The organism is Neptuniibacter marinus (assembly GCF_001597725.1).
GTDB lineage: Bacteria > Pseudomonadota > Gammaproteobacteria > Pseudomonadales > Balneatricaceae > Neptuniibacter > Neptuniibacter marinus.
In genome coordinates, this window is sequence record NZ_LUTR01000012.1 from 1 (window position 1) to 57671 (window position 57671).

Sequence of the window (57671 nt, forward strand, 5' to 3'; positions counted from 1 at the left end):
CGCTCTCTTCACTTTCTGATCAGATAATTCGTGTGAACGCTTGCCAAGATTCGGCTTTCGTTTAAGGAGGTGATCCAGCCCCAGGTTCCCCTAGGGCTACCTTGTTACGACTTCACCCCAGTCATGAACCACACCGTGGTAACCGCCCTCCCGAAGGTTAAGCTAGCTACTTCTGGTGCAATCCACTCCCATGGTGTGACGGGCGGTGTGTACAAGGCCCGGGAACGTATTCACCGTGGCATTCTGATCCACGATTACTAGCGATTCCGACTTCATGGAGTCGAGTTGCAGACTCCAATCCGGACTACGACCGGTTTTATGAGATTAGCTTACCTTCGCAGGTTCGCAGCCCTCTGTACCGGCCATTGTAGCACGTGTGTAGCCCAACTCGTAAGGGCCATGATGACTTGACGTCGTCCCCACCTTCCTCCGGTTTGTCACCGGCAGTCTCCTTAGAGTTCCCACCATTATGTGCTGGCAAATAAGGACAAGGGTTGCGCTCGTTACGGGACTTAACCCAACATTTCACAACACGAGCTGACGACAGCCATGCAGCACCTGTCTCAGAGTTCCCGAAGGCACGAAACTATCTCTAGTAACTTCTCTGGATGTCAAGAGTTGGTAAGGTTCTTCGCGTTGCGTCGAATTAAACCACATGCTCCACCGCTTGTGCGGGCCCCCGTCAATTCATTTGAGTTTTAACCTTGCGGCCGTACTCCCCAGGCGGTCTACTTATCGCGTTAGCTTCGCCACTAAAAGATCAAGTCTTCCAACGGCTAGTAGACATCGTTTACGGCGTGGACTACCAGGGTATCTAATCCTGTTTGCTCCCCACGCTTTCGCACCTCAGTGTCAATATCGGTCCAGGTAGTCGCCTTCGCCACTGGTGTTCCTTCCTATATCTACGCATTTCACCGCTACACAGGAAATTCCACTACCCTCTACCGTATTCTAGACTGGCAGTATCAGGTGCAGTTCCAAGGTTGAGCCCTGGGCTTTCACATCTGACTGACCAATCCACCTACGCGCGCTTTACGCCCAGTAATTCCGATTAACGCTCGGACCCTCCGTATTACCGCGGCTGCTGGCACGGAGTTAGCCGGTCCTTCTTCTGTCGCTAACGTCACAGTATGCACGTATTAAGTACACACCTTTCCTCACGACTGAAAGTGCTTTACAACCCTAGGGCCTTCTTCACACACGCGGCATGGCTGCATCAGGGTTTCCCCCATTGTGCAATATTCCCCACTGCTGCCTCCCGTAGGAGTCTGGACCGTGTCTCAGTTCCAGTGTGGCTGATCATCCTCTCAGACCAGCTAGAGATCGTCGCCTTGGTGAGCTCTTACCTCACCAACTAGCTAATCTCACGCAGGCTCATCCAATAGTGCAAGGTCCGAAGAGCCCCTGCTTTCCCCCGAAGGGCGTATGCGGTATTAGACCAAATTTCTCTGGCTTATCCCCCGCTACTGGGTAGATTCCTACGCGTTACTCACCCGTCCGCCGCTCGTCAGCATCTAGCAAGCTAGATCTGTTACCGCTCGACTTGCATGTGTTAGGCCTGCCGCCAGCGTTCAATCTGAGCCATGATCAAACTCTTCAGTTTAAATCATATAGTGTCACCAGGAATGTGGTGACGGCTCTAGTACTAAACAACCGGATTGCATTCGAAAATGCAAAACCTATTGTAAATCGTTTTAAATGAATTCACTTGGTTGCTTGTCTAGAAAATAAAGCTATTTGCTTCATCTCAACAAGCGCCCACACGAATTATCTGATCAAATTGTTAAAGAGCGTTGCTTGGAACCAACCTAACGCTGCGAAGCGTTTCGTCTCAAGCGAGGCGCATATTCTACTTTGCGCCGCTTCAAAGTCAACCGTTATTTTGTGTTTTTCTGAATTAATTCGCAATCAATTCCAACACAACAATCAACTCTAAAACCTTCAAACCAAATCCAACAAAACCAAAGGTTTTCAAGGAGTTAATTCAACCTCAACTTAGGTCATTCAGCGCTGCTTTGCAGGCCTCCCTTAGCAAGGACGGCGAATTATAGACACTTCCCAAACAACGTCAACAGGCAAAACTAAAAAACTGTGAAATAAAGGCAAAAAAGTGAGATTAAGCGGAAACCGGGGCGAAACTGGTTGTTTTACGATCAAACCAAACCCTCTCCCTTATTAAACAGAGATAAACCCCTAGTAATGCACATATATGTTTTATTAACTAATAATAAGACTCGTACTCATTAGGTTATTATTTGTAGATAGAAAGTAACGAACGGATACAAAAGCGGCCTTCATAATAGAAGGCCGCTTAAACTTACATACTAGATTTGTGTTTACTCTTTCGCCAAGCCCAAAGCAATGGCCCTGAGATCGCATATGCCAAAAAGAGCATCCACAGAAATATGGCAGGACTAATAGATATAACACCTACAGCCAACACAATACCTGCGAGGATAAGAAAGGGCACCTTCTCTTTTAGGTTTACATCTTTAAAGCTGTAATAAAGAACATTACTCACCATCAAAACACCTACGATAGCAACATAAGCAGCGATAAGATAAACATAAGGACCACCGTCTATATCATATTCAGTCGCAGCCCAGACAAGACCTGCTACGGCCGCGGCGGCGGCTGGGCTAGGCAAACCGATAAAATAGCGTTTATCTGTAGAACCTATCTGGGTATTAAAACGTGCAAGTCTTAATGCCGCACCAGCCACATACACAAACGCAGCAAACCAGCCCAACTTACCTATATCATCCAAAACCCAATTAAATACCACTAAAGATGGCGCAACCCCAAAAGAAACCATATCTGCCAATGAATCATATTCTGCACCAAATGCACTGGAGGTATTGGTCATACGAGCAACCCGCCCATCCAAACCATCAAGTACCATAGCAACAAAGATAGCAACTGCAGCATTTTCAAAATGCCCGTTCATACTAGCAACTACGGCATAAAACCCCGAAAAAAGCGCACCCGTTGTAAAGAGATTTGGTAAAAGGTAAATACCTCGACTACGCGGCTTAACTGATTCCGGTTTATCTTCATTCTGAAAGTCTGTCATTGCTCTTCAAATCACCTAATTAAGCATGCAAAAACACATTCTACTGCGCTAGAGGTTAGGAAGCCATGTTATCAAATAAATCAATTTTTCCATTGTTGTTGATCGACAAAAAAACCTTCTACAAATCACTCTACTCTCAGACCTGCTGGTAAGTTCACGCTAATTGCTGACAACCAACCTCTATCAAAAACTCTTATTATAAAAATAGAGGTTCTAGATCACAGCTAGGTTTATTACCAATCTTGTCCCAGTTTTCTACAATCCATCGATCTGCGGTTAAACGCCCTTTTTCTTTTAACTCCTGTAGAAATGTCTGCCGAGTATCGTACTTACTCGCTTGCTCTAAAGATGAGAAAACCTCTCCTGATTCAATTAAATGAAAGCGTAGATTCCTAAAACGACGCTCCAATCCATTAAGACTAAAATAGCAACCTTTTGCTTGCTGCAAGGTATAACTGATCGCACGCATCTCTCGTAAAAAAGTGCTCTGAAAACCAAGCTCTGTTACTCTTTGATTAATTGCTTGCGACGTAGTGGGCACCTCCCCGCCCTGAAGGGGCTGTAACAAAACCAGTAATATGTCATCTTCTTTACAATCAAATATCAATGGATATACCGCAGGGTTACCTGAGAAGCCTCCGTCCCAATAGTAGCTCCCATCAATTTCGATTGCTTTATGCAATGTTGGCAAACAAGCCGATGCTAGAGCATGCTCTACCGTCAACTCATTTTCTCTAAACAGCTTGATCTTCCCGCTACTGACGTCCGTAGCAGCAATAAACAGCTTAATTGGCGACGCTTCTTTCAATTTTTCAAAATCAACAAGATCCTCTAGTAAATATCGCAAAGGATTAATATCTAGCGGATTAAGATCGTATGGGGAAATATAACGCAACAGATCCATCACCCAACCCGCCATGGACGTCATTTGCGTATCATGTAATTGAGAACCTAAAAGCTCCCCTGGAGAATTCAACGAAACCTGTGTCCAAAACTTATCTAATAAGGCTCTTGCACCTTGAGCTTTACCTTCCTGCCAACCATGCGCAAGCAATATAGCATTCATAGCCCCCGCACTCGTACCCGTTACAGCCTTTGGCTTAAAATCCTCCTCTAACAAGCGATCAAGAACCCCCCAAGCAAAGGCACCATGCGCTCCGCCACCCTGTAAGGCCAGATTCAATATCTTTGTCATAATGAGCCTCCGGTTTTATTGTGCACCGCACAATAGTAGCATAAATATTAAACACTACCGAAAGCAAATAAGCCTAAAAACTAAGATCACTAGTTCCAAATCCCACTAAATAGCATAAACTAATGGCAAATATTTCAATATTTGCAACAAAGTACATATGGATATAAAACAGCTACGACAATTTATTCACTTAGCAGACAGCCTACATTTTGGCCGCGCGAGTGAAGCATCTCACATTAGCCCTTCTGCCTTGAGTAGAAGCATAAAACAACTCGAAGACGAAGTCGGTGTGTCCCTTTTTGATCGGGATAATAGAAGTGTTGCTTTAACCGCAGAAGGAAATATATTTCTTAGCTATGCTCGGGAGTCCCTAACCCAGTGGAATACCCTAAAAACTCAACTAATGGAACGTACAGGAGAATTACAGGGCCAAATCAGTATGTACTGCTCCGTTACCGCTAGCTATAGTTTTTTATTTGCCATCCTCAGCGAATTTAGAAGTAACTACCCTAAAATTGAAATAAAACTACACACCGGCGATCCTGAACATGCCATCAATCAAGTTCTTTCAGGTAATGAAGATTTTGCTATCACAGCCAAGCCTGACTCTCTACCGACCGGTCTAGCATTTAAACCGATTGCGCTATCTCCCTTATTATTCATTGCCCCCAAACAAGGGATTGAAGGCAAACCTAGATCAATTAATAAACTCGATGAAACAGTACCTATGATACTGTCTGAGGAAGGCATTGCCCGAAAGCGCATAGATCGCTGGCTAAAAGAACAAACAATAAAACCACTTATTTATGCCCAAGTTGCGGGTAATGAAGCGATTGTCAGCATGGTAAGCCTAGGCTTTGGCGTTGGGGTTGTTCCGCAAATAGTGCTAGACAATAGCCCTCTAGCTAATACTGTCGATATTCTAGACATCTCCCCAAAACTGAAAGCTTACGAAGTAGGGATCATCACTTTAGAAAAAAAGCTCAAAAATCCTTTAGTTAGCGCATTCTGGGCGCAACTAAAATCTAGCCTCTAAAGAGCTCATTAACGGCGAAACGGAAGCGAAATCATTCCTTTAAGAGAGCATACCAAGCTCGGTTCTTTAAGTTCAGATAAACCTATATCCATACCTAAATGACCTTTTTGTGGCTGCGCCGTGTAAGTTGAAAACAAGCGATCCCAGCAAGAAAGAGAGAATCCATAATTACTATCCGTTTCTTGTTGAATCTGCGAGTGATGCACTCGATGCATATCCGGCGTTACCAAAAACATCCTTACGAACTTATCCACAGTACGAGGAAGTTGAATATTACTATGATTGAACATGGCCGATGCATTCAAAAGGATTTCAAAAACAAGTACCGCAACAGCAGGTGCTCCCAACAAAACAATAGCCGCCATTTTGACTAACATTGATAACAAAATCTCTAGTGGATGGAACCTCGCACCGGTAGTGACATCATAGTCAAGATCAGCATGATGCACTTTATGTAAAGCCCATAACATCGGTATTTTATGAAATAAAACATGCTGCCAGTAGATCAGCATATCTAAAGTCACAACCGCTATAAACGTACTTAAAAATAGCGGTACCCCCAGTAAATTCAGTAACCCGTATCCCTTCTGCTCAACTAGAAGCGCAACCCCAACGGCAGCAACTGGAAACAATATCCTAAGTATCAAACTATTCAGAAAAACCAATGCAAGGTTATTGCTCCACCTATACCATCGAGTAAAATTAAGTGGACGACAAGGCCTAACTCTCTCCCACAGAGCCATAATCAAAAACACCCCAAAAAAGGCGCCTAGACGCAGATACAGTTCATTAGTTAACAACCAGCTTTCCATCACTCCGCCAGCTCGATTAAAGCTTCTATTTCTGGCAATACACAAGGCCTACCACGTTGATTTAACGCAACGCCGATAACAAGAGCCTCAAGCACGATGGCTCCATCCGAACAAATAACCTGCTGACGAAACCCAAACTTTACTTTACTAATGCGCTCCACATTCACACGCACCTCAAAACAATCACCACTGGTCAGCGAGCGTTTGTAATCCATTTCAGAACGAACAACAACCAAGTGTATTTTTTGGGCCGTTAACGCTGCAAAGTTAATCCCTTTAGCAAGTAAAAATTCATGTCGAGCATGTTCTAAATAATTAAAATAAACACCATTATTTACAATACCTTGCAGATCACACTCATAATCTCGAACTTTAAACGCTAAGCAAAATGACATGAATTCTCCTTTTATATTTTTTCACAAAAAATAACCAAGATACTAAACAATACGCAAAACCCATAAAGCACAAGCCACACTCTTGAATAAAACGACTAAGGACTTAGGATTAATGCATAGTTTTAAATAAGGTTATACAACGATAGTTAACGCGCTCGGCTTAGACACTACAAGCAACAACAAGTTGCCATGTACTTCCAATACTACAAAAAAATTGTCGTTGAAATTAAATAATTAAACGATGGTAACCCACAAAGAGAGCCAACCATTTAACGCCACAATCTCTGCGCCTAAACAGTAAAGAGGATATGTATACCTACCGAGCACTATAAGTGAAGTTGCCTATGTGGTCAGGTTCACTATGAGATAACACCACCTTACTCAACCTTCCAATATTGCTATTACTCCCGTTGCCGCCAAGCTACAGGCAGCGACCATGCAAGTAATATCATTATTCCGCCATCGTAATTTAATGAACTCAATGTAAACCTAACAACCCATATAACCATACTAGATTTTTGACTTCAGCTATCGGCTGGGGAAAACGAAGGAAAAACACTTGCCCATGAATTGCTTAGGTTACATAAACAAGAACAAAAAAACAGTTGAAGTAGCAGGTTTCTATACCTTAGCTTTCCCAAAATAGGCATTAGTTATTTAAATATCAGAACACTCAGCGACCTATATTAAGTCGTGACTGACCGGTTGGCAGGCCCTAAAAGAAAAAAGGCGGCTCTTTGGAAGACCGCCTATAAAATCCCTAACAGGGTTTATTACATAGCTAATTTACTCATCTCCACCCAAAAAACCTAAAAGGTGTAACAAACTAGTGAACAAATTGTATATTGAAAGGTACAAAGAAACGGTCGCCATAATGTAGTTTGTTTCACCGCCATGAAGGATATTACTTGTTTCATAGAGAATAAAACCGGACATTAACAACACGAACATGGCGGAAACTGCTAAAGATAAAGCAGGCATCTGGAAAAAGAAGGCCGCTAAGCTCGCAACGACACCTAAAATCATCCCGACCATCAAGAAACCACCCATGAAGCTAAAATTCTTCTTGGTAGTTAAGACATAAGCCGACAAAGCCAAAAATATAATCCCCGTCATCCCCATAGCATTCATAACTATAGCGCCGCCACCAGGCATAGAAAGATAGTGCCCAACGATAGGCCCTAAGGTATATCCCATGAACCCCGTCAGCGCAAAAACGGAGGGAAGCCCCCAAATACTATTGCTTAATTTAGCGGTTAAGAAAAACAACCCTAAAAAGCCTACTAAAGAGATAATGATGCCGGGGTGGGGAAGTTGCAGCAATAAAGAACCACCCGCCATAATCGCACTAAATAGCAGCGTAAGGGACAACAATGCATATGTATTGCGCAGTACCTTATTCGTCTCAATCGCAGATGATTGCGAATAAGTCGCGGAAGAACTCATAGATGTTTTCATAACACCCCTCCTAAAAAAAAATTAACCAAAAGCCTATAAAGGCCTTCCGGCACCAACCTTAACAAACTAAACGGCTTCCAAATTCAACTAAAGTCGATTATTCTTAAATAAATAATCGTTTTTTACGAGTACTTATGATTAATTACAAACATCTTCACTATTTTTGGATGGTGGCTAAAGAGGGAAGCATAGTTGCAGCAGCTGAGCGCCTGAACGTCACACCACATACCATTAGCGCGCAACTAGGCTTATTAGATGATTATTTAGGCTGCTCCCTATTTACCAAAGTTGGCCGACAATTAGAGCTCACAGAAACAGGTCATATGGTACTAAGTTATGCCACTGATATATTTTCATTAGGTGGTGAACTAGAAGAGCGCGTACGCAATTTAGATAAAAATCGCCCACTGGTCTTTAAAGTTGGTGTCGTTGATGTCGTTCCGAAGTCTATTGCCTACCTTCTGCTTTCTCCAGCTATAGATGATATAAAAAATATACGCATGATCTGCCACGAAGGCGATGCTAACGAACTGCTCGCACAACTCGCACTCCATCGCCTCGATCTTGTTATTTCCGAATCTCCGATCCCTACCGACGTTAGTATTAACGGCTTTAGCCACAGTTTAGGGCGATGCGGTAGCAGTTTTATGGCACATCCAGACGTAGCAGCTCAACTTAGCGATGACTTTCCAAACAACCTGAATGGTAGTCCTATGCTGCTTCCAGGAGAAACCACTATTGTACGCAGTCAGCTTTTACAATGGTTCAGCAAAAACCGAATCCACCCGAGAGTCATCGGCGAATTTGACGATAGCGCTCTCATTAAAGCGTTCGCAAATGCTGGCAAGGGTATTATGGTCGTACCTACACCGATCAAAGACGAGGTCACTGCTCAACTGGGATTAATCAGCCTAGGAGAGACAGATGAAATTGTGAATAACTTTTATGCCATTTCGATCGAACGAAAAATATCTCATACCGCCGTCGAGAAGATTACAACATCAGCGAGAGACTGGTTAGACTAGACTAGCCTATATTACGCAACCCTCCCATAAAAAAACCGCTAATATTAGCGGTTTTTTTATCAACCAATAACGACAACTAAACGATCTTTGGATTTAACGCGCCAGCCTCATATTGCTCAGCCATATCTTCAAGAGAGATCGCAGTCATTTTAGATGCATTACCCGCCGTACCAAACGCTTCATAACGCGCAATACAAATATCAGTCATCGCATCCATTGTCTTCTTCAAATATTTACGCGGATCAAACTCAGCTGGATTTTCCGCCATAAATTTACGGATTGCGCCAGTAGATGCCAAGCGCAAATCAGTATCTATATTGACTTTACGCACACCATATTTGATACCCTCAACAATCTGCTCAACGGGCACACCATAGGTTTCAGGAATCTCTCCACCGAACTCATTAATGACAGCCAACCATTCTTGAGGAACAGAAGATGAACCATGCATAACAAGATGAGTACCAGGGATACGATCGTGAATCGCTTTAATGCGGTCAATAGCTAAAATATCGCCAGTAGGTGGGCGAGTGAATTTATAAGCGCCATGGGAAGTGCCGCAAGCAATTGCCAATGCATCTACGCCTGTTTTATTCACAAAATCAGCAGCTTCATCAGGATCAGTCAACATCTGCTCTTGCGAAAGCGTACCTTCAGCACCAACACCATCTTCTTCACCTGCTTGTCCAGTCTCTAGTGACCCTAGGCAACCTAGTTCCCCCTCGACAGAAACACCACACGCATGTGCCATCTCAACCGTACGGCGAGTAACATCAACATTATACTCATAGCTTGATGGCGTTTTACCATCAGACATAAGAGAACCATCCATCATTACGGATGAGAAACCCATTGCTATTGAACGTTGGCAGATAGCAGGCGACGTACCGTGATCTTGGTGCATACATACAGGGATATGAGGAAACTCAGCGATAGCTGCTTCAATCATATGACGCAAGAAATTGGAGCCTGCATATTTACGCGCACCGGCTGATGCCTGAACAATCACTGGAGAATTTGTTTTATTTGCGGCTTCCATAATTGCGCGCATCTGTTCCAGGTTGTTCACGTTAAATGCTGGAATGCCATAGTTGTACTCAGCAGCATGATCCAGCAGCTGACGCATGGAAATTAAAGCCATTTTGTCACCCTTTTATGTCCGTTAATATTGCCGTCAGGCAATAAGATAGGCGCAGTGTAACACCCATCACTTATTAAAATTATGAATTCTTCGTTTCTAAGGCTGCCACAGCAGGCAATATTTTCCCTTCTACGAACTCAAGGAACGCACCACCACCTGTAGAGATATAAGATACTTTATCAGCGATATCATACTTATCAACAGCCGCAAGGGTGTCACCACCACCCGCAATGGAAAAACCTTGGTTTTCAGCAATTGCTAAAGATAAAGCTTTGGTACCTTCACCAAACTGATCAAACTCAAAAACGCCCACAGGGCCATTCCAAATAATCGTACCTGCAGTTTTTAATAGCTCAGCTAACTGCTTAGCCGATTGTGGACCTATATCTAAGATCATGTCATCTTCGGCCACATCATCAACCAGCTTAACCGTTGCTTCAGCTGTTTCAGAAAAATCTTTAGCAACCACGACATCGACCGGCAGAGGAATATTTGTCTTTTCCATGAGTGCTTGCGCAACCGGAATTAAATCATGCTCACACAAAGATTTACCTACGGGCTTACCTGCAGCGGCAAGGAAAGTATTCGCAATACCCCCACCGACAATCAGCTGATCTACATTAGCCGACAGCGCATTTAAGACTTCTAATTTGGTTGAAACTTTAGAACCACCAACTATTGCTGCAAGCGGAGGCGTCGGTTTGTCTAGCGCTTTACCTAAAGCCTCAAGCTCTCCTGCCAGTAAAGGTCCAGCACACGCAACTTGTGCAAACTGAGCCACACCATGAGTAGAAGCCTGTGCACGATGAGCCGTACCAAATGCATCCATCACATATACATCGCACAAGGCTGCCATCTTTTTAGCTAGCAACTCATCGTCTTTCTTTTCGCCAACATTAAAACGCACATTTTCAAGAAGGGCTAAGCCACCCTCTTTAACGTCAAAACCACCATCTAACCAATCTTTAATTAATGGAACATCACGCCCCAATAATTTAGCTAAATGGTTAGCAACGGGTTGCAGAGAGAACGCTTCGTTATATTCGCCTTCCGTTGGACGACCTAGGTGAGACATGATCATCACCTTAGCACCTGCTTCTAGCGCCAGCTCAATTGTAGGAAGCGCTGCACGAATACGTGCATCTGATGTTACTTCACCATTTTTTACTGGAACATTTAGGTCTTCACGGATCAAAACGCGCTTGCCGTTTAGATCCAGTTCACTCATTTTTAGTACGCTCATGACGTGCCCTAATTATATTTAAAAATTAAGATTGAAAAATTGTCGCTACTCGAACCTGTAGATCTTATCTATCAGGCTCAATTGAAATTTTACTTTCTACAATCAAGCCAATTGTAACCAATGTTTAGCTACATCTAGCATTCGATTGGCAAAGCCCCATTCATTATCAAACCAACAAACCACTTTAACTAAATGCCCTTCAGATACTTTAGTTTGAGTACCATCCACAACAGCAGATCGAGCATCACGATTGAAGTCTACCGATGCATGGGGCTCTTCGGTATAGCCCAATAGTCCTTTTAAAGCACCCTGCATCGACGCTTGAAGTAATATCTGATTAACCACCTCAACTGAGGTCTCTTTATCAACATTAATCGACATATCCATCATCGATACATTAATCGTAGGAACACGAATATGCAGGCATTGAAACTTACCTTCTAAATGCGGCAGCAAACGATCAATACCTTTATCTAAACCTGTATCAACCGGCACTATAGAATGCATTGCACTACGGGTTAATCGCAGATCGGTTTGATGATAACTATCGATTACCGGCTGATCATTCATCGCTGAGTGAATCGTTGTCGTCACGCCATTCTGAATACCTAGTTCTCTATCTAGCAGATCCAAAACAGGGATAATACAGTTAGTGGTACAAGATGCAGCAGAGACAATCTGATGCTCAGCTCTTAACTCTTGTTCATTCAAACCATAAACAATTGTTGCATCCACATCTGTCGTAGCGGGCTGCGAAAAAAGCAACCTTTTTGCGCCCTGCTTCAGGTGTTCATCTGCAGCCTCTCTAGATTTAAAAGACCCAGAACATTCAAAAATAAGATCTATATCTAGCTCAGACCAAGGCAGGTTTTTAACCTCAGATTCATTAATAACATCAATTTTATCGCCATTGATGATTAATTTCTTACCATCATGCTCCACTGAGGCGGGAAAGCGTCCATGGGTCGTATCATAACGCGTTAAATAAGTTACCGTTTCTATATCGGAAAGCTCGTTGATAACAACGACCTTAAAAATATTTTGTAGGCCATTCTCATAGATTGCTCGCAGTACACATTGACCGATTCGACCATAGCCATTTATTGCAACGCGATAGTTCAATCTATTTACCTATATAGTAGATTAAAATAGAACAGAAAAGGCCCAGTCTAGACTGGGCCTTAAGTTTCAATAGGTGATTAAAGTACTGATTTAACGGTATCTACAACATTTTCTATTGTAAAACCAAAGTACTTAAATAAGTCACCCGCCGGAGCCGACTCACCAAAGGTACGCATACCCACAATCGCTCCATCCAATCCTACATACTTGTACCAGAAATCAGCTTGCGCAGCCTCAACAGCAACACGTGCTGTGATTGCTGAAGGCAGAACCGATTCGCGATATTCCGCACTTTGTTTATCAAACAAGTTAGTTTCAGGCATTGAAACTACACGAACCTTAGTTCCTTCCGCTGCTAAAGCGTCTGCAGCATCCATAGCTAAACCGATTTCTGAACCTGTCGCTATAAGAATAGCATCAGGCTGACCATCAGTATCACGAAGGATATAACCACCTTTCCTAATATTCTCTATCTGTTCCGCTGTACGCAGTTGATGGGGTAAATTCTGACGTGAGAACACCATCGCTGTAGGGCCATCAACGCGCTCTAATGCAGCTTTCCAAGCAACCGCAGACTCAACTGCATCGCATGGACGCCAGCAGCTCATATTTGGAGTATGACGAAGGTTTGAGATCTGTTCAATCGGCTGATGGGTCGGGCCATCTTCGCCCAGACCTATAGAATCATGGGTATACACATGTATTGCACGCAGCTTCATCAATGCCGCCATACGTAAAGCATTACGTGCATATTCCATAAAGACTAAGAACGTCGCGCCGTAAGGAATAAAGCCACCATGAAGAGCAATACCATTCATGATTGCGGACATACCAAATTCACGAACACCGTAGAAAAGGTAATTACCATTAGGATCATCTTTAGTCACACCTTTACAGCCAGACCAAAGGGTCAAGTTAGAACCCGCAAGGTCAGCAGAACCACCTAAAAGTTCAGGCAATAATGGGCCATAGGCATTCAGTGCGTTCTGAGACGCTTTACGAGAAGCAATCGTTTCGCCTTTCTCATTAATTTCGTTGATCCAAGCATCCGCTTTATCAGAGAAATCGGCTGGAAGATCGCCTGAAATACGACGTAGAAGTTCAGCGGCCTCTTCAGGGTATTCTGCACGATAAGCAGCAAAACGATCATTCCACTCATTCTCTGCATGAACACCCGCTTCTTTTGCATCCCAATCCGCCGCTATATCTTCAGGAATTTCAAAAGCAGGATGTGTCCAACCTAAACGTTCACGAGTCAACGCGATTTCATCGTCGCCTAAAGGAGCGCCGTGGCAATCTTCTTTGCCTTCTTTATTAGGTGAACCAAAACCGATCACTGTTTTACAACAAATCAAAGTCGGCTGTTCTGTATTTTCTTGGGCTTGGGTAATCGCAGCACGGATCTGGTCAGCATCGTGTCCATCAACCGCAGGAATTACCTGCCAGCCATATGCTTCAAAACGTTTAATGTTATCATCCGTATACCAACCTTCAACTTCACCATCGATAGAGATGCCGTTGTCATCCCAAAAAGCGATCAACTTACCAAGACCTAAGGTTCCCGCAAGAGAACAAGCTTCATGGGAGATCCCTTCCATCATGCAACCATCGCCCATAAATACATAGGTATTATGATCAACGATCTGATGACCTTCACGGTTAAACTGCGCCGCTAAGGTTTTTTCAGCAATGGCAAAACCAACTGCATTAGTCACGCCCTGGCCTAAAGGACCGGTCGTTGTCTCAACGCCGGGGCAGTAACCATATTCAGGATGTCCTGCGGTTTTAGCATGTAATTGGCGAAAATTCTTAAGATCTTCAATGGAGACATCATAGCCCGTTAAATGTAACAGACTGTAGATCAGCATAGAGCCATGTCCGTTAGACAAAATGAAACGGTCACGATCAAACCATTGTGGGTTAGTTGGGTTATGTGTCATGAAATCGTTCCATAACACTTCGGCGATATCAGCCATACCCATAGGGGCACCCGGGTGACCAGATTTTGCTTTCTGTACGGCATCCATGCTCAGCGCGCGGATCGCGTTGGCAAGTTCTCTACGAGAAGACATTAACTAAGCTCCTGGGCAGATAGCCCAATTTGAAGATTCAGGATAATTTGCGCGCAATTTTCTCGCAGATAGCGACTCGCATCAAATAAGATTTAGCATTTATTGACAAAAATGAGTGTTTTTCATGCAAAAAGTTAAAATTCTCACCATAAGAGCCTCTTAATAATATGCATTTGGCTAATCTCACGAGTAGAATACGTCCTTAATTTTTAGGCAGGCTCATACGGCCAGACTGTATTTCTTCTTTAAACTCTCTTTTGAGTATGAAATTGAGCCGACCTTGACCACTTGTTCACAAAGGTATTTTAACGATGAGCGAATACAGCTTATTTACATCAGAATCTGTTTCCGAAGGCCATCCGGACAAGATTGCCGACCAGATCTCTGATGCCGTACTTGATGCAATCATTGCTGAAGACAAATATGCCCGTGTAGCCTGCGAAACCATGGTAAAAACAGGTGTAGCTGTAGTATCAGGCGAAATAAGCACATCCGCTTGGGTAGATCTTGAAGACCTTGTCCGTAACGTTATCTGCGACATCGGATACACGTCATCCGATGTTGGTTATGACGGTGAAACCTGCGGCGTTATCAATATTATTGGTAAACAATCTATCGATATTGCCCAAGGTGTTGACCGCTCAAGACCAGAAGATCAAGGCGCGGGCGACCAAGGCCTTATGTTCGGTTACGCATCAAACGAAACGGATGTATTGATGCCGGCACCTATTACCTATGCGCACCGTCTGGTCGAGCGCCAAGCAGAAGCGCGTAAGTCCGGCTTACTGCCTTGGTTACGCCCAGATGCAAAATCACAGTTAACGTTCCGCTATGAGAATGGTAAGCCGGTTGCAGTCGATGCTTTAGTGCTTTCTACACAGCACAATCCTGAAGTATCTCAAGCTGATTTACGCGAAGCGGTAATGGAACTTATAGTAAAACATGTAATCCCTCCGGAATGGATCACCAAAGACACAAAATTCCATATAAACCCAACCGGTAACTTTGTTATTGGCGGCCCTGTTGGTGATTGTGGCTTAACCGGTCGTAAGATCATTGTTGATACTTATGGGGGTATGGCGCGTCATGGTGGTGGTGCTTTCTCCGGCAAAGACCCTTCAAAAGTGGACCGTTCTGCTGCCTATGCAGGCAGATACGTTGCTAAAAATATTGTTGCGGCAGGTCTTGCCGATCGTTGTGAAATCCAAATTTCATACGCTATAGGCGTTGCTCAACCAACATCCGTCGCAATTAATACATTTGGAACTGGAAAAATATCTGATGAGAAGATTATCCAACTCATCAATGAACACTTTGACCTACGCCCTTATGCTATTACCACTATGCTGGATCTACTACATCCAATGTATCAGGCAACAGCAGCTTACGGTCACTTCGGTCGTAACCCATTTGAGATGGAATATAAAGGCGAGTCCTTTACCACGTTTACATGGGAGCGCACGGATAAGGCTGATGCACTACGTCAGGCTGCAAACCTATAAAAAAGTGCGAATACATAGATTTAATTAATTAAAAGCACCTTTCAGGTGCTTTTTTATTGCCTACATATTTTTATATGTCAATAATGGTAGCTTAATGCTTAATAGACAACTTGCTGTAAGTGATGACGCTAAGTAACTTTACAATAAGACAAAAATTAATAGGCCTCGTACTAATCCTTGCTTTAGGAATAGTCACGACCTCGTGCTTAGCCTTTTACTTTTCATACCAAGACACCCGATCTGGAAAACAAGAACAGATCCGAAGCATCGTTCAATCCGCTACAAGTCAGATCATATTACTTAATCAACGAAAACGATCACTTGAAATAAGCGCAGAAGAATTTGATACACGTCTACATGATCTAATTTACAGTACAGCCTACGGTCAACATGGCTACCTATACTTGCTAAAAAATGAGACTCAAATATATCTACACCCTAAGCGTAGTGATCTTGAAGGGCAGTATATAGGACAGCTGGATAGCCCAGTTGATAGCACATTGATGCTTGATGGGTTAAAACAACTCAAGGAAAAGACTGACAAATCCCATAGCTGGCTTGTCTATTGGCCAAAACCTAACAGCCAAGTCCCAGTTGCTAAACTCATCTACGCACAGCATATACCTGATACCGACTTTATACTCGGCACGGGTGTATATATAGATGACCTCTTACCTCTCTATATAAAACGCGCGTTAAGCTACTTAATCATTACCCTTACTGTATTACTCGCATCCATTGCCGTAGCCCTACTTATCTCACGGAACATTGTTCGTCCAATCATTAATTTATCATCTCAAATGGAAAAACTATCGGAAGGAGATACCGATCAAACCGTCAGATTCACTAACCACCGTGATGAAATTGGGCAGATGGCACGAACTCTTGAACGATTCAGAGAATATTTAATTGAAAACAAACGCCTCAGATATGCCCAAGAGCATGTTCAATTTCTAGAGAACTTCGACCCTGTAACACGTTTGTATAACCGTCGAGCTATGGGCGAATCATTAGAACGTGAAATCATTCGAAATTCCGAGACACAAGGACAAATCTACTTTCTTTTCATCCGTTTAGATCTACTCAGAAATTTAACAATAGAGTTAGGCGATGAACAAAGAGACCAGATCTTAATTGAAACAGCAAACCGACTTAAAGGGATCCTATCTATAAACCATCGTTTAGCTAGACTTTCAGAAGGTTGTTTTGGCTTGATGCTCATAAACAAACCAGAAGAAACAAAAGTTGATGATTTAATAGAAACGATACTCCAAGCCATAGAGTGCCCGATTAAACTGCAAAACCTGCATATTCAGATAGTCGCTCGTATAGGGGTCACCTCTTATCCTGAAGATGGTGATCAGCAATTTGAGCTTATTGGCCGCTCTGAAATCGCAGCTAAAACTGCCCGTAAACAAGAACAAAGCTGGTTGTATTTCAGCCAAATAAAGGGACAGCAGGTCGAGACAAAAATGGAACTATGGCAGGACCTATCAACCGCTATAGATGAAGACCAGTTATATCTAGTTTTTCAACCATTGTTTGATCTGAATAACAATGCAGCCCTCTCTGCAGAAACGTTATTACGCTGGAACCATCCCGATTTAGGGCCCATATCTCCAGCTGTATTTGTTCCCCTTGCTGAACAAAGTGGACTCATCTCCCGTTTAGATGACTGGGTACTTGATGCCGTTGCCAAGCAATGCAGAAAATGGCTAAATACCGACTTAGTCTTTCCAAAAATTGCTATCAACCTATCAGGCATTAGTTTCTTACGCAGTAATTTTGAGAATAAGCTCCACAATATATTCAAGCAATATAACGTACCTCTTCAACATATAGAGCTAGAGCTTACTGAAGGCGTCTTAATTGAAGATCTTGCTCGTATTCAAGACAAACTCCATCGGGTAAGAGAAACTGGCGCTAGCATCTCAATTGATGATTTTGGTACTGGTTATTCATCTCTAAGCCGTATTAAGAATCTACCTATAGATCATATTAAAATTGATAAGTCTTTTATTGATGATCTGGATGTAGATACTCAAGATCTGAAAATAGTTCAGGCCATCATACTGATGGCTCAAGGGCTACAACTTAAAGTAGTTGCAGAAGGCGTAGAAACTGAACTACAACTATCTATTTTACGTGAAGCGAAATGCGATATAGTTCAAGGCTATCTACTCAGCCGCCCCCTTTCGGTTTCTGACTTTGAAGCATTGATCGATGAAGACCTTATTATTGAAGGCGACTGAATAAAAAAGACCGGCCGGACAATACACCTCTATGAGAATACCTAGATTTTACGACCCTCAACCACTCTCAGAGGGCGATGACATTGAATTAAGTGACGACGTAGTTCAACACGTCTCCAGAGCACTGCGCATGAAACCGGGCGAATACATCATTCTATTTAATGGTGACGGATTCGAATATAAAACTAAGCTCACCCATGTTGAAAAACGTACAGTTCATGCCCATATACAATCATTAATAACCGTCCATACTGAAAGCCCGCTACAAATAAGCATTGGACAATGCATATCCCGTGGCGAACGCATGGACTATGCCGTTCAAAAAAGTACAGAGATGGGAGCACAGGCAATTTCACCTCTGTTTTCAGAGCGCTGTGAAGTCAAATTACCAAAAGAGCGGCAAGCTAAACGTATTAGCCATTGGACCCAAATTGCAGTTAGCGCGTGCGAACAGTCTGGTCGCGTATCGCCTCCGGAAATTACAGCACCTACGCAATTAAAAGAATGGTTACTCCTGCAAGATGCAGAACTTAAACTTGTTCTACATCACCATAGTGAACAACCTTTGCAGGAGATGGAAAAACCTAATTCGGTAGCCCTGCTAATAGGCCCTGAAGGCGGATTAACTGAAGAAGAAGTTGAACTAGCCGTCAGTCATGGGTTCAAACCGCTGACATTAGGCCCGAGAGTGATGCGCACAGAAACGGCACCGGTCGCTGCGCTAACCCTACTAAATTATCTATGGGGCGATTTAAGTTAACTTCCTCGCCTCAGCCTTACCTGCTTGAAGCTAGGTAATCAAATAGGACTTATAACAAATGGCAATTAAACTTGGCATAGTGATGGACCCGATTGATGACATCACTTTCAAAAAAGACAGTTCATTAGCAATGCTCTGGGCAGCTCAACAAAAAGGTTGGGAGCTGTGGTATATGGAACAACACCATCTATTTTCTCTGAATGGCAAAGCCCAAGCCAAAATGGCCCCCCTTTCCGTCGCCATGAATGAAGATGACTGGTTCACCCGCCAAGAGTACCAAACACGGGATCTATCGGATCTAGATGTTATCTTAATGCGCAAAGACCCTCCGTTTGATAATGAATTTATCTACACCACCTATCTACTTGAACAGGCAGAGAAAGAAGGCACATTAATTGTTAATAAGCCTCAAAGCTTACGTGACTATAATGAAAAGCTATTTGCCACACATTTTCCAGAGTGCTGTCCACCGGTATTAGTTAGCAAACACGATGAGCTATTACGTGCGTTCCATAAAGAGCACGGTGATGTCATATTCAAACCACTCGATGGTATGGGCGGCTCTCAGATCTATCGCATCAAAGAGGATGGATTGAATTTAGGGGTAATCATAGAGGCACTTACTGATCATGGCAAACAAACGATCATGGCTCAAAGGTATATCCCTGAAATTGTAGACGGCGATAAACGTATTCTGATGATAGATGGCGAACCCATCCCTTATGGGCTTGCGCGTATCCCAACCAATGGTGAAACACGGGGCAACTTAGCTGCGGGAGGCCGCGGAGAAGGAAGAGAGCTGACTGACCGAGAATATTGGATCAGCAAGCAAATTGCTCCAATTTTAAAAGAAAAGGGATTATTATTTGTAGGCTTGGATGTGATCGGTGATTATTTAACAGAGATAAATGTCACCAGCCCTACATGTATTCGAGAGATCGACAACCAATATGGTCTTGATATTGGGATGCAGTTAATGGATGCCATCGAAGCAAAATTAAGCTAAATACTAATCGGACAAAAAAGGCTATATAAAGAGTGAATACCGCTGCGACACAGACCGCTTCAGTTACTGAACGTTTCGGTTTCATTCTTTTCTTTGCCACTGCCCTTCACGCTATTGCTATCATTGGCATCACCTTTTCTGCGGACAACTACACACCTCCTCAAAAAACCATTGAGATAACCTTAGCTCAACACCAGCAAAAAGAAGCACCTAAGGAAGTTGATTTTATTGCCCAAGCCAATCAAACCGGCAGCGGTCAAAGCCTCAATAAACATCTTCCCACTAGCAATCAACAAGCAGACTTTCAAGATTTAAAAATCAATCCGCAAGCTGCTCAGCAAACTGCAATTTCGCCCGCTAAGGCGGAAATACAATCCGCCCCGATTGAGAAAAAGACTGTATCTAAAGAACAAAAGAAACCTCTACATACAAGTCAGGTGAAGAAAAAAGTCGTTACCACAACTCAACCGAGTCAGAAGAAAATTGCAAAAAAATCACAAAAACCACAAACGCAACAACCGGCACCAGCAACACCGGTAGGCTCAACCTCACTACTCGCTCGGAGCTTAGAGATAGCGAGCTTACAAGCCGAGATAGATAATCATCGTCAACTCATGGCTAAGCAGCCCAAAATTAGACGACTGACCTCCGCCTCTACAAAGAAAAGAGAAGACGCCCTCTATTTAGAAAATTGGCGTAAGAAGATAGAAAGCATTGGTAATTTACACTACCCAGAAGAGGCACGGCGTAACAAAATGTATGGTAGTTTGCGCCTATTAGTAGCGATAAAGCCTGATGGTGCAGTTAAAAGCATTGAGGTACTCGAATCCTCCGGCCAACCCATTCTTGATGATGCAGCCATTCGCATCGTGCGGCTGGCGGCTCCCTTCCAGCCCTTCCCTGTAGAAATGAGAAAAAGCACCGATCTTCTTGAGATAATTCGTACGTGGAAATTTGAGAAAAAAGCATACGTATACTAAGCCTTAATACAGTGCATTTAATATGAGCCTCACCTATGACCTCTTCATGCTACTGTTTACGTAATCATTTTTTAATTTCAATGCCCCATTTAAATGACCTTAACTTCTCACAAACCGTCACTTATATTTGCGACCATAGTGAGTATGGCGCTCTTGGCTTAGTTGTTAATCGCCCTATTGGTTTAACCCTGATTGAACTATGCAAACACCTCAACCTACCCTACTCCTCACTGCCTGACCAACAAACAGAGATTTATAGCGGCGGCCCTCTCCACAGTGATCGAGGCTATGTATTACATAAAGCAAACTCTCCTTTAGAGTGGACATCAAGCCATCTTATTGCCGACGATATCTGTCTCAGCACATCAACAGAATCAATAGAAGCGGCGGCAAAAGGCCACTTCAATCATCATTACTTAATCGCTTTAGGCTGCGCGAGTTGGGGGCCGAATCAATTGGAAGAAGAGATGATTGATAATGTATGGTTAAGCTGCCCCGCAAATTCAGATATACTATTCGATATGCCTGCAAGTAAACGGCTGCAGGCAGCAGCATCCATTTTAGGCGTAGATCTTGACCTACTGTCAACACATTCGGGGCACGCTTAAGACTGATCATTATAGCGCAACTTAGTTGAGCCACTGTTTTAAGGTTTTAAGCATAAATGAGCAATTCTGTTAAACAGGCATTGGCCTTTGACTTCGGCACTTTACGTATAGGTATAGCAACGGGCCAATCCATTACTGGCACCGCGACCCCACTTGAACCTATAGCAGCTAGAGACGGCATCCCCAACTGGGAGCAATTAGCCAAAATAATCTCAGATTGGGCTCCTGATGCGCTGATCGTAGGTATCCCTCTCAACTATGACGGGACAATCAGCGATATGGCCTACCGTGCCCGTAAGTTTGCAAACCGCCTAAATGAACGCTACAAAATTCCATGCTTCTTGATGGATGAGCGTCTATCAACCGCCGAAGCCAAAGAGATACATTTCGCCGCAGGCGGTAGCGACAATTTCAAAAAAGAATCCGTCGATGGAATTGCTGCTCAACTTATTCTAGAAAGCTGGTTTAATTGCGATATTCACATTCCTAGCCATACTCGTTTGGAAGAAGTATATGATCTCAAGCACCCTTAACACCTCAGCACTGCTAGATAAAATGAAGCAGGAACTTACCGATCTGCTAGCCAAAGACAACAAAACTGACCCTCTGATGATCGGTATACATACAGGAGGCGCATGGCTAGCTCAAAAGCTGCATCAAGACTTAGGCATCAAGAGCCCCCTTGGCACTTTAGATATATCATTTCACCGTGATGACTTTGATCAAGCGGGTTTAAACCCCAAAGTTCAACCATCTAACCTTCCCTGCACAACAGAAGGCCGACACATTTTACTCGTCGACGATGTTATTATGAGCGGTAGGACAATCCGAGCAGCGCTAAACGAACTATTCGATTACGGACGCCCAGCCTCCGTTACCCTTATTACACTGCTTGATCTGCAACAACGCGAACTTCCTATACAAGCCGATATCATCGGCGGGAACTTAGTGATAAATCCAGATCAAATAGTAAAACTTACCGGTCCAGAGCCTCTTGCCCTGGAAATCCGTAACAGATCAAAAGACTGAGTGAACATCATGCTTGAACACACGGATCCTAGTCAGGTTCAACTCACTAAAGATGGCGAGTTAAAACACTTCATTACAACGGAACACCTCTCTCGAGAGGTGTTAACTGAAATTCTAGATACCGCCGACTCTTTTGTAGATCTGGGTGCCAAACAGGTAAAAAAGGTTCCTCTGTTACGCGGAAAAACCGTCGTAAACCTATTTTTTGAGGCCAGTACCCGCACGCTATCAACTTTTGAACTCGCGGCTAAACGACTCTCTGCCGATGTACTTAATCTCAATATAAGCACCTCATCCACATCAAAAGGGGAAACATTAAAGGACACCTTAATGACCCTCCATGCGATGCACTCGGATATGTTTGTTGTACGCCATTCAAGCAGCGGAGCGGCCCATTTTATCGCGGAGCATGTTACCCCAGACGTTGCCGTAATTAATGCAGGGGATGGTCGCCACGCTCATCCAACCCAAGCAATGTTAGATATGCTTACCATTCGCCAAGCAAAAGGTGCATTTGAGCCGCTATCTGTTGCTATTGTCGGCGACATTCTGCACTCACGGGTTGCTCGCTCACAAATTCACGCTCTCCGCACATTAGGCGTGGAGGACATTCGCGTCATTGCACCGAATACTTTACTCCCTCACCATATAGAAAGTCTTGGCGTAAAGGTCTACACCAACATGCAACAAGGCATTAAAGATGTAGATGTAGTAATGATGCTTAGACTACAAAAAGAACGTATGAATAGCGCGCTATTACCAAGCGAAAGTGAATTTTACAAACTGTACGGTTTAACTATGGATAAATTAGCTCTAGCTAAGCCAGATGCGGTTGTAATGCACCCCGGCCCCATTAATCGCGGTGTCGAAATTGCCTCATCAGTGGCCGATTGTGATCGATCATTGATTCTCGACCAAGTAACCAATGGCATTGCCGTTAGAATGGCTGTGATGTCTATGGCTGTAAGCGGACAAACAAAGAGCCGTTCCAATAATAATGGGACGGAGGTATAAGATTCATGAATATCCTTATTAAAAACGGACGACTCATCGATCCAGCCAATAAGATCGATAGCATTACTGATCTCTATATTTCTAATGGTCATATTGCCAGCATAAACACAGCGCCTGAAGGCTTTGTAGCTGATCAGTTAATCGATGCCAGTGATAAAATTGTCTGCCCCGGTTTAATTGATATATGCGCCCACGCTCGTGAGCCAGGCCCATCTCAGAAAGGTTCTATAAAAACAGAATCAATGGCAGCGGTTGCCGGTGGGATCACTACGATGATCACCCCACCCACAACCAATCCAATTATCGACACACCCGCCGTTGCCAAGCTCATTAAAGATCGCTGCACAGAGGCTGGAAAACTTACGATTCATCCCATGGGTGCTTTAACAAAAGCACTTGAGGGTGAGCAACTCTCACCTATGCATGCACTTGCCTCCTCAGGCTGCATAGCTTTTACAAACAGCCGCAACGCTATTGCTAACTCCCTTGTGCTTACCCGCTGTTTAGAGTACGCAGCAACTCATGACTTCTTAGTCGTATTTCAAGCTCAAGATGCAGCGTTAGCACAGGGTGGTTGTATGCATGATGACAGTACTTGTACTCGTCTGGGCCTCAATGGTATCCCTGAGTCTACAGAAACCGTCGAAGTCGCTCGCTGCTTGCTGTTAACAGAGCAAACCGGCGTAAGAGCACACTTTGGACAGCTTTCCTGTGAACGCTCCGTACGCATGATCGCAGAAGCGCAAGAGAGAGGACTTCCAGTCACTGCCGATGTATCTATTCAAAATTTATTGTTAACTGATGAAAACGTTAATGGCTTCAATAATAATTTCCACCTAATACCTCCGCTTCGCAGTCAATTGGACAGAGCCGGTTTGATCCAAGGTTTAATAAGCGGCACAATTCAAGCAATCTGTTCCGACCATCAGCCCCACGAGCGAGCTGCAAAAGAAGCGCCCTTTGCTGATACAGAGCCAGGTATGATTGGGCTTGAAACTTTACTATCTTTATCTTTATGGCTTGTAGAGCAAGAGATGTTAGACCTGCCACAACTGATTGAGAAACTAACACTAGCGCCAGCGGCTATATTAGGTTTAGACGCAGGTAATTTAGCCATTGGACGTAAAGCAGACATATGTATTTTCGATCCTAAAGCGGAATGGATGCTGACACCTGAAACAAGCTACTCCCGAGGCAAAAACACCCCGTTTATGGACCATCCTCTAAAAGGGAAAGTAACTAATACGCTTCATAATGGCCAAGTTGTCTATTCAGCCAATTAGACCTGTAAGTTATATAAGTGACACACAAAAAAGCCGGAGTGATTACGCCGGCTTTTTACAACATACAACCTATTAAAAGCTACATCCCGCTGACGTTAGCATCACCTTCATTATGAAGATAATCTTCCTCTTCCTGAAGATGGAAAGACTGCCCATCATCCACACCTAAACCCGGATTTGTATCTGAATTGAGTTTAATCATCAAGCGAAGATCATTAGGTGAGTCTGCATGGGCCAAAGCTACGTCATAAGTAATTTCACCATCTTTATAGAGCGCAAAAAGAGCCTGATCAAACGTCTGCATCCCCAAGTTTGTAGATTTTTTCACCACCTCTTTTATCTCATGGACTTCACCTTTACGGATAAGGTCTTGAATCAAAGGTGTGTTAATCAAGACCTCAATCGCGGCTCGACGTCCCTTACCATCCTTAGTCGGTAGGAGTTGCTGAGCTATAATCGCTTTCAGGTTCAATGATAGATCCATCCACAACTGATCATGGTGTTCTGCTGGAAAGAAACTAATCACTCGATCTAACGCTTGGTTGGCATTATTCGCATGTAGCGTGGCCAACGTAAGATGACCTGTTTCAGCAAATACAATACCATGCTGCATCGTTTCTCGCGTACGAATTTCCCCCATCAAAATGACATCAGGAGCCTGACGCAGCGTATTTTTCAACGCAGTATCAAAAGATTCTGTATCTATACCCACTTCACGCTGAGTAATAATACTTTGCTTATGCTCATGGATATATTCAATCGGGTCTTCGATCGTAATGATATGTCCGCGATGATTGGTATTACGGTAATCAATCATTGAAGCTAGGGAAGTAGATTTACCGGTTGAGGTCCCCCCCACAAACAGAATCAAACCGCGCTTTGTCATGGAAAGATCACGGAGAATAGGAGGGAGATTTAGCTCTTCTAAAGAGGGGATATGATTATTAATCTTCCTAAGGACCATACCGGCAGAGTTTCGCTGAAAAAAGGCTGACACACGGAAACGACCTAAACCCGGTGCACTGATCGCAAAGTTACACTCATGCGAACCTTCAAACTCGGCCAGCTGTTTGTCGTTCATCGTACTATAGACTAACGCCCGTGCCTGAGACGGCTTTAACGTATCTTTAGTTAACGGCTTTAACGTACCATCGACCTTTATCGTCGGACGCGCACCCGCAGTCACGAAGAGATCCGAAGCATCCCTTTCTACCATTACTTTCAGTAATTGCGTAAAATCCACGCTCTTCTCCTAAACTCCAGATAAGCCACGTACTTAAAACTGCTGCGGATTTGCTGCACGTTCTCGGGCCGTTTCTCGGGATATCATACCTTTTTGAACCAATTCTTGCAGAGATTGATCCAATGTCTTCATACCAAACGAAGCACCCGTTTGTATCGCTGAATACATCTGCGCAACTTTAGCCTCACGAATTAAGTTACGAATGGCAGGCGTACCAATCATAATTTCATGGGCAGCAACACGCCCCCCTTTAGGTTTTTTCAATAGCGTTTGGGAGATAACGCCCATCAGCGACTCAGATAACATTGAGCGGACCATATCTTTCTCTGCTGCTGGGAAAACATCGATCACACGGTCAATTGTTTTAGCCGCCGAGGTGGTATGTAGTGTTCCAAAGACGAGATGCCCCGTTTCTGCCGCAGTTAAAGCAAGACGAATAGTTTCTAAATCTCGCATCTCACCGACAAGAATAATATCCGGATCTTCACGTAACGCTGAGCGCAATGCATTTGCGAAACTATGGGTATCTCGATGCACTTCTCGCTGGTTGACTAAACATTTCTTACTTTCGTGCACAAACTCGATGGGATCTTCAATAGTAAGAATATGATCGGCGCGGGTGTCGTTCACATAATCAATCATTGCCGCTAAGGTTGTACTCTTACCCGAACCTGTGGGCCCAGTCACAAGTACAAGTCCCCTTGGAAGCTCAGATAGGTCTCTGAAAACTTTCCCCATATCGAGGTCATCTAGCGTCAATACTTTACTCGGGATTGTACGAAAAACAGCGCCCGCACCACGGTTTTGGTTAAACGCATTAACACGAAAACGTGCAAGACCTGGCACCTCAAACGAGAAATCAGTTTCAAGCGTATCTTCATACTCTTTACGCTGTTTATCGTTCATAATGTCATAAATCAGCGTATGCACCTGTTTATGATCTAAAGAGGGAAGTTTAATACGACGAACCTCGCCATCAACACGAATAATGGGAGGCATACCAGCAGAAATATGTAGGTCAGACGCGCCTTGCTGTACGGTAAATGATAAAAGTTCGGTAATATCCATAACGTTCCTGTAAACCGGAGCTGCTTTTATTTATGTTAGTTCTAGCAGAAAGCCGCGCGCAATCCAATCGCTTAGGTCACAAATATATGTCAAGAATAGCAGAGAACCTGATTCAAGTTCGCCAACAATTGGAAATAAACGCTCAAAACGCCCACAGAACAGCCAGTGAAATAACCCTGCTCGCAGTCAGTAAAACACGCCCATCAGGAGATCTGAGAGAAGCTTATCAACAGGGACAGCGAAATTTTGGTGAGAATTATCTACAAGAGAGCCTCGATAAAATTGCAGAATTAACTGACCTCGATATCTGTTGGCATTTCATTGGTCCTATCCAATCCAATAAAACCAAAGCGATTGCAGAAAATTTCACCTGGGTGCATACAATAGAACGCTTAAAAATAGCACAGCGCCTTTCAGCGCAACGTCCAACAGCACTTCCACCACTGAATATCTGCATACAAGTTAATATTAGCGAGGAAGAGAGTAAATCCGGCTGTTTACCTGAGGAGTTACCCACTCTAGCCGCTGATATTCACAGATTACCTAACCTCTGTTTACGAGGTTTAATGGCTATTCCGAAAGCAACCGATAATATTAATGAGCAAAAAGCAGCCTTTGCTAAAATGAAATCCTTGCAGCTTGAATTACAAGCGGTTTACCCTCACCTTGATACATTATCTATGGGTATGTCTGGCGATATGGATACAGCCATTGCAGAAGGTGCAACCATCGTTAGAATAGGCACTGCCATTTTTGGTCAACGGCCAAAAAACTAGTAAAAGTAAGCTCTGTATTTGAGATGAATACCCCATTAAATTTATAAGTAAGGAATTAACTGTGAACTCACAACCCATTCTTGCATTTATCGGTGTTGGCAATATGGCTCGTGCTATTATTGGCGGCTTACTTAGTAATGGCTACCCAGCAGATAAGATATGGGCAAGTGAGCCAGATATCAAAGGCTTAGCCGATCTTGCCAAGCAGGGCTTACACACGACATCAGATAATAATGCAGCTGTCGCCGCCGCTGATTTAGTTGTCTTAGCCGTTAAACCTCAAGTATTAAAGACAGTTGCACAGGGTATTGCAGCAACAGTTCAGACACAGAAACCGTTAATCGTTTCTATTGCTGCCGGCATTCTTGCTCCAAGTATTGATAAATGGCTAGGCAGTGACATTGCCATTGTACGTTGCATGCCAAATACACCCGCCTTGGTAAAAACAGGTGCGAGTGCTCTATACGCCAACCATCAAGTTTCCCCAGAACAACGCTTACAAGCAGAAACCGTGCTGCAAGCTATAGGCATCGCAATTTGGGTTGAACAGGAATCACAACTGGATGCCGTCACCGCAGTATCAGGCTCTGGCCCTGCTTACTACTTCCTAGTGATGGAATCGATGATTGCTGCGGGTAAAAACTTAGGCTTATCCGATGAGACAGCGACTCAACTTACACTACAAACTGCACTCGGCGCTGCAAAAATGGCCTTAAATAGTGATGTAGATCCAGCTGAACTCCGTCGTCGTGTCACATCACCTAAAGGTACCACTGAGCAAGCTATATTACGTTTTATAGAGGGCGGCTTACCGGACCTGTTTGATACGGCAATGAAAGCCTGTAATGATCGCTCAGTTGAACTGGCTGAAGAACTGGGCAAAGATTAACATACGAAACCTAATATAAATTTCAACTCGATGAGACAAGCTTCTATACTCTTATACTTTTATACTGTTGCAAAACAGGGGCTTGTTCTCTTTAACTTAATTTAGTCATATAGGAATTATCATGGCACAGGATCCAATCATTTTGATTATCCGAACACTAGGCGAGATGTACGCATTTATCGTTGTCCTTCGCTTTTTGTTACAGGTATCCCATGCTGACTACTACAATCCGATTTCACAAGCGATTGCCAAATTAACCAATGTTCCTATTATCGCGATAGGTCGCATCATTCCACGGATAGGTAAAATTGATCCCTCGGCCCTGCTTTATGCTGTCGCCGTGAAGATGGCCGTAGTTTCTCTGCTTGTTCTTGTATCAGGCTTAGCTATGCCTAATATCCTACAATTATCAATGTATTCTGTTGTAGGTGTCATCGATGCTATCTTAAATATCTACTTTTGGGCTGTACTAGCCTCTGTAGTTATCAGTTGGATTGCTCCAGGAAGCTACCATCCGGGTCCTCAGTTGATTCAACAGTTAACAGAACCCGTCTTCTCTTTAGCCCGAAAAGTGATCCCACCTATTGGTGGTTTAGATTTATCGCCTATTCTAATCTTTATCGTCATCCAAATTTTACAGTCTCAATTAGGCAGGTTGCTCTATTAATATGAACTGGTACCAATGGCAGTCAGATAACCTTTTACTGAACTGCCATTTACAACCTAAAGCAAGTAAAGATGAGTTCTGCGGTTTACATGGCGATAGCCTAAAAATTCGCATTACCGCTCCCCCAGTGGATGGCAAAGCAAACGCTCATCTTATTAAATTCCTTGCTAAACAGTTTGGCGTAGCTAAGAATGCAGTAAGTGTTATCAAGGGTGAGCTTGCACGTCAAAAACGCGTTAAAATAGCTCAACCAAAGAAAATTCCTGAACAACTGAATATCGAGATTCAATAACGTGGCTGCATTATCTTACATCCCTCTCAATCACCTGCTCATCTTTTATGAGATGTGACGCTCGCCTAAAGAAAATGGATAAGCTTAAGGTCATTACATGGCCTGTTGATAGATAGTATTTAAAGAGTCGAGTTGAGAAATGCCAGCTGTTATTCCAGAAGATTCTGTTGGAATCGTCCAACCTCAAAAAATTGATTTTAATGAACCCTTACAACTCAGTTGCGGCCGAGTACTTGATAGCTACCACCTTATGGTCGAAACCTATGGCGAGCTAAACGCAGACTGTTCCAACGCTATTTTGATCTGCCACGCACTCTCTGGAAACCATCATGTTGCTGGATACCACAGTCACGAAGATAAAAAACCCGGCTGGTGGGATTCTGCTATAGGTCCAGGCAAAGCGATAGATACAAATAAGTTTTTCGTTATCGGCCTTAACAACCTTGGTGGTTGTCATGGTTCCAGTGGCCCAAATCAACCCAATCCTGAAACTGGTCAGCCTTACGGCCCGGATTTCCCAATCATCACCGTTGATGATTGGGTAGAGAGCCAAGCCCGTTTAGCTGACCATTTTGGGATCGAACAATTTGCAGCCGTTATCGGCGGAAGTTTAGGCGGCATGCAAGCGTTACAATGGTCGATCAATTACCCAGACCGTCTTCGCCATTGTATGGTCATCGCCGCTGCAGCCAAGCTCTCTGCACAAAATATCGCCTTTAACGAAGTGGCAAGACAAGCAATCAGTAAAGACCCACAGTTTCATGATGGCCATTACTATGCTCAAGATGAAGTGCCGAAAGTTGGCTTAATGCTCGCTCGCATGCTGGGGCATATTACCTACCTTTCTGATGATGGTATGCGGAGTAAATTTGGTCGAGAACTTCGATCAGGTCAAATTAGTTATGATTTCACCCCTCAATTTGAGGTGGAATCTTACCTTCGCTATCAAGGAGAGCGCTTCTCTACTGAATTTGATGCCAATACTTATCTGCTTATGACAAAAGCATTGGATTACTTTGATCCAACCGCTACAGAGGGCAAGCCCTTGTCTGAGGTGCTGGCAAAAGCAAAAGCGAAATTTATGGTGATCTCTTTTACCACTGATTGGCGCTTCTCTCCTGAACGCTCACGAGAGATTGTGGACGCCTTAGTTGATGCCGATAAACAGGTTAGTTATGCGGAAATCGAAGCGGCGCAAGGCCATGATGCTTTCTTAATCCCGATTCCTCGCTACCTTGATGTCTTTAACGCCTATATGCAACGGGTAGAAGCTGACACTAACAGCCTGACCAGCAAGGAGCCCTCATAATGCGCGCAGATCTAGATTTAATTAAAGATTGGGTAGAGCCCGGAAAGCGAGTTCTCGACCTCTGCTGTGGTGATGGTGAGCTTCTACACTATTTACATAGTGAAAAACAAGCATCCGGTTACGGCTTAGAAATAGGCCCAGAGAACATTACCGAATGTATAGGCAAAGGCGTTAACGTTATTGAAAAAGATATCGAGGAAGGCCTAGCCTCAATCAAAGATAATACTTTTGACACCGTCATCATGACCCAAGCGATTCAAATCATGATGCGTCCCGATGAAATCATTGATGAAATGCTGCGCATAGGCAAAGAATGTATCGTCACTTTTCCAAATTTCGGCCATTGGCGAGCACGAGGCTACCTTGCATTCCGCGGAAAAATGCCTGTTTCTAAGTTCCTACCCTATACTTGGTATAACACACCCAATACCCACTTCTGTACATTTAAAGACTTTGAGCGACTATGTGTAGAACGCAATATATATATCATGGAACGAACAGTTGTAGATAATGAACACCAGCATCGTTGGTGGATTCATCTATGGCCAAATATGCTGGGTGAAATTGCTATTTATAGAATCACAAAATAAATGGGGAAATTATGAATCAACTAGCTAAATGGGCAGTTACGACACTACTAGCAGTGGTCACTTTAATCAGCCAACCGCTATTTGCAGATCAATATGTATCCCATGGAAACTATGAGATACATTACAACGCCTTTAATAGCACCTTTATACAACCTGATGTTGCTAAAAACATTGGCATATCACGAAGCAAACGCAGAGCATTAATCAACGTCTCAGTTCTTAAAGTTGACGGCAATCAAAAAATACCTGTACAAGCAGTTGTCACCGGAACAGCCACTAACCTGGCGGATCAACCTCAGAAACTAGCGTTTAAAAAAATAGATGAAGGTAGCGCAATCTACTATTTAGCTCATTTTGGATTCACCAACAGCCAAGTCTTTCGTTTGGCTCTAGATGTACAGCCCGATCCAAATCAACCCGCCTTCACGGTTAAGTTTGAACAACGTTTTTACGAAGACTAAACTTCACTAAAGGTCATGAAAAAGTGTGCATATCATGCACACTTTTTTTGTATACCCCCACTTAATTAAAAGCGCTACATAAGAAAAAGGCAGCAAACATGGTCCAGAAGATTGTTTTAGCTAGTGGAAATAAAGGGAAACTAAATGAGTTCAACCACGCACTAAGTGAACTCAATGTAGAAGTCATTCCACAAGCCCAATTTGATGTCCCCGATGCCGACGAAACAGGTCAAAGCTTTGTTGAAAATGCAATTTTAAAAGCCCGTCATGCCGCAAAAATTACCGGTTTACCTGCACTAGCAGATGATTCAGGTCTTGAAGTCGATGCCCTCAATGGAGCCCCGGGAATCTATTCTGCCCGTTTCTCAGGTTTAGATGCCAACGATGCAAAAAATAATGCATTGCTATTAGAAAAACTAACTGGTTTAGGGGCAGAGCAACGCAGCGCACGTTTTCGCTGTGTACTTGCCTTTATGCGCCATGCAACCGATCCCACCCCTTTAATTTGCCAAGGAACCTGGGACGGCATCATTCTTGAAAAAGAATGCGGAGAACAAGGCTTTGGTTATGATCCGCTGTTTTGGGTGCCTGAATTAAATAGCGCATCAGCTCAACTAAGCCCAACACAGAAAAACAAAGTCAGTCACCGTGGGCAAGCTGTAGCACTGCTCAAAAAGACGATAGCTCCTTATTTAGCATCGATTAAAACATCGAACTGAGCGATTAATATCTCCTATGAGCCTTCTACTCCCACCACTCTCACTTTATATACACGTACCATGGTGTGTGCAGAAATGCCCCTATTGTGACTTTAATTCCCATGCTCAGCGTGAGGCTTTACCCGAAGCCGGTTATATTAAAACACTGCTTGATGACTTAAATGACGAGCGCCAATTTGCCCAAGGCCGTGAGATACAGAGTATCTTTATTGGTGGAGGAACCCCCAGCTTATTCAGTGCCGATAGCTATAAACACTTACTACAGAAAATCCACACTATCATTCCTATCCGCACCGACGCAGAAATTACTCTGGAGGCAAATCCAGGTACTTTTGAGAGAAATAAATTTATTGGCTACAGAGAAGCAGGCATCAATCGCCTGTCTATCGGCATCCAAAGCTTTAATGATTCACAGCTAACAGCCCTAGGACGTATTCATTGTGCAGACGAAGCGATAAAAGCAGCAGCCTTAGCGCGTGAGCTCTTCCCTAAGCTGAATTTAGATCTTATGCACGGTTTACCCAACCAAACAGAAGATGATGCCTTAGCCGATCTACAGCAAGCTATTGATCTTCAACCCGATCACCTTTCGTGGTATCAGCTCACCATCGAGCCAAATACAGAGTTTCATGCCAAACCACCTCAACTTCCGGTGGATGAAACACTATGGTCCATTCAAGAAAAAGGGCTCCAGCACATCCAACAAGCAGGATTCGAACAATATGAAATATCCGCTTACACTAAAGGGAATACTCCATCACAACATAACTTAAACTATTGGACCTTCGGTGATTACATAGGCATAGGGGCAGGTGCCCACGGCAAAATTACTTTATTAGAAGAACAACAAATTATTCGTCGTTGGAAACAGAAACAACCTAAAGCTTATATGCAACCTAGTAGCCGACTGGTAGGTCATGAGCTTATAGAACAAGGTGATCGTGCTTTTGAGTTTATGTTGAACGCCCTGCGCTTACATAAAGGAGTACCTAAACAGTTATTTTCTGAACGTACAGGTATCCCACTAACCACACTATCGCCGCTGCTTGATAGCGCAATAAAGAGAGGGCTACTAAGCGCATCCCATAATCGCTTAGTACCGACTCAACAAGGCCGCTTATTCTTAAATGATCTGCTAGAGATATTTCTTTAAGCTAGATAGCAAAGGCAATAATGACCTTAGCTTGTCGATTAAAAATCAAGTCACCATCAGTCCAGATAAGCCCCCATAACAGCCTACGTTGACCTACATTTGCAGCGACATAAACTGTTACACATAAAAAAAGCGTGGCATACCACGCTTTTTTTATACCCATCTGCTGAGTCTTTGTTAAACCTTATCCGCTCGTCTTTTGCTAATTACTTGCCACAAAAGTTCCACTGCTGCGATAACCAGCAACGAATAACCCATTAACTCTGTACCTTCTTCCGCTATATTTTTTACCACTCGCACATAACCATCACCCATGACAGCTTCCCAAAACGAACCTCGGCCAAACAATCTTGAGAAGGCCAAAACAACCAGAATCCCGCTCAGAAAAATACCAGCACTGGCAGAACGGGAAAATTCAATCAAGGATTCCTTGATGGGATAAGACTGCTTAAACAAGTAAAATGCCGACGCCGCGATAGAACTGTAAACTAATACTTGCCAAGCGCCATCAAAAAGCTCCTCATCTAAAAATGCATCAAGCTCTCGAATAAACATTAAACCAACTAATGTCGCCACCACTACAAGTGCAGGCCTGAGCGACTGGCTTAATTTTGCCGCTATAAAAAACACCACACAGCTAATAAATGCAAACGCGTCATGCATATATTCAGTGGTCGAATGCTCACCATAATCACTGTTCCTCAATTGGGAGTAGCCTTCCATTGAAAAAACGTGCACTACACCCACAATAAATAATAAATAAAACAGAGAGCGTAGCATTAGCATTGCAAATGACTGCATTACAATAATCCATTTAATTCAAATAGCTAGAAAGAATACACCATACCCCGAGTCTGAAGTTAGCAACGTACCGCTGCCTTTGGTGCACTAAAGTGGAGCTCATTTTATAGGAAACTGCACTTAAGACAAAAGAATTAATAAATTGTTCACAGTAAAGTAAGAAAACTGACATTAAAAAAGGATAGGACAACAGGTTGTACTTTATAATCCATTTGGAATGGATACTTACAAAACCACCTTATTAACAGCCTCCTCACTAATTTCTTCAACTTTTACCACTATTTCACTCAAGCAATTTACTTCTTTGCTGGCATTTGGGATATGAGCGTCTTGCTTCAGGTTAACCCAGATTGTCCACAAACCTGCGGCTTCAGCTCCCACAATATCATGCTCTGGGTTGTCACCTACATGTACAACTTGCTCGGGACGCAAGTTTGTATACGCTAACATCTGCTCAAACATGAGCGGGTGGGGCTTCATCGCACCTACATCATCGGCTTTGAACTGAAAATCCATAAGATCTGACAAACCCACTTTATGTATATCTGCATTCCCATTACTTAACGCACCCAGTAAATAACCTTGTTCCTTTAACGCCGACAACATCTCGCGGGCATGTTCAAAAAAACTAATTTGCTGGCGCGCATGTAAAAAAACATCAAAGGCTTGCTCTGTTAATAACTCAACATCTTGCGCCGAATAGCCCGCCTTCTCTAAACCAAAGCGTAATTGAGCCATTCTAATTTGAGTCACACTATGGGCAATATCAGGCTGTTCTGACAAAACAATCGTTCTTAATAGGGCTAAATCCTTTAACTGATAGCAGCGAGTAAACGCAGGCGCATATTGAGCCAACCAATCAAACATTGTCTGATTGGCCTGTTTTATAACGGGATCAACAGCCCATAAAGTGTCATCAAGATCAAAGGTTATACATTTAATCATTTCTTTGCCTTTTTATGTGCCCTAGGATGCGCACCTTCATAAACCTGCATTAAATGCTGAAAATCTAAGTGAGTATAGATCTGGGTCGTGGAGATATCTTCATGCCCCAAAAGTTCTTGCACAGCACGTAGATCTCCACTGGATTCCAACATGTGACTCGCAAAACTATGTCTCAAGCGATGAGGGTGAACTTTGCCTTGCAGCCCTAACCGTTTACCCCAGTAATCCATACGCTGCTGCACGGCCCTAACCGAGATACGACTACCCCGTTTGCTAACAAAAAGCGCACTCTCGCTATAATCGGCCAGCTCATGCCGATAATCCAACCAGCGATCAATCGCCGCAATCGCTTTACCGCCAATAGGCAACATACGCATTTTACTGCCTTTACCGGTAACTCTTAAGCTATGGTCCGCTAAATCGATACTATGCATATCTAAGCTAACAAGTTCAGAGATACGCAAACCCGATGAATAGATCAACTCCATAATTGCAGCATCTCTAGCAGACACTGCGTCAATAATAGGAATATCTAATAACTGGACCATCTGATCTGCATCCAGTGTACTAGGAAGTTTACGTGATGATTTTGGCGCCTGAACCGCAAGCGCAGGGTTTTGCTCGACTAGGCGCTCTCGGGCAAGAAAACGATAAAAACTACGCGTAGCAGACAGCGCCCGTTGAATACTAGCGCCAGATAGCCCCTGCCGATGAATTTTAGCCACAAACTGGCGAACGTGTTTGGCTTCTACATTAGCCCACTGAGATAGGTCCTGCTCATCAATGAAGTCACTAAACTTTGCAAGATCACGTGCATAGTTATCTAGCGTATGATGAGACAGTTGCTTTTCAGTAGAGAGATAGTGCAAAAACTGCTCAAGCTGAGCTTCCTTCAAACTATCTTCTCCATCTTGTTGTGTGAAAATTTAATATTCCTGTTGGCGCATAATCCGATAAGCAACACGACTTAACACTTCACCAACGTAACTAAGCAAAACAGTTCCTTGACTACTTGTGAAATAATTAGGATCAAAACTACCGACAGCCAATAAACCTAAAGCCTCTCCCTGAACTAAAGGCACTACCGCCGCAGATTGCACTTTGATCGCGTCAGCCGCAAAAATAAACTCGTTTTCAGCCTTACTTAATTGTCCACAGCTCGGAAGATTGGTACTCATCAACCCACTGATAACACTAGCGCTATCTTGATCCATCAGACGCAAATTATTGACATCCAAAGGTTTATGGGTAAATAAAATCAATGAGGTTGTATCACTCGCAAAATCCTGACAAAGACTTTCATCAATAGCGACCGCTATATCATCTAATGTTTCAGATTCGAGCAAGGCAAGTACCATGCGTTTAGTTTTTTCAAACTGAACATCATTATGACGAGCAATATCGATCAGATCTGAAAGATGTGACGTAAGATTCTGATTTTTCTCGCGCAATACAGTCGTCTGGCGCTCGACTAACGAAACAGCTCGACCTGTATCATGAGGTACATATAACTTTTCTAGCAACTTAGCATTACGAGTAAAAAAGTCCGGATTCTGCTGTAAAAAATCAGCAACCTTTGCCTCTGTCAGCTGTTCTAATTGATCACTCATATAAAAACCTGTCCTTCAAAAACCGTTGTTGCAGGCCCAGTCATAATAACGGGCTGTTCCTCACCATGCCATTCAATCTGTAAATCACCACCAGGTAGATGCACAGTAACTGGCATATCAAGCTTACCACGCAATGCCCCTGCAACAACGGCTGCACAGGCACCTGTGCCACAAGCTTGGGTCTCCCCTACGCCACGCTCAAATACACGTAGATTAACTTCATTACGATTAAGTACCTGCATAAAGCCAATATTAGCTTTGGCTGGGAACCGTGGGTGAGCCTCCAAAAGCGGCCCCAAGACTTCTACCGGGGCTTCATCTGTACTATTAACCAACAAAACAGCATGAGGGTTACCCATAGAAACAGCACTCAGCTCAACAGTCTGTGTCTCACCTTTCACATCCAGATCAACGGAATAGGTAATTGCCTGCTGATTAGCTACAAATGGAATAGCCTCCGGTTGAAGAATAGGCGCCCCCATATCCACTTCAACCTTTTTATCGGGATGAACCTTCAGTTGTGCACGTCCATTGGCCGTCTGCACAGTAATAGTCGTTTTACCTGTAAGCCGTTTATCACGCACAAACTTAGCAAAACAGCGAGCGCCATTACCGCAGTTTTCAACCTCCGAGCCATCTTGGTTAAAAATCCGATAACGAAAATCAACATCGGGCTCTGTCGGCGGCTCAACAATGAGTAGCTGATCAAAACCAACACCTAAGTGCCGGTCACTGAGCTTTTTTACAAGTTTAGGTGTCACTTTAATACGCTGAGTAACAAGATCCAGCACCATAAAGTCATTACCTAACCCATGCATTTTAGTGAAACGAACTAACATAGATAAAGCTCCTAACGATCTTTAGGTAAAAGTTGCTCACCTCTAACAAGATCCGTCAAAGTTTCACGTTTCCGAATAAGATAGTGCTGACTATCATCAACCATCACTTCAGCTGGGCGACCACGGCTGTTGTAATTAGATGCCATCACAAAACCATAAGCACCGGCAGAGCAAACCGCCAACAGGTCACCTGGCTCTAAATTTAGAGCGCGATCTTTACCTAAAAAGTCACCCGTTTCACAAACCGGGCCCACTAGATCCCAAGATTTAGTTTCTCCACCCTCCCGCAAAAGGGCTGGAATAATATCTTGATAAGCACTGTATAGCGCAGGGCGTATAAGGTCATTCATTGCGCCATCAATTATGGCGAAGTTTTTCTCATCCGTGCACTTCAAAAACTCAACTCGCGTTAGCATCACGCCAGCATTTGCAGCAATCGAACGGCCCGGCTCAAAAATCAACCCTAACTCACGATCACCTAATTTCTCTAAAACAGCAGCGATATACTCTTGCGGAGTAGGCGGTTCTTCGTCGGTATAACAAACACCAAGTCCCCCACCTAAATCTAAATGTTTAACCTTAATGCCTTCTTCAGCCAACTTATCAACTAAAACCAAAACACGATCAAGAGCATCCAAGAATGGCGCAACTTCAGTCAACTGGCTACCGATATGGCAATCCATACCGACAATATCAACATTACTCATCTCTGCTGCGCGCTTATAAATGCGTACAGCTTCATTAATATCAATACCAAATTTATTATCTTTTAACCCTGTAGATATATAAGGGTGTGTACCCGCATCAACATCAGGATTTACACGAAATGATATAGCGGCAATTTTATCTTCAGCAGCAGCCACATCATTAACACGAACTAATTCAGCTTCTGACTCAATATTAAAACAGCGGATCCCCGCATTAAGCGCTTGAATAATCTCGTAAGGCTGTTTGCCTACCCCTGAAAAAACGACTTTAGAAGCATCGCCACCCGCTCTTAAAACCCGTTCAAGCTCACCTGCAGAAACAATATCAAAACCAGCGCCTAAACGAGCTAATACATTCAATACTGCAATATTAGAATTCGCTTTTACTGCATAGCATACGAGAGCATCTCGCCCTTCTAAAGCTTCTGCATAAGCAAGATAAGCGCGTTCTAGTGCATCTCTTGAATAAACATAGGTTGGGGTGCCAAACTCTTCAGCAATTTGCGTCAAAGCCACTTCTTCACAGCAAAGCTGTTCGTTTCTATACTCAAATGTATCCATTAAAAATCTCTTAACATTCTATTTCTGCTGTGAATTTTTATCTGCTTCTTCACTAGGCAGATACAAAGGGCCTTTTTGACCACAACCACCCAAGATAAGTAAGCTTAACAACATGACCAACCCAATACATTTCGTCTGTGCTTTCACAGCAGATTTCCCCAAATAAACGGCATAATCTATCGATTATACCTATAACCAGAAATATTCATAAAACCGTTTTCAAATTTAGTTAAAAAAACCTTCTTTAAAGACAAATAAAATAACCTTTTTTAGCTAAATGCAGGCAGAAACACGACGGTATAATGAGAATCATTCTTCGGATTTTCAGTTTAGCTTGATATACTCCTATGCCATAGCCCATGTTTGAAGGCTTTAACTAGCCGGAGTGAGAAATGACTGAGAGTGAATTTAACGATCGTGTTGACGCAACCTTAGAACAAATTGAAGAGATTCTAGATGAAGCTGAAACAGATATAGATGTACTACAAGGTGGTGGCATACTGACCATTATCTGCGAAAACAAAACTCAGCTTATTTTCACCCGACAAGCTCCTGTTAAACAGCTCTGGCTTGCCACTAAAAGCGGCGGTTACCATTTTGACTATGATGCGGAACAAGCTAGCTGGGTATTAGACAGTAATGGAGAGCAACTCAGTCCCTTCCTGACCCGCGCATTTAGTGAACAAGCGGGCGAAACCCTTGAATTTGATTTGGCAGGGGCGTAAACATGTCATTTGATAATGCATTGCAGCGCCACTTCGATACGTTTAACAAACTACAAACAATCAAAGCTGAAACCGAGCAACTGGTAGAGCAGATCGATCTTTGCCTTCAAAAAGGCGGTAAACTTATTTTTATGGGCAATGGCGGTAGCGCAGCTGACAGCCAACATTTAGCCGCCGAATTTGTTGTTCGTTACAAAGCCGAAAGAAAGCCTTTATCAGCCATCGCCCTGACGGTAGACACATCAATACTGACCGCCCATAGTAATGATTACAGCTTTGACACTGTTTTTACCCGCCAAATTCAAGCATTAGCTAAACCAGAAGATCTCATCATTGGTATATCTACATCAGGTAATAGCGCAAATATTATTGATGCCATCAAAGCAGCATCTGAAATAGGTTGCAAAACATGGGCTTGGACGGGTTCTCATGGCGGCCAACTCAATGAGATTGCTGATCATCTCATCCGTATACCATCCGATGAAACCGCACGCATCCAAGAAGCTCATATTTTTATCGGCCACTGGTTATGTGAAGAGATGGATCGCCGAACGTCAGAAAACACTTAATCCTTTAAGCAGTATTCATCCGTCAGGGCGTATAGTTTCTCTAATGCGCCCTGATTTTGCATAACAAATTGATACCCTGCCTGCCCCTGGCTGCTCAACAGCTCCGTATCGTCTAATAGACGCCTTAGCTCGCCAGCAAGTCCATCAGCATCACTCACAACGGTTAAGCCACCAGCCTGCTGAAGGGAGTCGCAGATCAACTGAAAGTTAAAATAGTGAGGCCCCATAATAACCGGCTTTTTTAACACCGCAGGTTCCAGTGGGTTATGTCCGCCACGCTCAACCAAACTGCCGCCAACAAAAGCGATATCTGCAGCAGCCAATAGTTTCATTAACTCTCCCATAGTATCGCCCAGATACACTTGTGTGCGACTCTCCGGTTGCTGCCCTAAACTACGCCTCGCTAATTTCAGACCAGCTTGCTTAATTAGCTCTGCTACCCGATCAAAACGTTCAGGATGACGAGGCACAACCACTAATAAAAGATCGGGGTAATCGGATAGTAGTTGCTGATAAACCGCAATCAATTCTGATTCCTCTCCCTCATGGGTGCTCGCACCAATGAGGACTTTCCGTGATTCGCCCCACATCTGGCGCAATGCGTAGGCCAAACGTTCACTTCCTTCTGGCGCTTTAACATCAAATTTGATTGACCCAGTGACCGACATAGAGCGAGAAGGCAGACCTAAATCTAAAAACCGTTGGCCATCAATCTCATTTTGTACGGCTATCATATTGATCTGTTCTAACATCTGCCGCGCCAATGTACTAAATCGCATATAACCTCTAGCTGAGCGTTCAGACAACCGTGCATTCGCAACCAGTAAAGGAATAACACTGTGTGCGCAACTATTAACAAGATTCGGCCATAGCTCAGTTTCTACAATTACGCAGGCCCGAGGATTTAGCTTTTTAATAAAACGTTTGAGAGCACAAGGCAGGTCATATGGACAGTAGTAGTGGGTCACAGTATCAGCAAAACTTGCCTTTACTCGTTCAGCCCCTGTCGGCGTCATAGTTGTCATCACAATAGGTATATCTGGATAACGCGCCTGAATCAGCTTAACCAGAGGCACTATAGCTAGAACCTCACCGACAGAAACAGCATGAATCCAGAGCGGCTGCTTGCCCATCTTGTTTTTAGGTTTAAACAAACCCAACCGTTCTAGCCAGCGCTCTCTATAAGCGGGTGCTTTCAAACCTCGCCACCATAACCGGCCTAAAATAAAAGGCAGCGCGAGATAAAATAAAAAGGTATAGAGCAGACGATTCATTACAGTTTTTCAGCCACAAACAAAAGACAGCAATTATATCATGCTTACATGGTTTCTATACCTTAAGTCATTTTTCTCATCAATCCTGATAACCTAGCCAGCGCCCCCTGCACTTGCCTATAATGGCCCACTAAACTTTTGCAACGAAGCCTTTTATGAACACCCTAAAGCTTGACCTAATTATTATAGGTGGCGGTATCGCGGGCCTATGGACATTAAATCGTGCAGTTAACGCAGGTTTTAATGCTATTTTGCTGGAAAAAAGCACCTTAGGTGGAGGGCAATCAATACGCTCTCAAGGCATTATTCATGGCGGCACCAAATACGCACTGAGCGGTGTTCTGACACAGGCCTCAAATACAATTAAAGAGATGCCTCAACGCTGGCGTGACTGCTTAGATGGCCAAGGTGAGATCAACCTAAACGGTGTAAATATCCTTTCAGATGCCCACTATATGTGGTCAAAAGGCTCTCTTGGCTCTCGCATGACAACATTCTTTGCGACCAAAGCTTTTAGAGGGAGGGTTGAAGAAGTTTCCGCTAATGAGCGCCCACAGGTATTCAAAAACAAACAGTTCAAAGGTTCGCTATATCGTCTAAATGAGCTGGTTTTAGACATCCCTAGTGTCATCAACAAGCTACGCCAACCAGTAGAAAATAGAATCTATCAGGCCGATATCACTAACGCTCAGATTAAGAGCGACGGTAAAACCATCAAAGGAATTTTCTTTCCTACCCAAAATCTCCACTTAGAAGCTAATAATTTAGTACTCACTTCAGGTGAAGGTTTTGAAGCACTAGCTAAAACACTAGATATCCGCCAACCCGAAATGCAGCGTCGCCCTTTGCATATGGTAATGGTTAAACACCAATACGACCTACCAACCTATGCCCACTGTATTGGCACTGGCAGTAAACCTGTCGCAACCATCACAACCCATCCCTGTAAGGATGGTCAGCATATATGGTATTTAGGGGGTAACGTCGCAGAAACTGGCATGGATCGTACAGAGCAAGAACAGATAGCCTTTGCAAAAAAGGAGCTTACTACCCTGCTGCCTTGGGTTGATCTATCTCAGGCGGAATGGGCAGCGTTTCACATTAACCGTGCAGAACCGAAACAATCAGCACTGGTAAGGCCAGATTCCGCTTATGCAGAAAAAGTAGGTAACTGTATTGTGGCTTGGCCCACTAAACTAGCGCTCTCTCCCGACCTTGCCGATCAAGTATTATCTTTATGTGATCAACCTAGCCAAACAGTAGAAAGTAATAGCTTACAGCCCCTACAAATACTGCCAAAACCTGAAACCGCAGAGCCTGTTTGGGAGACTCTATTTTGCTAAAACGTCAGTTGGCTAATACGGGTTTAAATATCTCCCCCCTTGGCTTGGGAACCGTCAAGCTCGGCAGAAATCAGGGCGTAAAATATCCTACACATTTTGTATTGCCTAGCGATAAGGAAGCCAGCGATCTTATTGCTCTAGCTAAAGAGTTAGGGATTAATTTAATCGATACAGCGCCCGCTTATGGCAATAGTGAAGAGCGTTTAGGTAAGTTACTCAAAGGACAGCGGCAAGACTGGATTATCTGTTCAAAAGCAGGCGAAGAGTTTGATAACTCAACAGGTCAATCCAGCTATATTTTCACCCCTGAACATCTGCAATTTAGTGTAGAACGTAGCTTAAAACGCCTTGATACCGATTATATTGATATGTTGCTAATCCATTCCGACGGTAATGATGTAGAAATCATAGAGCGCTACGGCACACTTCAAGCGTTAAATGAGTTAAAAGCTCAAGGAAAGATACGCGCAAGCGGGATGTCGACCAAAACTATCGAGGGTGGACTTTTAGCGCTGCAACAATCAGATTGTGCAATGGTCACGTATAACTTAGATCACACAGAGGAGGAACCTGTGCTTGATTATGCTGCACAAAATAACAAAGGTATTTTACTAAAAAAGGCACTCGCATCAGGGCATATTTGTGCGGCTTCAAACGGAGACCCTGTACAAGCCAGTTTTGACTATATCTTTGCTCATCCAGGCGTAACATCCGCGATTATTGGCACCATCAACCCTGACCATTTACGCAAGAACATAGCTGCAGCAGAGAACGCTATCAACCGAAGATAGCGTTCCTACCCTTTACGGTTTATGCGTCGCTATCTTGCTGAATTTTTTCTACTATTGCCGTTGTCGAGCAATCATCAAGAAATGACAGTACTTTGACTTCACCGCCATAGCCACGCACAAATTCCCCACCTACAACGCCTTCAATACCGTAATCACCGCCTTTAACAAGTACATCAGGACGAACCCGTTCTAATAAGCGTTCAGGTGTGTCTTCATCAAAATAAAGCACCCAATCCACCGCCTCTAAACCGGAGAGAACGGCCATTCGCCGTTCGACAGGGTTAATAGGCCGACCTGGGCCTTTGAGACGACTCACTGACTCATCGCTATTTATCGCTAATACAAGACGATCACCTTGAGCACGGGCTTGCGCCAAATAACCTACATGGCCAGCATGAAGAATATCGAAGCAACCATTAGTGAAAACGATGGACTCCCCTGCCGCTCGAGCATCAGCTAAGGCTATAAGTAGCTGCTCTTCAGTCACGACCCCTTTCTCTGCACCTTGCTCCTTGCTAACCTCTCGACGAAGTTCTGGCGCACTAATCGCCGCTGTACCCAGCTTACCAACAACAATACTGGCAGCAATATTAGATAGCGCAACGGCATTAGGGAGATCTTCACCTGAAGCCAATGCAGCCGCTAACGTTGAGATGACGGTATCCCCCGCACCTGTCACATCAAACACTTCTCGAGCACGTGCAGGAAAATGTAACTCTTCTTTATTAGCACGAATGAGTGTCATGCCCTGTTCACTGCGAGTAATCAGTAACGCTTCAAGGTCCAACTCTTTAACGAGTGCCTGACCTCGTGTGACCAACTCCTCTTCTGTTTTACAAACACCAACAATCGCCTCAAATTCAGAAAGATTGGGCGTTAGCAGTGTGGCTCCTTTATAGCGACTAAAATCACACCCTTTAGGATCCACCAATATAGCTACATTATTACTTTTAGCATCACGAATCAGGCTCTGACAATCAGATAACGTCCCTTTCCCATAATCAGACAGCACCAAAACACCAACATTCTCTAAAAGAGACGAAGTAGCATTGGCTAGCTGCTCACTATAGTCATGGGAAAAAGGTTCTTCAAAATCCAACCTAATCAATTGCTGATGGCGACTAATCACGCGTAGCTTAGTAATTGTCGGCTCATTCTCCGCCTTAGAAAAAGCACAGTGTACACGGGCCGATTGCAACTGTTTTTCAAGCGCTACCCCCGCCTCATCATCACCTACCAACCCTACCAGTGAAACACCGGCACCTAGTGCGGTGACATTAAGGGCGACGTTTGCTGCCCCACCGGGACGATCTTCATGCTGTTCCACTTTTACAATAGGTACAGGCGCTTCAGGAGAGATGCGTGAAGTCGGCCCCTGCCAATAACGATCAAGCATCAGGTCACCAACCACAAGTACCTGAGCTTTATCAAAACGTGGCATATGGATTTTCATTCAATATCTCCAGTACTTTCTTTTGAGGACCCTGCAGTTTCACTAAACTGTTTTTTATATAAACCGGCATAGGTACGTCCCATGGCCAATAACTCCTTATGAGTCCCTTGCTCAATGATCTGACCTTGTTCCATCACCACAATCTGGTCTGCGGACTCTATGGTCGATAACCGATGTGCTATAACCAAAGTGGTTCGTCCTTGCATCACATTTTCCAATGCCGCTTGAATATGCCGCTCCGACTCAGTATCTAAAGCCGATGTTGCCTCATCAAGAATAAGCACTGGGGCATTTTTAAGAATAGCCCGCGCTATAGCAATACGTTGACGTTGCCCACCGGACAATTTAGTGCCTTTCTCACCCACTTCCGTGTCCAAGCCGTCACTCATTCTGGCCACAAATTCCATTACATGAGCGGCTTCCGCGGCGGCAAGAATATCTTTCTCACTCACATTAGGCATGGCACCATAAGCAATATTGTCTCGAATTGTGCCATCAAAGAGAACTACACTCTGCGTCACTAATGCAATCTGGCTTCGTAATGAGGCTAAGTCATACTCGGCAAGGGATTGACCATCCAGCAAGATATCACCTGAAGTTGGCTCATAAAATCGAGGCAACAAATTTGCTAAGGTAGACTTACCACTGCCCGATTTACCGACAAAAGCCACTGTTTGTCCAGGAGCGATCGACAGATTAAGGTTGGTCAATACCGGTTTATTGGGCAGGTAAGAGAAACTTAAATTCTGCAGTTGCAAGCGACCTTCACCTCGCTCACTCACTAACGAACCACTATTTTTCTCTGTTTCCTCGTCAATGAGTTCAAAGATACTCTGCGCAGCAGCAATACCTCGCTGAATTGCGCCATTAACTTCAGTTAGCGAGCGCAAGGGTTTAGCGATCAAACCGGCGGCGGTAATAAAGGCAATAAACTGCCCCGCACTCATACCGGTGCTCATTAGCGGGTGTAACGCGAGAAATATCAGGAGCGCTAAAGCACTCGAAACAATGAGCTGTACAATGGGCGTGCTCAGCGCTTCAGTGGTTGCCATCTTCAAGCTCTGACGCAAGTTTTGCCCACTTGCTTGTTCAAAACGGTGGCGCTCTTTATCGCTGCCACCAAAGATACGCACTACCTGCACACCCTGTACGTTTTCAGACGCTACATGGGTTACTTCTCCCATGGAATCTTGAATACGGTGACCTAAACGGCGAAAACGTTTAGAGGCAACAGCCACGACGAGCGCAATAAATGGGGACACAGCGGCAAAAACTAAAGTTAATTGCCAATTGAGATACAACAGGTATACAAGCAAACCGATCACAGTCATGCCTTCCCTGACACTAATTTTTAACGACTCCGTTGCAGCATTAGTGACTTGCTCAACGTTATAGGATATTTTAGAAAGAATATGACCTGATGCATTATTGTGATAATAATCTAAAGGGATAACGAGCAGCTTATCAAACATCACTACGCGTAGTTGATGGACAATATTCCTCGCTACATAAGCGGTAAAATAGTTACCCATAAACGTCCCTAAACCGCGAGCAAAAGCGATCCCTATTAATGCAAGCGGCCCATATATATAGGCATCCTCTTTCTGCTCACCTATAGCATCAACAAGATATTCCATAAGGGCAGCAAACCCAGTTTGCGTCGCGGCATAAATAATAAAACCGATAATACCTAGGGAAAAAGGCAGCCAGTATGGCCGTACGTATGCAAGGAGACGAAGGTATATCTTCATCCCTGTTCCTGATGCTGGAACCTGATCAGTCATATAGATCTATCTTATATTACAAATAATTAGTCGTATTGTACCTTGCTAGCCTCTGTTGCCCAACCTTCCATCTAGCTGAGTATTGCTGACATAGGTATAATCCCCTACTGATTCTAGAGACATACATAAATCGTGAATACATCAACTTCTTTCTTTGCACCCAAATACTGGCCAACATGGCTAGGCATTCTAGTATTAAGGCTACTTGCCTTGCTGCCCTATAGGCTAGGCTTGGGCTTTGGCCGATTAATCGGTATTACACTGTATTATCTACTACCTAAACGACGTCATGTTACCGACGTTAACTGTAAACTATGCTTCCCCGAATTAACGCCCCAAGAACGTGAGCAGTTCGTAAAAGATGTATTCAAAAATAACGGTATAGGTATCGTTGAAACCGCATGGGCCTATTGGGGTAACAAAAAAAGGCTCATCGCGCGTACCGAATACAGAGGTTTCGAACTCCTCGATGACGCCCTTAGCCTTGGCCGCGGTGCGATTTTACTCGGGGGACATTACTCACAACTCGACTTGGGCGGTCTATTGTTTTCAGTTTACAAAACCCCAATAGCGACCACTTATAGGGAGCATAACAATCCTCTTATGGATACAATGATCACTAAAGGGCGTTCCTCTTTTAGCATCCCTGTCGAACGAAAAAAAATACGCGAGATAATCAGAAAGCTAAAACAGAACCTCATTATCTGGTACGCCCCTGATCAGGACCTTGGGCGAAAAAACTCTGTATTTGTGCCCTTTTTTGGCCAAACAGCCGCAACAATCACAGCCACCACTAATATGGTTAGGTTTAACAATTCGCCGATTGTTTGTTTGCATCTACGCAGAAAAGAGGATGATTCAGGCTATATTATGGAGATTGTTCCTGTTCCAGACTTTCCCAGTGGCGATGAAGTTGAAGACGCGCGTTTAATGAATTTAGCGATAGAAGCGGGAGTAAGGAAAGCACCCACCCAATACATGTGGGTACATAAACGTTTCAAAACACAGCCCGACGGCGACCAAAAACTATATAACACGAAAGAACGCTAATTTTAGGAGACGCGTGTGAAAGTCAGTGGCTTTACTTTTTTAAAAAACGGTTCGACACTAGGCTACCCTTTTGTAGAGAGTATTCGCTCAGCCCTACCTTTATGTGATGAGTTTATTATTGCATTAGGGGACTGCGATGATGATACAGAAGCGCTCCTAAATAAAATTGACGATCCGAAAATCCGCATTATCCATACAACATGGAATGATAAAATGCAGGACCGCGGCTACGTCTATGGCCAGCAAAAAATGATTGCCCACTTCAACTGTACAGGAGACTGGGCCCTGTATATTGAAGGCGATGAAGTCTTACACGAAAACGAGATCAAAACGATTCGTGGCAATATGGAAAAATATCTCGATGATCCAGAAACTGAAGCATTCTACTTTGATTTCTACCACTTTTATGGACGACCGGATCAAGTAGGTATTTCAGGATACCGTCGAGCGCCCCGTATTATTAGAAACTCAATTCGTAGCTATGCGCCAGATGGTTTGTTCTTTGTTGTACTCGATAAAAACAAACGTGGTCGCTATCCAAAAGCCCGCCATGCAGGCGGTAATGTCTACCATTATGGACATGTAAGAAACGTTGCAAAGATGCAAGAAAAGATCAACCAAGTTTCCCAATACTGGAATGAAAAGCCTGCACCTTTTCCTGGATATGGTGATATAGACCCTGCGGTTCTGCGACCTTTTAAGGGTACTCATCCAGCGGTCGTAGAAGATTGGCTAAAAACCGATGCCGAATGGGATTTCAAACCTAACCCAGATTACACACTAACCAAACGTGACAAGAAAGTTCGTTTAAAGCTAAAAATTGAAGATATGTTTGGTCTTGAGATCAGCAAAAAACACTATACCGATCTGGATAAGTAACCCTTGAATATACAAACATCTTCAATCCACATTGTTCGTCGATATGGCCCTGTTGGCGGTATGGAACGCTATGTGTGGGAGCTTACCCATGCATTAGCCAAGCAGGGACAAAGCGTAAAAATCATTTGTGAGCGTGCTTATGAACAGTGCGACAATAATATAGACGTTATAGAACTCGGCGAGGTAAAACCAAAACCTCGTTGGCTTGCTATGATCAAGTTTTCTAATCGTGTTTCTAAATATCTTAACAGCATAGATACAGATAAATGGGTGATCCACAGCCATGAACGTTGCGCAGAACACCACGTGACTACGTTCCATGGCCCCTCTATCTTAATGCGGAAGAAAAGGGCTTTAGATTTTATTTCCCCCCGTATTGCAACTTGGGAATATTTAGAAAAGCGTGAGCTGTTTGGTAAAAATGTTTATACTGTATTGCCTAACTCACTGCTCGTTTCAGATCAGCTAGCTAAATTATATCCCGCAGCAGCACATAAACTTGGCTTTCCCGCCTACCCAGGCGTGTCAGAACAATTTACTCAACTCTCACGCAAATCCAACGGTCATACCATTGGTTTTATTGGTAAAGAGTGGCAGCGAAAAGGATTAGAATTTGCCGTCAAGGTGGTTAAATCCTTAATCGACCAAAACCCTCAAATAACATTTATTGTGACTGGGCCTGAACCAGAAGAGATAGAACATCTATTTACCGATTGGCCTAAGGACAACTACCAGCTAAAAGGCTGGCAACGCTCAGAAGATACATTGCCGTATATAGACCTTCTTATTCATCCTGCAGAGGTCGAACCCTTTGGAATGGTTGTGGCAGAAGTAAACGCAGCAGGCTTACCTGTTGTAATATCGGACTGCTGTGGTATTGCAGAATTGATCCAAGAGCAACATGGCTTAGTACTACCATTAAATCAGACCGAAGCTTGGCAGCAAGCTCTATTAAAACTAATGACTGAACAAAAAGTCGATTCATTAAAATTAACTTGGGATAACCTAAGCTTTCAGCATCAACAGCTTTATTTGAAAATTGCGCAGGGAAAATAACCCTTATGTCATTCGATCATTCAGAAAGCCCGCGAACTCAGCCTATTCTAATAACTCTAGGGGCTTGGATTTTAATAGCGGGTATTTTTAGTATTCCATTATTAGGGAACGCCGCCCACAATATACTTTTAGGCCTTCCTGTTATATTTTTACTCTTCACAAAAAATATTACTACATATCCAGCACTGTTAAAAAACAACCAAACCGCGCTGCTTGCCACACTGCTCTTTATCTGGCTCGCAATCAGCCTCTTATGGTCAAGTGCGGAAACAAACTATAGTGGAAAGATACTGTCAAAATACCGGGAATTTTTACTCATCCCTCTATTTATGATCTATTTCTCCATTGACAAATATCGCAAAAATGCCTTAGTAGCACTCTATGCAGCATTATTCCTCTCTTTATTTTTTTCCTACCTTATACATTACGATCTGATACATTATTGGGACAATCCAAATAGTATTAAAAACCGTATATTTCATGGCATATCTATGTCTGTTTTTGCTTATATAAACTTACAAGCAGCAGCTATATCAAAAAGATATAGAGCAATTTTTATCGCTTTATTTATTATCACTTTTCATAATTTATTCTTTATTGAGAATGGCCGCCTTGGATACCTATTAATCTGCATACTCAGCGCTTTATTTTGTTGGCAACAGTGGCGGGTCAAAGGCTTAATAGCCATGATCGCTCTTGGTAGCCTCAGTACTATAGCGCTCTTACTTTTTGCAGATTTATCACAATTAAGAATCATAGGACGCTTAGATGTTATAAGTAACGCCAGCGAAATAAATCTATCCGTATTACAAGCAGCAGATATCCGTCTTGAATTTTATATTTTGTCGCTCTACTGTTTTATGGATAGTTGGCTACTAGGACATGGACTAGGCAGTTTCCCCGAAGTTTATGCCCTACAACATGAAGCAATTCAAACCTATTGGAAAACAACCGTAAATCCACATAATGAGTTTTTACAAATTTCAGTTCAAACCGGTATCATAGGTTTACTTCTCTTTATCTCTTTTCTGATCAGCTTTCTGACACAAAAAAACCAACCTGCTTTACAAAAACAATGTAAAACAGCACTCTTTTTCACCGTGTGTCTTTCCTGCATGTTTAATTCATCGTTTATGGATCATGGTGATGGTGCGCTCTTTATGATCCTAATCGCTCTAGTGACCGGTTCGACATGGAAGACGGCTAATAACTATTCTGATACTACTAAATAATAAAGGTGGGAGCTTTAGCCTCTCACTCTTGAACCTTTTAAATCCATGAAGATACTTTGATGCTTTCAATCATTATTATCACTAAAAACGAAGCCCATAATATCCAAGACTGTCTCGACTCAGTTTCATGGGCAGATGAGATCATTGTTGTAGACTCAGGCAGTGAAGATGGCACCCAAGAGATCTGCCATAAAACAGCTAACTGTACCTTAGTAGAAACAGATTGGCCGGGGTTTGGTGAACAGAAAAATAGGGCCTTAGCACTGGCAAACAATGAATGGGTGTTATCTATAGACGCTGATGAAAGAATTGATAATGCCTTAAAGGATGAGATATTAAACGCCATCGAACAAACCCAATACGATGGTTTTAAGATCCCCCGCCATTCGCAATATTGTGGCCGTTTTATTGATCATTCCGGCTGGACGCCTGATTATGTACTTCGTTTATTCAAACGAGAAAAAGCTGTGTTTTCTGATGACAAAGTCCATGAACGGGTAATTTTAAACGGAAAAACTCATAAACTTTCTAACCCGATGCAGCACTATTCGTACGAAAACTTAGAACAAGTTTTACGTAAAGTTGATCAATACTCAACCTTAGGCGCTGAGCAATTATACGCCCGCGGGAAACGATGCGGACTAGGCACTGCACTGTACAAGTCCTTCTGGGCTTTTATACGAACTTATCTTCTTCGTCGAGGCTTTCTTGATGGAAAACACGGTGTAATGTTGGCTATTTCTAATGCAGAATCAACCTATTACAAATATGCCAAGCTCGCATTAATGTCAGAGAAAGCCCAATAATGACACTCAACTTAGTCTGATTATTGAACTTATTTTCCAATATAAGTGACTAATTGATCAATAACTTTCTTTGAGAACACTGTTGATGAAAAAATTACCTCTTATATTGACGATTGCGTTAGCCATCACGGCCTTTTTCTTTTTTGACATAGACCAATACTTAAATTTAGACTTTCTCAAAGCGAATCAAACTAAATTTGACCAGCAATACGCAGAAAACCCTCTAGCCACCGCAGCAATTTTCTTTGGGCTTTATATACTCGTGGCGGGCTTATCCCTCCCTGGTGCAGCAATAATGACACTTGCGGCGGGCGCCCTATTTGACTTAACAACGGGGTTACTTCTTGTATCCTTTGCCAGCTCAATTGGGGCAACGCTCGCTTTTCTTTTCTCCCGTTTTATCTTGCGCGACAGCATCCAAAATCGCTTTGCTAGTCAATTATCCGCTATTAATAAAGGCATCGAGAAAGAAGGCGCATTTTATCTATTCACACTTCGCTTGGTTCCTCTATTTCCTTTTTTCGTTATCAACTTAGTCATGGGAGTTACTCCCATAAAAACATGGACATTTTATTGGGTAAGCCAGCTAGGAATGTTAGCGGGAACAATTGTCTTCGTTAATGCAGGCACTCAACTAGGCCAACTAGAAAGCCTATCCGGAATATTATCCCCCAGTATGCTGGCATCCTTTACCCTCCTTGGCGTTTTCCCATTGATTGCAAAGAAAATAATCGAGCTGCTACAAAGCAGAAAAGTTTACGCAGGCATCAAAAAACCAACAAAATTCGATACGAATATCGTTGTTATTGGCGCAGGTTCAGCAGGCTTAGTAACGTCGTATATTGCGGCGGCGATAAAAGCAAAAGTCAGCTTAGTCGAGAAAAACCTGATGGGAGGCGACTGTTTGAATACTGGTTGCGTACCGTCAAAAGCACTCATTCGCTCAGCCCGGTTTGTATCAGACAATAAACGCTGTAAGGAATACGGTATAGAAAAGAGCGAAGTCAGCTTCAATTTCGCAGACGTGATGGAACGAGTTCAAGAGGTTATTAAAACAGTAGAACCCCACGATTCAATTGAACGTTACACAGGTCTAGGTGTGGATTGCATTCAAGGTACTGCAACTATATTGAATCCCTATGAAGTCGTGGTGAATGGCGAAATTATTACAACCCGCAATATTGTTATCGCGACAGGTGCTCGCCCACGTATGCCCGCCGTTAAAAATATAGAAGCGATGAATCCTCTTACATCAGATAACTTATGGAAAATTCGTGAACTGCCTAAACGCTTATTAGTGATCGGTGGTGGTCCGATTGGCTGTGAATTAAGTCAGTGTTTTGCTCGCTTTGGTTCTGAAGTCAGTATCTTACTGCCCGATGGGCGGATCATGTCGAGAGAAGATGAAGATGTTTCAGCCCTAGTAACTGAACGCTTCAGCGCAGAAGGTATTAATATCTTAAATGATAGAAAGATGCGTGAATTTATAGAACGCGATGGCGAAAAGATTTTGATCAGCGAATATAAAGGGCAAATCGAAGAAATCCCGTTCGACCAACTTCTCGTGGCGATAGGAAGACAAGCCAATATTGAAGGTTTCGGCCTAGAAAATCTTAATATAGATATCACAGGCAACGGTACAATTGATGTAAATGAATACCTACAAACAAGATTCCCTAATGTTTATGCCTGTGGAGATGTCGCTGGTCCCTTCCAATTTACTCATGCCGCAGCACATCAAGCGTGGTACGCAGCGGTCAACGCATTGTTTGGCAAATTTAAGAAATTCAAAGTCGATTATTCCGTTATACCTGCAGCAACCTTTACGGACCCTGAGGTCGCGCGCGTCGGTCTAAACGAGCAAGAAGCAAAAGCACAAAATATAGCTTATGAAGTCACTCGCTTTGATTTAGCGGAGCTTGATCGCGCTATTGCAGATAATGATGCCCACGGTATGGTAAAAACACTCACAGTGCCCGGCAAAGATAAAATCTTAGGTGCAACTATTGTTGGACCACACTCCGGTGAGTTAATCACTGAGTTCGTCACTGCGATAAAACATGGCTTAGGTCTTAACAAGTTACTAGGGACGATCCATATTTATCCAACCTTAAGTGAAGCGAACAAATATGCAGCGGGAGAGTGGAAGCGAGCTCATGCGCCTCAGAAAGTTTTACAGTGGTTAGAAAAGTTTCATCGCTGGCAGCGTGCTGAGAAATAGCGCTGCTTTAACAGCTTAAGTAATTCAGGAATTGCCTGCCTTATCCATAAATATTGATAACGGCAGGTAAGATACCACCAGCCTTTGTCTCTGTATTTTCTAGCACTCGTTTGCAGATATTGAGTACAACATTTTAACTTTATTCCCCGCTGCCTTGCGTACCACACAAACAGATGGTCTTCCCCATAAGATGCATCTTCAGGATAGCCTCCCACTTGTGCGAAAAGCGTTTTACTAATCGCAAAGCCTTGATCTCCAAACGGTATGCCTAATAGCCGAGAGCGCAGATTAGCGCCCCAACCATTTAACGCCATACCATTAGAACCATCCGCCAAAAACTGTAATAAACAGTAATGCAGTTTATCCGGTGCCCTCGATAAATTAACCCATAAGCTTTCGACTAACTCAACGCTAAAGCGACTATCGACATGCAGAAACCAAATGAACTCACCTTGCGCCGCTTGGGCACCATAATTCATCTGCACTGCCCGCCCTTGACCTGATTCAAGCCAACTTACCTGAAAAGGCGCCAAGGTTGCCACAATATCTTGCTTATATTGGTCATCGAATCGTTGATGACAGACAACAAAGATAATTTCACTTGCAGAAGGGATTGCTCGAAGGTCCTCGATCAACCCCACAGGAATAATGGACTCCGCAGGCCCGATGGGAATAACAATAGAAACAGATAGAGAGTGCTCCATACTTAGGAACTTAACACCTCGAGTAAAGAGCGTTGCTCGGCGTTTAACGCGTCTTTAGGGGTCAACACTGCAGCCGCTAAACTGGTTCGGCAAGTGCAAGTATATTCCACTTCATCTTGATCAATAAAAGCAGTCAGTAAGGTTTTAGCTTTTTCTAAACTTGCTCCATAACGGGCAATAACCTGCTCTACTGATACATGCTGATCAGGATCATCCAACCAGCAATCATAATCGGTAGCTATAGCGATAGTGCAATAGCAAAGTTGTGCTTCACGCGCTAAAAAGACCTCAGGCACATTGGTCATTCCAACCAAATCACAACCTGCGGCCCCTCTCAGAAAGAAACTCTCTGCTCGTGTACCTAAACGCGGCCCATCGACACAACCATAGGTTTTATCAGTATGAAGTTTTATATCAACGCTTTCACCTGCAGCAACTAAACTTTCTGACAAACAATGGCATGTAGGTTCTGCTGTTGAAACATGTGCAGCCAAACCTTTACCAAAAAAAGTTTTCTCTCGATTCCCTTTTACAAAATCAAAATACTGACTAGGGAGTGACAGATCTCCCGGCGCAATCTCTTCTTGCAAACTACCCACTGCAGAAAGACCAACAACCTGAGTCACACCTAAAGACTTTAACGCCCAAATATTAGCGCGATAATTTACCTCAGAAGGAAGAAGCTGATGTTGGCGACCGTGTCGAGGTAAAAAGAACAAGGTTCTGCTTCCCCTTTTACCCTCAATAATCGGTGCTGACGGTTTCCCAAAAGGCGTATCAACATCGTGCTCGCTAACAACTTCTAAACCCTCTAATTGATAGATCCCTGTACCACCAATAATTCCTAACACTTATGTCCCCTTATTTAAATGAATCATCATTAACATCTCAAATAGCTACGCCTCGCTACATGAGGAGCCATAAGCAAAACAACTATAGCAACGATGATGTTTCATGCTAATTCTTTCACTTAAACTTTCAGTTAAACTAAACCCTTGATCATACTCTTCATCATCATCCACCAGCGTACAAGCATACACTTTCATCTGCCCCTGCTTTTTCACAACCATTTTGCTAAAAGCACACATAAAGTCCTTCCGGCTCTTTTCGGTCTGATAAGTAGTCATACAACTTGTCGTCACTTGAGGGACATGAGGTAAGCTTCCAGGGGTAGCAAAGTCAGGGAAAGCAACAATATGCAGATCTTCCGGTAAACCGTAAGCAATAAACAGGTCACGGTAAGACGCCTCAACCTCTTCACGCTGTTCCTCTTTTTCCATATGTCGTGCAACAGAAACGGAGAACCCTAAATCGTATAATGCTTTAAGGCCTTCCATCGCTTTATCAAAATTACCCTCTCCTCGTCCAGCATCATGCTGTTTCGCAGCAGCGTAATCTATACTAATACGAAAACTAACAGGGTGTTCAGCATCTTGCAGTGAACGCACTTCATCCATTCTTTGCTGAAGGGCATCGGTACCATTAGTGAGCACAAGGCAAGGTTTAAACTTAGCCGCGTAAGCTAAAATTTGTACAAGTTGCTTTGCGAGAAAAGGCTCTCCGCCGGTAAAAGAAAATTGCTCTACCTCTAAGGTTAATGCTTCATCAATCAGCGGTTTAACATCCGCAAACTTGACTAAATCTAATCGGGTGTCACCAGGCCCTGAACCTTCCAAACAAAAAGAACATTGTAAGTTACACGCAGTGCCGGTATGAAACCAAAGTTCTCGTAGCGCATGAGGCTCTATATAACCTCTAGGTTTTCCATCAGGCGTGATAAACCAGTTATCTGTATGAATACGTTGCATTTTTTAATCGCCTAACTGGGGTTAACTTGTCACTTTAATAGTGTCGTTATGAGTAATAGATTGAACAAGCCTTAACAAGGCTTGCCGTGATGGTCTTACATCACCAGCTAAATCTACTATTAACTTGTGCAGGTCTTTCTCGTAATCAATATCATAACTTGGTGGAGCATAGGCAACTGAACGTTTAGCATCGATGCAAACATGATAAAGAGCCTCACCTAAACGATCGGTACTCCAAGGAAGGTCAGCAATTTCAGGCCAATGGCTATTGCTTCCCATTAAAGTGACCCCCCCATCTTCGGCGGCACTAAAAGTAACATCTTGGGTTTTTAAGGCATCC

56 protein-coding genes, 1 rRNA gene and 1 pseudogene (1 of these 58 running past the window's edge) are annotated in these 57671 nt (G+C 43.4%); 32 read left to right on the forward strand and 26 right to left on the reverse strand.

Going from position 1 to position 57671, the window contains the following annotated elements:
- Positions 1–62 precede the first annotated feature (62 nt).
- From A3774_RS09580 to A3774_RS09590, 3 genes are all read right to left on the reverse strand, one after another.
- A 16S ribosomal RNA gene (locus tag A3774_RS09580) occupies positions 63–1603 on the reverse strand.
- 714 nt (positions 1604–2317) lie between these two features.
- Entirely contained in the window at positions 2318–3073 is a 756-nt protein-coding gene (pssA, locus tag A3774_RS09585) for a CDP-diacylglycerol--serine O-phosphatidyltransferase (RefSeq protein WP_067866620.1), read from the reverse strand.
- 196 nt (positions 3074–3269) lie between these two features.
- Entirely contained in the window at positions 3270–4268 is a 999-nt protein-coding gene (locus A3774_RS09590) for a patatin-like phospholipase family protein (protein ID WP_067866622.1), read from the reverse strand.
- Positions 4269–4425: 157 nt separating this feature from the next.
- Between A3774_RS09590 and ilvY the strand changes: the two genes are divergently transcribed.
- Positions 4426–5304, forward strand: a complete 879-nt coding sequence (gene ilvY, locus A3774_RS09595) for an HTH-type transcriptional activator IlvY (protein WP_067866624.1) — start codon at positions 4426–4428, stop codon at positions 5302–5304.
- 8 nt (positions 5305–5312) lie between these two features.
- Here the strand turns inward: ilvY and A3774_RS09600 are convergent, their stop codons facing one another.
- Together A3774_RS09600 and A3774_RS09605 are read right to left on the reverse strand one after the other, a co-directional pair.
- Entirely contained in the window at positions 5313–6116 is an 804-nt protein-coding gene (locus tag A3774_RS09600) for a sterol desaturase family protein (protein WP_067866625.1), read from the reverse strand.
- On the reverse strand, positions 6116–6511 hold the full coding sequence (locus A3774_RS09605) for an acyl-CoA thioesterase (protein ID WP_067866629.1): 396 nt from the start codon (positions 6509–6511) through the stop codon (positions 6116–6118). Before A3774_RS09605 ends, A3774_RS09600 begins: the two co-directional genes overlap by 1 nt.
- 348 nt (positions 6512–6859) lie before the next feature.
- Here A3774_RS09605 and A3774_RS17285 point away from each other — a divergent pair.
- Positions 6860–6979: pseudogene (locus tag A3774_RS17285) on the forward strand (GFA family protein); the annotation flags it as partial.
- A gap of 318 nt (positions 6980–7297) precedes the next feature.
- Here the strand turns inward: A3774_RS17285 and A3774_RS09610 are convergent.
- Positions 7298–7969, reverse strand: a complete 672-nt coding sequence (locus A3774_RS09610; protein WP_067866632.1) for a Bax inhibitor-1/YccA family protein — start codon at positions 7967–7969, stop codon at positions 7298–7300.
- Positions 7970–8103: 134 nt separating this feature from the next.
- Between A3774_RS09610 and nhaR the strand changes: the two genes are divergently transcribed.
- Complete coding sequence (gene nhaR / locus A3774_RS09615) at positions 8104–8994, forward strand: transcriptional activator NhaR (RefSeq protein WP_067866634.1); 891 nt, start codon at positions 8104–8106, stop codon at positions 8992–8994.
- Between the two features lie 76 nt (positions 8995–9070).
- Here the strand turns inward: nhaR and fba are convergent, their stop codons facing one another.
- The 4 genes from fba to tkt all read right to left on the reverse strand — a co-directional run bounded on the left by fba (position 9071) and on the right by tkt (position 14572).
- The gene (fba, locus tag A3774_RS09620; protein WP_067866636.1) at positions 9071–10135 is read right to left on the reverse strand and encodes a class II fructose-bisphosphate aldolase; all 1065 of its coding nucleotides are present in this window, start codon (positions 10133–10135) and stop codon (positions 9071–9073) included.
- Between the two features lie 79 nt (positions 10136–10214).
- Positions 10215–11378: a phosphoglycerate kinase gene (locus A3774_RS09625; RefSeq protein WP_067866638.1), complete on the reverse strand. Its 1164-nt coding sequence runs from the start codon at positions 11376–11378 to the stop codon at positions 10215–10217.
- A gap of 102 nt (positions 11379–11480) precedes the next feature.
- Positions 11481–12500 (reverse strand): type I glyceraldehyde-3-phosphate dehydrogenase, encoded by a 1020-nt coding sequence (locus A3774_RS09630; protein WP_067866640.1) that lies wholly within the window; start codon positions 12498–12500, stop codon positions 11481–11483.
- A 77-nt stretch (positions 12501–12577) separates the two neighbouring features.
- Positions 12578–14572 carry a transketolase gene (gene tkt / locus A3774_RS09635; RefSeq protein ID WP_067866645.1) on the reverse strand — a complete coding sequence of 665 codons (1995 nt, stop codon included), beginning with the start codon at positions 14570–14572 and terminating at the stop codon, positions 12578–12580.
- 311 nt (positions 14573–14883) lie between these two features.
- On the opposite strand from tkt, the gene metK reads away from it, so the two are divergent.
- From metK to A3774_RS09685, 10 genes are all read left to right on the forward strand, one after another.
- The gene (gene metK, locus A3774_RS09640) at positions 14884–16074 is read left to right on the forward strand and encodes a methionine adenosyltransferase (RefSeq protein WP_067866647.1); all 1191 of its coding nucleotides are present in this window, start codon (positions 14884–14886) and stop codon (positions 16072–16074) included.
- A gap of 122 nt (positions 16075–16196) precedes the next feature.
- A complete protein-coding gene (locus A3774_RS09645) occupies positions 16197–18326 on the forward strand; it encodes an EAL domain-containing protein (RefSeq protein WP_067866649.1) in 2130 nt (709 codons plus the stop codon).
- A gap of 31 nt (positions 18327–18357) precedes the next feature.
- Positions 18358–19086: a 16S rRNA (uracil(1498)-N(3))-methyltransferase gene (locus A3774_RS09650; RefSeq protein WP_067866651.1), complete on the forward strand. Its 729-nt coding sequence runs from the start codon at positions 18358–18360 to the stop codon at positions 19084–19086.
- 58 nt (positions 19087–19144) lie between these two features.
- Positions 19145–20092 carry a glutathione synthase gene (gshB, locus tag A3774_RS09655; protein ID WP_067866653.1) on the forward strand — a complete coding sequence of 316 codons (948 nt, stop codon included), beginning with the start codon at positions 19145–19147 and terminating at the stop codon, positions 20090–20092.
- A 32-nt stretch (positions 20093–20124) separates the two neighbouring features.
- On the forward strand, positions 20125–21072 hold the full coding sequence (locus tag A3774_RS09660) for an energy transducer TonB (protein WP_067866654.1): 948 nt from the start codon (positions 20125–20127) through the stop codon (positions 21070–21072).
- A gap of 35 nt (positions 21073–21107) precedes the next feature.
- Positions 21108–21680: a YqgE/AlgH family protein gene (locus A3774_RS09665; RefSeq protein WP_067866657.1), complete on the forward strand. Its 573-nt coding sequence runs from the start codon at positions 21108–21110 to the stop codon at positions 21678–21680.
- A 56-nt stretch (positions 21681–21736) separates the two neighbouring features.
- Entirely contained in the window at positions 21737–22213 is a 477-nt protein-coding gene (gene ruvX, locus A3774_RS09670; protein ID WP_067866659.1) for a Holliday junction resolvase RuvX, read from the forward strand.
- On the forward strand, positions 22194–22709 hold the full coding sequence (gene pyrR, locus A3774_RS09675; RefSeq protein WP_067866661.1) for a bifunctional pyr operon transcriptional regulator/uracil phosphoribosyltransferase PyrR: 516 nt from the start codon (positions 22194–22196) through the stop codon (positions 22707–22709). Before ruvX ends, pyrR begins: the two co-directional genes overlap by 20 nt.
- Positions 22710–22718: 9 nt before the next feature.
- Positions 22719–23723 carry an aspartate carbamoyltransferase catalytic subunit gene (locus A3774_RS09680; protein WP_067866663.1) on the forward strand — a complete coding sequence of 335 codons (1005 nt, stop codon included), beginning with the start codon at positions 22719–22721 and terminating at the stop codon, positions 23721–23723.
- Between the two features lie 5 nt (positions 23724–23728).
- Positions 23729–25006 carry a dihydroorotase gene (locus tag A3774_RS09685; protein WP_067866666.1) on the forward strand — a complete coding sequence of 426 codons (1278 nt, stop codon included), beginning with the start codon at positions 23729–23731 and terminating at the stop codon, positions 25004–25006.
- 79 nt (positions 25007–25085) lie between these two features.
- Here A3774_RS09685 and A3774_RS09690 read toward each other — a convergent pair whose 3' ends face one another.
- Both A3774_RS09690 and A3774_RS09695 read right to left on the reverse strand, forming a co-directional pair.
- Positions 25086–26249, reverse strand: a complete 1164-nt coding sequence (locus A3774_RS09690; RefSeq protein ID WP_067866668.1) for a PilT/PilU family type 4a pilus ATPase — start codon at positions 26247–26249, stop codon at positions 25086–25088.
- 33 nt (positions 26250–26282) lie between these two features.
- Positions 26283–27317, reverse strand: coding sequence for a type IV pilus twitching motility protein PilT (locus tag A3774_RS09695; RefSeq protein ID WP_067866669.1), 1035 nt, complete (start codon positions 27315–27317; stop codon positions 26283–26285).
- An 86-nt stretch (positions 27318–27403) separates the two neighbouring features.
- On the opposite strand from A3774_RS09695, the gene A3774_RS09700 reads away from it, so the two are divergent.
- The 9 genes from A3774_RS09700 (at position 27404) to hemW (ending at position 34173) form a co-directional block, all read left to right on the forward strand.
- Entirely contained in the window at positions 27404–28093 is a 690-nt protein-coding gene (locus A3774_RS09700; protein ID WP_067866785.1) for a YggS family pyridoxal phosphate-dependent enzyme, read from the forward strand.
- A gap of 61 nt (positions 28094–28154) precedes the next feature.
- Positions 28155–28982 carry a pyrroline-5-carboxylate reductase gene (gene proC / locus A3774_RS09705; RefSeq protein ID WP_067866675.1) on the forward strand — a complete coding sequence of 276 codons (828 nt, stop codon included), beginning with the start codon at positions 28155–28157 and terminating at the stop codon, positions 28980–28982.
- 121 nt (positions 28983–29103) lie between these two features.
- A complete protein-coding gene (locus A3774_RS09710) occupies positions 29104–29649 on the forward strand; it encodes a YggT family protein (RefSeq protein WP_067866677.1) in 546 nt (181 codons plus the stop codon).
- A 1-nt stretch (position 29650) separates the two neighbouring features.
- Positions 29651–29941, forward strand: a complete 291-nt coding sequence (locus A3774_RS09715; protein ID WP_067866679.1) for a DUF167 domain-containing protein — start codon at positions 29651–29653, stop codon at positions 29939–29941.
- A gap of 139 nt (positions 29942–30080) precedes the next feature.
- Entirely contained in the window at positions 30081–31250 is a 1170-nt protein-coding gene (gene metX, locus A3774_RS09720) for a homoserine O-succinyltransferase MetX (protein ID WP_067866680.1), read from the forward strand.
- Positions 31250–31840, forward strand: a complete 591-nt coding sequence (gene metW / locus A3774_RS09725; protein ID WP_067866681.1) for a methionine biosynthesis protein MetW — start codon at positions 31250–31252, stop codon at positions 31838–31840. The genes metX and metW overlap by 1 nt, the downstream gene beginning before the upstream one ends.
- Positions 31841–31851: 11 nt before the next feature.
- A complete protein-coding gene (locus A3774_RS09730) occupies positions 31852–32301 on the forward strand; it encodes a DUF4426 domain-containing protein (protein WP_067866682.1) in 450 nt (149 codons plus the stop codon).
- A 98-nt stretch (positions 32302–32399) separates the two neighbouring features.
- Positions 32400–33020: an XTP/dITP diphosphatase gene (locus tag A3774_RS09735; protein WP_067866683.1), complete on the forward strand. Its 621-nt coding sequence runs from the start codon at positions 32400–32402 to the stop codon at positions 33018–33020.
- Between the two features lie 16 nt (positions 33021–33036).
- Positions 33037–34173 carry a radical SAM family heme chaperone HemW gene (gene hemW, locus A3774_RS09740; protein WP_067866684.1) on the forward strand — a complete coding sequence of 379 codons (1137 nt, stop codon included), beginning with the start codon at positions 33037–33039 and terminating at the stop codon, positions 34171–34173.
- Positions 34174–34350: 177 nt separating this feature from the next.
- Here hemW and A3774_RS09745 read toward each other — a convergent pair whose 3' ends face one another.
- From A3774_RS09745 to lptM, 7 genes are all read right to left on the reverse strand, one after another.
- Positions 34351–34974 carry a hypothetical protein gene (locus tag A3774_RS09745; RefSeq protein ID WP_082792405.1) on the reverse strand — a complete coding sequence of 208 codons (624 nt, stop codon included), beginning with the start codon at positions 34972–34974 and terminating at the stop codon, positions 34351–34353.
- A 225-nt stretch (positions 34975–35199) separates the two neighbouring features.
- Positions 35200–35919 (reverse strand): HAD family hydrolase, encoded by a 720-nt coding sequence (locus A3774_RS09750; protein WP_067866686.1) that lies wholly within the window; start codon positions 35917–35919, stop codon positions 35200–35202.
- Entirely contained in the window at positions 35916–36815 is a 900-nt protein-coding gene (gene xerC / locus A3774_RS09755; protein WP_067866687.1) for a tyrosine recombinase XerC, read from the reverse strand. Before xerC ends, A3774_RS09750 begins: the two co-directional genes overlap by 4 nt.
- A 30-nt stretch (positions 36816–36845) precedes the next feature.
- On the reverse strand, positions 36846–37529 hold the full coding sequence (locus A3774_RS09760) for a DUF484 family protein (protein WP_067866688.1): 684 nt from the start codon (positions 37527–37529) through the stop codon (positions 36846–36848).
- Complete coding sequence (gene dapF, locus A3774_RS09765) at positions 37526–38368, reverse strand: diaminopimelate epimerase (protein WP_067866690.1); 843 nt, start codon at positions 38366–38368, stop codon at positions 37526–37528. The genes A3774_RS09760 and dapF overlap by 4 nt, the downstream gene beginning before the upstream one ends.
- An 11-nt stretch (positions 38369–38379) precedes the next feature.
- A complete protein-coding gene (gene lysA / locus A3774_RS09770; protein WP_067866691.1) occupies positions 38380–39636 on the reverse strand; it encodes a diaminopimelate decarboxylase in 1257 nt (418 codons plus the stop codon).
- A gap of 18 nt (positions 39637–39654) precedes the next feature.
- On the reverse strand, positions 39655–39783 hold the full coding sequence (gene lptM, locus A3774_RS16390) for an LPS translocon maturation chaperone LptM (protein WP_075107950.1): 129 nt from the start codon (positions 39781–39783) through the stop codon (positions 39655–39657).
- A 245-nt stretch (positions 39784–40028) separates the two neighbouring features.
- Between lptM and cyaY the strand changes: the two genes are divergently transcribed.
- Both cyaY and A3774_RS09780 read left to right on the forward strand, forming a co-directional pair.
- Complete coding sequence (gene cyaY / locus A3774_RS09775) at positions 40029–40361, forward strand: iron donor protein CyaY (RefSeq protein WP_067866692.1); 333 nt, start codon at positions 40029–40031, stop codon at positions 40359–40361.
- 2 nt (positions 40362–40363) lie between these two features.
- Positions 40364–40930: a D-sedoheptulose-7-phosphate isomerase gene (locus tag A3774_RS09780; RefSeq protein WP_067866693.1), complete on the forward strand. Its 567-nt coding sequence runs from the start codon at positions 40364–40366 to the stop codon at positions 40928–40930.
- Here the strand turns inward: A3774_RS09780 and waaA are convergent.
- Positions 40927–42204: a lipid IV(A) 3-deoxy-D-manno-octulosonic acid transferase gene (gene waaA / locus A3774_RS09785; RefSeq protein ID WP_067866696.1), complete on the reverse strand. Its 1278-nt coding sequence runs from the start codon at positions 42202–42204 to the stop codon at positions 40927–40929. The genes A3774_RS09780 and waaA overlap by 4 nt on opposite strands.
- 155 nt (positions 42205–42359) lie before the next feature.
- Between waaA and A3774_RS09790 the strand changes: the two genes are divergently transcribed.
- Both A3774_RS09790 and A3774_RS09795 read left to right on the forward strand, forming a co-directional pair.
- Complete coding sequence (locus A3774_RS09790) at positions 42360–43547, forward strand: FAD-dependent oxidoreductase (protein ID WP_067866697.1); 1188 nt, start codon at positions 42360–42362, stop codon at positions 43545–43547.
- The gene (locus A3774_RS09795) at positions 43541–44338 is read left to right on the forward strand and encodes an aldo/keto reductase (RefSeq protein ID WP_082792406.1); all 798 of its coding nucleotides are present in this window, start codon (positions 43541–43543) and stop codon (positions 44336–44338) included. Before A3774_RS09790 ends, A3774_RS09795 begins: the two co-directional genes overlap by 7 nt.
- Positions 44339–44357: 19 nt before the next feature.
- On the opposite strand, the gene hldE is transcribed toward A3774_RS09795, so the two are convergent.
- The gene (gene hldE / locus A3774_RS09800) at positions 44358–45791 is read right to left on the reverse strand and encodes a bifunctional D-glycero-beta-D-manno-heptose-7-phosphate kinase/D-glycero-beta-D-manno-heptose 1-phosphate adenylyltransferase HldE (RefSeq protein WP_067866700.1); all 1434 of its coding nucleotides are present in this window, start codon (positions 45789–45791) and stop codon (positions 44358–44360) included.
- Positions 45788–47575, reverse strand: a complete 1788-nt coding sequence (gene msbA, locus A3774_RS09805) for a lipid A export permease/ATP-binding protein MsbA (RefSeq protein WP_067866702.1) — start codon at positions 47573–47575, stop codon at positions 45788–45790. The genes hldE and msbA overlap by 4 nt, the downstream gene beginning before the upstream one ends.
- A 132-nt stretch (positions 47576–47707) precedes the next feature.
- Here msbA and A3774_RS09810 point away from each other — a divergent pair, with 132 nt between their 5' ends.
- The 6 genes from A3774_RS09810 (at position 47708) to lpdA (ending at position 54819) form a co-directional block, all read left to right on the forward strand.
- On the forward strand, positions 47708–48625 hold the full coding sequence (locus A3774_RS09810; protein ID WP_067866705.1) for a lysophospholipid acyltransferase family protein: 918 nt from the start codon (positions 47708–47710) through the stop codon (positions 48623–48625).
- 15 nt (positions 48626–48640) lie between these two features.
- On the forward strand, positions 48641–49504 hold the full coding sequence (locus A3774_RS09815; RefSeq protein WP_067866706.1) for a glycosyltransferase family protein: 864 nt from the start codon (positions 48641–48643) through the stop codon (positions 49502–49504).
- 3 nt (positions 49505–49507) lie between these two features.
- Positions 49508–50560: a glycosyltransferase family 4 protein gene (locus tag A3774_RS09820; protein ID WP_075107951.1), complete on the forward strand. Its 1053-nt coding sequence runs from the start codon at positions 49508–49510 to the stop codon at positions 50558–50560.
- Positions 50561–51051: 491 nt separating this feature from the next.
- A complete protein-coding gene (locus A3774_RS16790) occupies positions 51052–51792 on the forward strand; it encodes an O-antigen ligase family protein (RefSeq protein ID WP_197468047.1) in 741 nt (246 codons plus the stop codon).
- A 59-nt stretch (positions 51793–51851) separates the two neighbouring features.
- On the forward strand, positions 51852–52598 hold the full coding sequence (locus A3774_RS09830; RefSeq protein WP_067866709.1) for a glycosyltransferase family 2 protein: 747 nt from the start codon (positions 51852–51854) through the stop codon (positions 52596–52598).
- Positions 52599–52683: 85 nt separating this feature from the next.
- Positions 52684–54819, forward strand: coding sequence for a dihydrolipoyl dehydrogenase (gene lpdA, locus A3774_RS09835; RefSeq protein ID WP_197468048.1), 2136 nt, complete (start codon positions 52684–52686; stop codon positions 54817–54819).
- On the opposite strand, the gene A3774_RS09840 is transcribed toward lpdA, so the two are convergent.
- The 4 genes in view from A3774_RS09840 to A3774_RS09855 are tightly spaced (at most 45 nt apart) and all read right to left on the reverse strand, a layout consistent with a single transcriptional unit that may run on beyond the window.
- Positions 54792–55523: a glycosyltransferase gene (locus A3774_RS09840; RefSeq protein WP_067866713.1), complete on the reverse strand. Its 732-nt coding sequence runs from the start codon at positions 55521–55523 to the stop codon at positions 54792–54794. The two genes, lpdA and A3774_RS09840, sit on opposite strands and share 28 nt — an antisense overlap.
- Before the next feature lie 2 nt (positions 55524–55525).
- The gene (gene mtnP, locus A3774_RS09845) at positions 55526–56374 is read right to left on the reverse strand and encodes an S-methyl-5'-thioadenosine phosphorylase (RefSeq protein ID WP_067866715.1); all 849 of its coding nucleotides are present in this window, start codon (positions 56372–56374) and stop codon (positions 55526–55528) included.
- Between the two features lie 45 nt (positions 56375–56419).
- Positions 56420–57331, reverse strand: a complete 912-nt coding sequence (locus tag A3774_RS09850; protein ID WP_067866716.1) for a radical SAM protein — start codon at positions 57329–57331, stop codon at positions 56420–56422.
- Between the two features lie 21 nt (positions 57332–57352).
- Positions 57353–57671, reverse strand: partial view of a DUF2064 domain-containing protein gene (locus A3774_RS09855; RefSeq protein WP_067866718.1) — the 3' portion only. It continues 380 nt past the right edge of the window; the window shows 319 of its 699 coding nt (coding positions 381–699); its start codon lies beyond the right edge, outside the window; the stop codon is at positions 57353–57355.

Excerpts from the sequence above, each read along its gene's own strand:
- pssA (WP_067866620.1), bottom strand. The coding sequence starts at position 3,073 with ATGACAGACTTTCAGAATGAAGATAAACCGGAATCAGTTAAGCCGCGT.
- A3774_RS09590 (WP_067866622.1), bottom strand. The coding sequence starts at position 4,268 with ATGACAAAGATATTGAATCTGGCCTTACAGGGTGGCGGAGCGCATGGT.
- ilvY (WP_067866624.1), top strand. The coding sequence starts at position 4,426 with ATGGATATAAAACAGCTACGACAATTTATTCACTTAGCAGACAGCCTA.
- A3774_RS09600 (WP_067866625.1), bottom strand. The coding sequence starts at position 6,116 with ATGGAAAGCTGGTTGTTAACTAATGAACTGTATCTGCGTCTAGGCGCC.
- A3774_RS09605 (WP_067866629.1), bottom strand. The coding sequence starts at position 6,511 with ATGTCATTTTGCTTAGCGTTTAAAGTTCGAGATTATGAGTGTGATCTG.
- A3774_RS09610 (WP_067866632.1), bottom strand. The coding sequence starts at position 7,969 with ATGAAAACATCTATGAGTTCTTCCGCGACTTATTCGCAATCATCTGCG.
- nhaR (WP_067866634.1), top strand. The coding sequence starts at position 8,104 with ATGATTAATTACAAACATCTTCACTATTTTTGGATGGTGGCTAAAGAG.
- fba (WP_067866636.1), bottom strand. The coding sequence starts at position 10,135 with ATGGCTTTAATTTCCATGCGTCAGCTGCTGGATCATGCTGCTGAGTAC.
- A3774_RS09625 (WP_067866638.1), bottom strand. The coding sequence starts at position 11,378 with ATGAGCGTACTAAAAATGAGTGAACTGGATCTAAACGGCAAGCGCGTT.
- tkt (WP_067866645.1), bottom strand. The coding sequence starts at position 14,572 with ATGTCTTCTCGTAGAGAACTTGCCAACGCGATCCGCGCGCTGAGCATG.
- metK (WP_067866647.1), top strand. The coding sequence starts at position 14,884 with ATGAGCGAATACAGCTTATTTACATCAGAATCTGTTTCCGAAGGCCAT.
- A3774_RS09645 (WP_067866649.1), top strand. The coding sequence starts at position 16,197 with ATGACGCTAAGTAACTTTACAATAAGACAAAAATTAATAGGCCTCGTA.
- A3774_RS09650 (WP_067866651.1), top strand. The coding sequence starts at position 18,358 with ATGAGAATACCTAGATTTTACGACCCTCAACCACTCTCAGAGGGCGAT.
- gshB (WP_067866653.1), top strand. The coding sequence starts at position 19,145 with ATGGCAATTAAACTTGGCATAGTGATGGACCCGATTGATGACATCACT.
- A3774_RS09665 (WP_067866657.1), top strand. The coding sequence starts at position 21,108 with ATGACCTCTTCATGCTACTGTTTACGTAATCATTTTTTAATTTCAATG.
- ruvX (WP_067866659.1), top strand. The coding sequence starts at position 21,737 with ATGAGCAATTCTGTTAAACAGGCATTGGCCTTTGACTTCGGCACTTTA.
- pyrR (WP_067866661.1), top strand. The coding sequence starts at position 22,194 with ATGATCTCAAGCACCCTTAACACCTCAGCACTGCTAGATAAAATGAAG.
- A3774_RS09680 (WP_067866663.1), top strand. The coding sequence starts at position 22,719 with ATGCTTGAACACACGGATCCTAGTCAGGTTCAACTCACTAAAGATGGC.
- A3774_RS09685 (WP_067866666.1), top strand. The coding sequence starts at position 23,729 with ATGAATATCCTTATTAAAAACGGACGACTCATCGATCCAGCCAATAAG.
- A3774_RS09695 (WP_067866669.1), bottom strand. The coding sequence starts at position 27,317 with ATGGATATTACCGAACTTTTATCATTTACCGTACAGCAAGGCGCGTCT.
- A3774_RS09700 (WP_067866785.1), top strand. The coding sequence starts at position 27,404 with ATGTCAAGAATAGCAGAGAACCTGATTCAAGTTCGCCAACAATTGGAA.
- A3774_RS09710 (WP_067866677.1), top strand. The coding sequence starts at position 29,104 with ATGGCACAGGATCCAATCATTTTGATTATCCGAACACTAGGCGAGATG.
- A3774_RS09715 (WP_067866679.1), top strand. The coding sequence starts at position 29,651 with ATGAACTGGTACCAATGGCAGTCAGATAACCTTTTACTGAACTGCCAT.
- metX (WP_067866680.1), top strand. The coding sequence starts at position 30,081 with ATGCCAGCTGTTATTCCAGAAGATTCTGTTGGAATCGTCCAACCTCAA.
- metW (WP_067866681.1), top strand. The coding sequence starts at position 31,250 with ATGCGCGCAGATCTAGATTTAATTAAAGATTGGGTAGAGCCCGGAAAG.
- A3774_RS09730 (WP_067866682.1), top strand. The coding sequence starts at position 31,852 with ATGAATCAACTAGCTAAATGGGCAGTTACGACACTACTAGCAGTGGTC.
- A3774_RS09735 (WP_067866683.1), top strand. The coding sequence starts at position 32,400 with ATGGTCCAGAAGATTGTTTTAGCTAGTGGAAATAAAGGGAAACTAAAT.
- hemW (WP_067866684.1), top strand. The coding sequence starts at position 33,037 with ATGAGCCTTCTACTCCCACCACTCTCACTTTATATACACGTACCATGG.
- A3774_RS09745 (WP_082792405.1), bottom strand. The coding sequence starts at position 34,974 with ATGCAGTCATTTGCAATGCTAATGCTACGCTCTCTGTTTTATTTATTA.
- A3774_RS09750 (WP_067866686.1), bottom strand. The coding sequence starts at position 35,919 with ATGATTAAATGTATAACCTTTGATCTTGATGACACTTTATGGGCTGTT.
- A3774_RS09760 (WP_067866688.1), bottom strand. The coding sequence starts at position 37,529 with ATGAGTGATCAATTAGAACAGCTGACAGAGGCAAAGGTTGCTGATTTT.
- dapF (WP_067866690.1), bottom strand. The coding sequence starts at position 38,368 with ATGTTAGTTCGTTTCACTAAAATGCATGGGTTAGGTAATGACTTTATG.
- lysA (WP_067866691.1), bottom strand. The coding sequence starts at position 39,636 with ATGGATACATTTGAGTATAGAAACGAACAGCTTTGCTGTGAAGAAGTG.
- cyaY (WP_067866692.1), top strand. The coding sequence starts at position 40,029 with ATGACTGAGAGTGAATTTAACGATCGTGTTGACGCAACCTTAGAACAA.
- A3774_RS09780 (WP_067866693.1), top strand. The coding sequence starts at position 40,364 with ATGTCATTTGATAATGCATTGCAGCGCCACTTCGATACGTTTAACAAA.
- waaA (WP_067866696.1), bottom strand. The coding sequence starts at position 42,204 with ATGAATCGTCTGCTCTATACCTTTTTATTTTATCTCGCGCTGCCTTTT.
- A3774_RS09790 (WP_067866697.1), top strand. The coding sequence starts at position 42,360 with ATGAACACCCTAAAGCTTGACCTAATTATTATAGGTGGCGGTATCGCG.
- hldE (WP_067866700.1), bottom strand. The coding sequence starts at position 45,791 with ATGAAAATCCATATGCCACGTTTTGATAAAGCTCAGGTACTTGTGGTT.
- msbA (WP_067866702.1), bottom strand. The coding sequence starts at position 47,575 with ATGACTGATCAGGTTCCAGCATCAGGAACAGGGATGAAGATATACCTT.
- A3774_RS16790 (WP_197468047.1), top strand. The coding sequence starts at position 51,052 with ATGTCTGTTTTTGCTTATATAAACTTACAAGCAGCAGCTATATCAAAA.
- A3774_RS09830 (WP_067866709.1), top strand. The coding sequence starts at position 51,852 with ATGCTTTCAATCATTATTATCACTAAAAACGAAGCCCATAATATCCAA.
- lpdA (WP_197468048.1), top strand. The coding sequence starts at position 52,684 with ATGAAAAAATTACCTCTTATATTGACGATTGCGTTAGCCATCACGGCC.
- A3774_RS09840 (WP_067866713.1), bottom strand. The coding sequence starts at position 55,523 with ATGGAGCACTCTCTATCTGTTTCTATTGTTATTCCCATCGGGCCTGCG.
- A3774_RS09850 (WP_067866716.1), bottom strand. The coding sequence starts at position 57,331 with ATGCAACGTATTCATACAGATAACTGGTTTATCACGCCTGATGGAAAA.